This is a genomic window from Variovorax sp. IB41 (genome assembly GCF_016405905.1).
Taxonomy (GTDB): domain Bacteria; phylum Pseudomonadota; class Gammaproteobacteria; order Burkholderiales; family Burkholderiaceae_C; genus Variovorax.
Genome location: NZ_JAEFCB010000007.1, coordinates 1 through 44,929, shown reverse-complemented (window position 1 = coordinate 44,929; position 44,929 = coordinate 1). Strand labels below are relative to the sequence as shown.

At 67.6% G+C, this 44,929-nt stretch carries 43 protein-coding genes; 25 read left to right on the top strand and 18 right to left on the bottom strand.

What is annotated here, in order from left to right; all coding sequences use genetic code 11:
- Nucleotides 1-85: 85 nt before the first annotated feature.
- Nucleotides 86-871, bottom strand: coding sequence for an IclR family transcriptional regulator domain-containing protein (locus JC881_RS14850; RefSeq protein WP_198786482.1), 786 nt, complete (start codon nt 869-871; stop codon nt 86-88).
- Nucleotides 872-989: 118 nt separating this feature from the next.
- On the opposite strand from JC881_RS14850, the gene JC881_RS14845 reads away from it, so the two are divergent.
- The 6 genes from JC881_RS14845 to JC881_RS14820 all read left to right on the top strand — a co-directional run bounded on the left by JC881_RS14845 (nt 990) and on the right by JC881_RS14820 (nt 5,938).
- Nucleotides 990-1,691, top strand: a complete 702-nt coding sequence (locus JC881_RS14845; protein WP_198786481.1) for a 3-oxoacid CoA-transferase subunit A — start codon at nt 990-992, stop codon at nt 1,689-1,691.
- On the top strand, nt 1,688-2,350 hold the full coding sequence (locus JC881_RS14840; RefSeq protein ID WP_269823170.1) for a 3-oxoacid CoA-transferase subunit B: 663 nt from the start codon (nt 1,688-1,690) through the stop codon (nt 2,348-2,350). Before JC881_RS14845 ends, JC881_RS14840 begins: the two co-directional genes overlap by 4 nt.
- Nucleotides 2,351-2,379: 29 nt before the next feature.
- Nucleotides 2,380-3,585, top strand: coding sequence for a 3-oxoadipyl-CoA thiolase (gene pcaF, locus JC881_RS14835; RefSeq protein ID WP_198786480.1), 1,206 nt, complete (start codon nt 2,380-2,382; stop codon nt 3,583-3,585).
- Complete coding sequence (locus JC881_RS14830; protein WP_198786479.1) at nt 3,585-4,577, top strand: Bug family tripartite tricarboxylate transporter substrate binding protein; 993 nt, start codon at nt 3,585-3,587, stop codon at nt 4,575-4,577. The genes pcaF and JC881_RS14830 overlap by 1 nt, the downstream gene beginning before the upstream one ends.
- Before the next feature lie 80 nt (nt 4,578-4,657).
- A complete protein-coding gene (locus tag JC881_RS14825; protein WP_198786478.1) occupies nt 4,658-5,668 on the top strand; it encodes a Bug family tripartite tricarboxylate transporter substrate binding protein in 1,011 nt (336 codons plus the stop codon).
- 96 nt (nt 5,669-5,764) lie between these two features.
- Complete coding sequence (locus tag JC881_RS14820; RefSeq protein WP_198786477.1) at nt 5,765-5,938, top strand: hypothetical protein; 174 nt, start codon at nt 5,765-5,767, stop codon at nt 5,936-5,938.
- Nucleotides 5,939-6,135: 197 nt separating this feature from the next.
- Here JC881_RS14820 and JC881_RS14815 read toward each other — a convergent pair whose 3' ends face one another.
- From JC881_RS14815 to JC881_RS14805, 3 genes are all read right to left on the bottom strand, one after another.
- Nucleotides 6,136-6,849 (bottom strand): hypothetical protein, encoded by a 714-nt coding sequence (locus JC881_RS14815; protein ID WP_198786476.1) that lies wholly within the window; start codon nt 6,847-6,849, stop codon nt 6,136-6,138.
- A gap of 39 nt (nt 6,850-6,888) precedes the next feature.
- The gene (locus tag JC881_RS14810; RefSeq protein WP_198786475.1) at nt 6,889-7,506 is read right to left on the bottom strand and encodes a hypothetical protein; all 618 of its coding nucleotides are present in this window, start codon (nt 7,504-7,506) and stop codon (nt 6,889-6,891) included.
- Nucleotides 7,507-7,670: 164 nt separating this feature from the next.
- A complete protein-coding gene (locus JC881_RS14805) occupies nt 7,671-8,108 on the bottom strand; it encodes a JAB domain-containing protein (protein WP_198786474.1) in 438 nt (145 codons plus the stop codon).
- 364 nt (nt 8,109-8,472) lie between these two features.
- Here JC881_RS14805 and JC881_RS14800 point away from each other — a divergent pair, with 364 nt between their 5' ends.
- From JC881_RS14800 to JC881_RS14785, 4 genes are all read left to right on the top strand, one after another.
- The gene (locus JC881_RS14800) at nt 8,473-11,562 is read left to right on the top strand and encodes an autotransporter outer membrane beta-barrel domain-containing protein (RefSeq protein ID WP_198786473.1); all 3,090 of its coding nucleotides are present in this window, start codon (nt 8,473-8,475) and stop codon (nt 11,560-11,562) included.
- Between the two features lie 123 nt (nt 11,563-11,685).
- On the top strand, nt 11,686-14,439 hold the full coding sequence (locus JC881_RS14795) for a hypothetical protein (protein WP_198786472.1): 2,754 nt from the start codon (nt 11,686-11,688) through the stop codon (nt 14,437-14,439).
- Nucleotides 14,440-14,456: 17 nt separating this feature from the next.
- Complete coding sequence (locus tag JC881_RS14790; protein WP_198786471.1) at nt 14,457-14,804, top strand: immunity protein Imm33 domain-containing protein; 348 nt, start codon at nt 14,457-14,459, stop codon at nt 14,802-14,804.
- Nucleotides 14,805-14,907: 103 nt separating this feature from the next.
- Nucleotides 14,908-15,978 (top strand): RNA methyltransferase, encoded by a 1,071-nt coding sequence (locus JC881_RS14785; RefSeq protein WP_198786470.1) that lies wholly within the window; start codon nt 14,908-14,910, stop codon nt 15,976-15,978.
- Here JC881_RS14785 and JC881_RS14780 read toward each other — a convergent pair.
- The gene (locus JC881_RS14780) at nt 15,956-16,369 is read right to left on the bottom strand and encodes a hypothetical protein (RefSeq protein ID WP_233101804.1); all 414 of its coding nucleotides are present in this window, start codon (nt 16,367-16,369) and stop codon (nt 15,956-15,958) included. The genes JC881_RS14785 and JC881_RS14780 overlap by 23 nt on opposite strands.
- A gap of 209 nt (nt 16,370-16,578) precedes the next feature.
- Nucleotides 16,579-18,990 carry a DNA polymerase II gene (locus JC881_RS14775; protein WP_198786468.1) on the bottom strand — a complete coding sequence of 804 codons (2,412 nt, stop codon included), beginning with the start codon at nt 18,988-18,990 and terminating at the stop codon, nt 16,579-16,581.
- 241 nt (nt 18,991-19,231) lie between these two features.
- Between JC881_RS14775 and JC881_RS14770 the strand changes: the two genes are divergently transcribed.
- A complete protein-coding gene (locus JC881_RS14770; RefSeq protein WP_198786467.1) occupies nt 19,232-19,657 on the top strand; it encodes a hypothetical protein in 426 nt (141 codons plus the stop codon).
- Between the two features lie 216 nt (nt 19,658-19,873).
- Here JC881_RS14770 and JC881_RS14765 read toward each other — a convergent pair whose 3' ends face one another.
- The 6 genes from JC881_RS14765 to rtcR form a co-directional block, all read right to left on the bottom strand.
- Nucleotides 19,874-20,143, bottom strand: a complete 270-nt coding sequence (locus tag JC881_RS14765) for a hypothetical protein (RefSeq protein ID WP_093438423.1) — start codon at nt 20,141-20,143, stop codon at nt 19,874-19,876.
- A 263-nt stretch (nt 20,144-20,406) separates the two neighbouring features.
- Complete coding sequence (locus JC881_RS14760) at nt 20,407-21,354, bottom strand: ornithine cyclodeaminase family protein (RefSeq protein WP_198786466.1); 948 nt, start codon at nt 21,352-21,354, stop codon at nt 20,407-20,409.
- A complete protein-coding gene (locus tag JC881_RS14755; protein WP_198786465.1) occupies nt 21,351-22,214 on the bottom strand; it encodes an alpha/beta hydrolase in 864 nt (287 codons plus the stop codon). Before JC881_RS14755 ends, JC881_RS14760 begins: the two co-directional genes overlap by 4 nt.
- Nucleotides 22,211-22,777: an exonuclease gene (locus JC881_RS14750; RefSeq protein WP_198786464.1), complete on the bottom strand. Its 567-nt coding sequence runs from the start codon at nt 22,775-22,777 to the stop codon at nt 22,211-22,213. The genes JC881_RS14755 and JC881_RS14750 overlap by 4 nt, the downstream gene beginning before the upstream one ends.
- A 4-nt stretch (nt 22,778-22,781) precedes the next feature.
- Complete coding sequence (locus JC881_RS14745; protein ID WP_198786463.1) at nt 22,782-23,123, bottom strand: low molecular weight protein tyrosine phosphatase family protein; 342 nt, start codon at nt 23,121-23,123, stop codon at nt 22,782-22,784.
- Nucleotides 23,124-23,139: 16 nt separating this feature from the next.
- On the bottom strand, nt 23,140-24,753 hold the full coding sequence (rtcR, locus tag JC881_RS14740) for an RNA repair transcriptional activator RtcR (RefSeq protein WP_198786462.1): 1,614 nt from the start codon (nt 24,751-24,753) through the stop codon (nt 23,140-23,142).
- 214 nt (nt 24,754-24,967) lie between these two features.
- Between rtcR and JC881_RS14735 the strand changes: the two genes are divergently transcribed.
- The 6 genes from JC881_RS14735 (at nt 24,968) to rtcA (ending at nt 32,000) form a co-directional block, all read left to right on the top strand.
- Nucleotides 24,968-26,521 carry a vWA domain-containing protein gene (locus JC881_RS14735; protein WP_198786461.1) on the top strand — a complete coding sequence of 518 codons (1,554 nt, stop codon included), beginning with the start codon at nt 24,968-24,970 and terminating at the stop codon, nt 26,519-26,521.
- Nucleotides 26,522-27,235: 714 nt separating this feature from the next.
- Complete coding sequence (locus JC881_RS14730) at nt 27,236-28,459, top strand: RtcB family protein (protein WP_198786460.1); 1,224 nt, start codon at nt 27,236-27,238, stop codon at nt 28,457-28,459.
- Nucleotides 28,460-28,495: 36 nt separating this feature from the next.
- Nucleotides 28,496-29,044: a hypothetical protein gene (locus JC881_RS14725; RefSeq protein ID WP_198786459.1), complete on the top strand. Its 549-nt coding sequence runs from the start codon at nt 28,496-28,498 to the stop codon at nt 29,042-29,044.
- Nucleotides 29,045-29,095: 51 nt separating this feature from the next.
- Nucleotides 29,096-30,052 carry a ribonuclease Z gene (locus tag JC881_RS14720; RefSeq protein ID WP_233101803.1) on the top strand — a complete coding sequence of 319 codons (957 nt, stop codon included), beginning with the start codon at nt 29,096-29,098 and terminating at the stop codon, nt 30,050-30,052.
- A 65-nt stretch (nt 30,053-30,117) separates the two neighbouring features.
- Complete coding sequence (locus tag JC881_RS14715; RefSeq protein WP_198786457.1) at nt 30,118-30,966, top strand: nucleotidyltransferase domain-containing protein; 849 nt, start codon at nt 30,118-30,120, stop codon at nt 30,964-30,966.
- Nucleotides 30,963-32,000 carry an RNA 3'-terminal phosphate cyclase gene (gene rtcA, locus JC881_RS14710; protein ID WP_198786456.1) on the top strand — a complete coding sequence of 346 codons (1,038 nt, stop codon included), beginning with the start codon at nt 30,963-30,965 and terminating at the stop codon, nt 31,998-32,000. The genes JC881_RS14715 and rtcA overlap by 4 nt, the downstream gene beginning before the upstream one ends.
- A 35-nt stretch (nt 32,001-32,035) precedes the next feature.
- Here the strand turns inward: rtcA and JC881_RS14705 are convergent, their stop codons facing one another.
- Nucleotides 32,036-32,485: a MarR family winged helix-turn-helix transcriptional regulator gene (locus JC881_RS14705; protein ID WP_198786455.1), complete on the bottom strand. Its 450-nt coding sequence runs from the start codon at nt 32,483-32,485 to the stop codon at nt 32,036-32,038.
- A 75-nt stretch (nt 32,486-32,560) separates the two neighbouring features.
- On the opposite strand from JC881_RS14705, the gene JC881_RS14700 reads away from it, so the two are divergent.
- The 6 genes from JC881_RS14700 (at nt 32,561) to JC881_RS14675 (ending at nt 38,708) form a co-directional block, all read left to right on the top strand.
- Nucleotides 32,561-33,550, top strand: coding sequence for a Bug family tripartite tricarboxylate transporter substrate binding protein (locus tag JC881_RS14700; protein ID WP_198786454.1), 990 nt, complete (start codon nt 32,561-32,563; stop codon nt 33,548-33,550).
- A gap of 17 nt (nt 33,551-33,567) precedes the next feature.
- Complete coding sequence (locus JC881_RS14695) at nt 33,568-34,539, top strand: amidohydrolase family protein (protein WP_198786453.1); 972 nt, start codon at nt 33,568-33,570, stop codon at nt 34,537-34,539.
- 1 nt (nt 34,540) lies between these two features.
- Nucleotides 34,541-35,752, top strand: coding sequence for a 3-hydroxybenzoate 6-monooxygenase (locus JC881_RS14690; RefSeq protein ID WP_198786452.1), 1,212 nt, complete (start codon nt 34,541-34,543; stop codon nt 35,750-35,752).
- Nucleotides 35,749-37,140 (top strand): MFS transporter, encoded by a 1,392-nt coding sequence (locus JC881_RS14685; protein WP_332875242.1) that lies wholly within the window; start codon nt 35,749-35,751, stop codon nt 37,138-37,140. Before JC881_RS14690 ends, JC881_RS14685 begins: the two co-directional genes overlap by 4 nt.
- Nucleotides 37,137-37,541 (top strand): DoxX family protein, encoded by a 405-nt coding sequence (locus JC881_RS14680; RefSeq protein WP_198786450.1) that lies wholly within the window; start codon nt 37,137-37,139, stop codon nt 37,539-37,541. The genes JC881_RS14685 and JC881_RS14680 overlap by 4 nt, the downstream gene beginning before the upstream one ends.
- A 105-nt stretch (nt 37,542-37,646) precedes the next feature.
- On the top strand, nt 37,647-38,708 hold the full coding sequence (locus JC881_RS14675) for a maleylacetate reductase (RefSeq protein ID WP_198786449.1): 1,062 nt from the start codon (nt 37,647-37,649) through the stop codon (nt 38,706-38,708).
- A gap of 63 nt (nt 38,709-38,771) precedes the next feature.
- On the opposite strand, the gene JC881_RS14670 is transcribed toward JC881_RS14675, so the two are convergent.
- Together JC881_RS14670 and JC881_RS14665 are read right to left on the bottom strand one after the other, a co-directional pair.
- Nucleotides 38,772-39,167, bottom strand: a complete 396-nt coding sequence (locus tag JC881_RS14670; RefSeq protein ID WP_198786448.1) for a helicase SNF2 — start codon at nt 39,165-39,167, stop codon at nt 38,772-38,774.
- Nucleotides 39,168-39,281: 114 nt separating this feature from the next.
- Nucleotides 39,282-40,952, bottom strand: a complete 1,671-nt coding sequence (locus JC881_RS14665; protein WP_198786447.1) for an adenylate/guanylate cyclase domain-containing protein — start codon at nt 40,950-40,952, stop codon at nt 39,282-39,284.
- Between the two features lie 62 nt (nt 40,953-41,014).
- On the opposite strand from JC881_RS14665, the gene JC881_RS14660 reads away from it, so the two are divergent.
- The gene (locus JC881_RS14660) at nt 41,015-41,737 is read left to right on the top strand and encodes a Crp/Fnr family transcriptional regulator (protein WP_233101802.1); all 723 of its coding nucleotides are present in this window, start codon (nt 41,015-41,017) and stop codon (nt 41,735-41,737) included.
- 9 nt (nt 41,738-41,746) lie between these two features.
- Here JC881_RS14660 and JC881_RS14655 read toward each other — a convergent pair whose 3' ends face one another.
- From JC881_RS14655 to JC881_RS32860, 3 genes are all read right to left on the bottom strand, one after another.
- Nucleotides 41,747-42,217 (bottom strand): DoxX family protein, encoded by a 471-nt coding sequence (locus JC881_RS14655; protein ID WP_198786445.1) that lies wholly within the window; start codon nt 42,215-42,217, stop codon nt 41,747-41,749.
- Between the two features lie 222 nt (nt 42,218-42,439).
- On the bottom strand, nt 42,440-43,369 hold the full coding sequence (locus JC881_RS14650; RefSeq protein WP_198786444.1) for a LysR family transcriptional regulator: 930 nt from the start codon (nt 43,367-43,369) through the stop codon (nt 42,440-42,442).
- Nucleotides 43,370-43,551: 182 nt separating this feature from the next.
- Nucleotides 43,552-43,788, bottom strand: a complete 237-nt coding sequence (locus JC881_RS32860) for a hypothetical protein (RefSeq protein WP_443083349.1) — start codon at nt 43,786-43,788, stop codon at nt 43,552-43,554.
- 3 nt (nt 43,789-43,791) lie between these two features.
- Here JC881_RS32860 and JC881_RS32855 point away from each other — a divergent pair.
- On the top strand, nt 43,792-44,929 hold a 1,138-nt coding region (locus JC881_RS32855; RefSeq protein WP_443083348.1), incomplete at its 3' end, for a hypothetical protein.

Below are 44,929 nucleotides of genomic sequence, written 5' to 3'. Positions count from 1 at the left end.
CCTACCCCCTGCCGCGGGCAACACCTGAGGCCGGCGAAGCCGGCTCCTCGGTGTTTCCGGCCTTGGGCCGCTGTGCGCGAGTTGCCTAGAGCAGCCGCGAGACCTGCCTGGCCGCGTCGATCAGCGCCGGCAGCATCGTCTCCTGCATCACCTTGGCGCTCGTGCGGTTCGCCTGTCCGCTGATGTTGAGCGCGGCCACCATGCGCCCCTGCTTGCTGACGATGGGCGCCGCCACCGAGATGAGGCCCTCTTCGAGCTCCTGGTTCACGAGACACCACTGTTGCCTGCGCGCCTGCGCGACCTTGGCCATGAGCGCGTCGATGTCGGTCACCGTGTGCTTGGTGAGCGCCTCGATGCTCGAGGCTTCGAGCCGCGCGCGCACCTCGTCGTCTTCAAGATCGGCCAAGAGCAGCCGGCCTAACGACGTGCAATACGCCGGCAGCCGCGAGCCCACGCCCAGGCTGATGTGCATGATCTTTTTCGTCGGCACGCGCAGCACGTAGACGATGTCCGTCGCATCGAGCACCGCGGCCGAGCACGACTCCTGCACCTCTTGCACCAGCGCCTCCATCACCGGCTCGGCGCGGTTCCAGATCGGCATCGACGAGAGGTATGCAAAGCCCAGGTCCAGGATGCGCGGCGTGAGCGTGAAGAGCTTGCCGTCGGTCACCACATAACCCAGCGTCTGCAGCGTGAGCAGGATGCGCCGCGCGCCCGCCCGCGTGAGGCCGCTGCCCGCGGCGACTTCGCTCAGCGTCTGGCGCGGCGCGCTCTCGCTGAACGAACGGATCACCTGCAGGCCGCGCGCGAACGACTGCACGTAGCTGTCGCCGGGGGCGGGTGTTTCAGGTGGTTTCGTGATGGTTGTCATGGGGGGCGATTCTCTCTAGAATTCATTATACGAACAAATGTTCTGTATGCGAACATTTTGAGTCGACCTCTTTCGCTTCCCCTTCCGTTCCTTTTCGATCCACCCGGAGACAAGCTTCATGATCAACAAGATCGCGCGCTCGGTCGCCGATGCCCTCGCGGGCATCCCCGACGGCGCCACGGTTCTCATCGGCGGTTTCGGCACCGCCGGCATTCCCGGCGAACTCATCGACGGCCTCGTCGAGCAGGGCGCCCGTGACCTCACCGTCGTCAACAACAACGCGGGCAACGGCGAGACCGGTCTCGCGGCGCTGCTCAAGGCCGGGCGCGTGCGCAAGATCATCTGCAGCTTTCCGCGCCAGGCCGACAGCCAGGTGTTCGATGGCCTGTACCGCAGCGGAAAGATCGAGCTCGAACTCGTGCCCCAGGGCAACCTGGCCGAACGCATCCGCGCCGCGGGCGCCGGCATCGGCGCCTTCTTCTGCCCGACCGGCTACGGCACCGAGCTCGCGGGCAACCGCGAAACGCGCGAGATCGACGGCAAGCAGTACGTGCTGGAGTACCCCATCCACGGCGACGTGGCGCTCATCAAGGCCGAGCGCGGCGACCGCTGGGGCAACCTGGTCTACCGCAAGGCCGCGCGCAACTTCGGCCCGGTGATGGCCATGGCCTCCAGGAAAACGGTGGCCACCGTGCACGACATCGCCGAACTCGGCACCCTGGACCCCGAGACTGTCGTGACCCCGGGCATCTTCGTGCACCAGGTGGTGCGCATCGAACGCGTGGCGACGCAAGCCGGCGGTTTCAAGAAGGCAGCATGAACATGACCACCCCGACCACCACATACACACGCCGCACCAAGGACCAGCTGGCCGCCCGCGTCGCGCAGGACATCTTCGACGGCGCCGTCGTCAACCTGGGCATCGGCCAGCCCACGCTCGTGGCGAATCATTTGCCGCAGGGCCGCGAGGTCATTCTTCAAAGCGAGAACGGCATCCTCGGCATGGGCCCTGCGCCCGAGGCCGGCGAGGAAGACTACGACCTCATCAACGCCGGCAAGCAGCCCGTCACGCTGCTGCCGGGCGGCTCGTTCTTTCACCATGCCGACAGCTTCGCGATGATGCGCGGCGGCCACCTCGACATCTGCGTGCTCGGCGCGTTCCAGGTGTCGGCCACGGGCGATCTCGCGAACTGGCACACCGGCGAGAAAGACGCCATTCCCGCCGTCGGCGGCGCGATGGACCTGGCCATCGGCGCCAAGCAGACGTGGGTGATGATGGACCTGCTCACCAAGCAGGGCACGAGCAAGCTGGTCGAGGCATGCACCTATCCGCTGACCGGCATCGGGTGCGTCAAGCGCGTGTACTCCGACCTCGCCACGCTCGAATGCACGCCGCAGGGCCTGAAGCTCGTCGACCTCGTCGAGGGCCTCACGCGCGAAGAGCTCGAGAAGCTCGTCGGCCTGCCGATCGCTGCCTGACCCGTTCAACCATTCAAGAGACAGACCACATGACCAACCAAGCCTTCATCTGCGACGCCGTTCGCACCCCCTTCGGCCGCTACGGCGGCTCGCTCAGCAGCGTGCGCACCGACGACCTGGGCGCAGTGCCCCTGCGCGCACTGATGGAACGCAACAAGAACGTCGACTGGCAGGCCGTGAGCGACGTGCTCTACGGCTGCGCCAACCAGGCCGGCGAAGACAACCGCAACGTCGCGCGCATGTCGGCACTGCTCGCGGGCCTGCCGCTCGAACTCGGCGGCGCGACCATCAACCGCCTGTGCGGTTCGGGCCTCGATGCGGTCGGCACGGCAGCCCGCGCCATCCGCGCCGGCGAAGCCGGCTTGATGATCGCCGGCGGCGTGGAAAGCATGAGCCGCGCGCCCTTCGTCATGCCCAAGGCCGAGAGCGCCTTCAGCCGCAACAACGCGGTGTACGACACCACCATCGGCTGGCGCTTCGTCAACAAGCTCATGAAGGCGCAGTACGGCGTCGACTCCATGCCCGAGACGGCCGAGAACGTGGCCACCGACTACAAGATCGAGCGCGAGGCGCAAGACCTGATGGCGCTCAACTCGCAGCTGCGCGCCGTGGCCTCGCAGAAGTCCGGCTTCTTCGATGCCGAGATCGTGCCCGTCACCGTGCCCCAGAAAAAGGGCGACGCCCTCATCGTCAACAAGGACGAGCACCCGCGTGACACCACGCTGGAGGCGCTGGCCAAGCTCAAGCCCATCGTGCGCCCCGACGGCACCGTGACCGCGGGCAATGCCAGCGGCGTGAACGACGGCGCCTGCGCGCTGCTGCTGGCCGACGAAGCCAGCGCGGCCAAGCATGGCTTGACGCCCCGCGCCCGCGTGGTCGGCATGGCCACCGCGGGCGTCGCGCCGCGCGTGATGGGCATCGGCCCCGCACCGGCCACGCAGAAGGTGCTGGCGCTCACCGGCCTCACCATCGACCAGATCGACGTCATCGAACTCAACGAAGCCTTCGCCGCGCAGGGCCTCGCCGTGCTGCGCCTCCTGGGCCTGAAGGACGACGACGCGCGCGTGAACATCAACGGCGGCGCCATCGCGCTGGGCCACCCGCTTGGCGCGAGCGGCGCGCGTCTGGCCACCACCGCGGTGAACCAGCTGCACAAGGGCGGCGGCCGCTACGCGCTGTGCACGATGTGCATCGGCGTGGGGCAGGGCATTGCCGTGATCCTGGAACGCGTCTGATGGCGATGGTCGGCCTCGCGCGGCGCGAGCTGCTGCTCGGTTTGCTGGCGGCAGCGGGCGTGCCCGCTTACGCGCAGCAGGCCGATGCCAAGCCGATCCGCATCGTCGTGCCCTTCGCGGCCGGCGGCGGCAACGACGTGTTCGCGCGCCAGATGGCCAAGGGCCTGGGCGAGCTGCGCAAGTCCGGCGTCATCGTCGACAACAAGCCCGGCGCGGGCGGCAACCTCGGCACCGAGCAGGTGGTGCGCAGCGCGCCCGACGGCAGCACGCTCCTGCTCGGCCACACGGGCACCGTGTCGATCAACCCCGCGCTCTACAAGGGCCTGAAGTTCGATGCGCGCAAAGACCTCGTGCCCGTGGCGATGTTCGCGTCATCGGCGCTCGTGCTCGTGGTGCCCGCCGCATCGAAGGTGCGCAGCGTGGCCGACCTCGTGGCCGAGGCGAAGGCGCGGCCCGGCATGCTCGACTACGCATCCAGCGGCAGCGGCACCGGCGGGCATCTCTCCGGCGAGCTCTTCGCGCAGCGCACCGGCACCAAGCTCAATCACATTCCCTACAAGGGCACCAACCCCGCGCTCACCGACTTGGCGGGCGGGCAGGTGCAGATGATGTTCAGCGTCATCCCGCCCGCGCTCGCGCTCGTGAAGGGCGGGCGGCTGCGCGCGATTGCCGTCACCGGCGACAAGCGCCTGCCCACGCTGCCCGATGTGCCCACCGTGGCCGAAGCTGCGGCCAGCCTGCGCGAACTCGCGGGCTTCGAGAGCACGCTCACCTACGGCATCCTCGCGCCGCGCGGCACGCCCGATGCGTTCGTGAAAGAGCTCGCGGCGCAGATGCTGAAGGTGGCGGGAGAAAAAGAATTCCAGTCGCGCCTCGACGTAGAAGGCGCCGTGCCCTTGCTCGGCGGGCCCGCCGAGTACGCGGCGCTCATCGCGCGGGAGAGCGCGATGTGGGCGGCGATCGTCAAGAGCTCGGGCGCGGTGGTGGAGTAACCGCAGCCCGAATCAGGCGGGCAGAAGAACCGCCTGAGAGAAGTTTCAAACCAAGAGAACCGAAAGAAGAGGATCAGAGGATGAAGAAGTCGAACACAACGCGACGCGCCATTGGCGTGGCCGCCGCACTCGCGCTGGCCACCGCCGCGCTCGCGCCCGTCACCGCATCGGCGCAGGCCGCACAGGCAACATTCCCCACCAAGCCCGTGCGCATCATCACGCCGTTCCCGGTCGGCGGCGGCCCCGACGGCGTTGCGCGCCTGGTGGCCGACAAGCTCTCGCGCGCCTGGGGCCAGCCGGTGGTGGTGGAAAACCGCCCGGGCGGCAACGGCTTCATCGCCATCGACGCCTTCAAGCGCGGCGCCAAAGACGGCCACGACATCATCGTGCTCGACAACGTGCACCTGGCCGCATACCCCGCGCTCTTCAAGAAGCTGCCCTACGACAGCGCCAAGGACTTCGACACGCTGCTGCCGCTCTTCAAGACCTACTTCTTCTTCACCGTTGCCACCAACAGCAAGTACAAGACCGTGGGCGACCTCATCGCCGACGCCAAGGCCAACCCCGGCAAGCTGGACTACGGCTCGTGGTCGGTCGGCAACCCGGTGCACCTGGGCTCGGAGCTGTTCGAGTCGGCCACCGGCACGCAGATGGAACACATCATCTACAAGGAAACCACGCAGCTCTACACGTCCGTCGCGACCGGCGAGCTGGCCTTTGCGCTGGGCAGCAGCGCCACCGCCGGCCCGCTGCAGCGCGCGAACAAGCTGCGCTTCCTGGCCGTGGCCGCGCCCCAGCGCAACGCCGCCTTCCCCGACGTGCCGACCGTCGCCGAATCGGGCGGCCCCAAGGGCTTCGAGGTGATCGGCTGGAACGCCATTGCAGTGCCCAAGGGCCTGCCCGCCTCGGTGACCGAGAAGATCAAGCGCGATATCGAGAAGGGCTTGGCCGAACCGGACGTGCTGGAGAAGTTCAAGAGCTTTGGGTATGAGCCGTTTCCGACGACGCGGCCGCAGTTCGATCAGTTCGTGGCGAGTGAGACGAAGCGGTTTGGGGATGTGATCAAGAAGGCGAACGTTTCGCTGGATTGAGCACCGGGGCTTGAAGCCCGGCCCGTCGCTCCGTGCGTCCCGCGCGGAGTGACCGCCGCCGGTGCGTTCGCCGTCGATGGCCGCGCAACGATCTCGATGCCGATCGGCATCAGCGGCAATGTCTTCCAATCGGCAATGCTCCTGGACGGCAGCCACCGCATTGCGCTACCACCCGCAACGTCGACGTGGCCGGCGAGCACCTTCAGCACCACACGCGCGCTGTTTAGCGCTCGCCACCCTAGCGACGGCGACGTGCTGCCGGCAATCTGAACACCGCGTAGGTTTTCAACCCGACTTCGATGCCTAGACAACGGCAGCCGATGGTGTCAGCACCCCCGAGGACGTCGCCTGTCTTGATGGTTGACGGTCTTGCCTTTTGGTGGAAGTAGGCCCGTGAGAGCTTGATGCGCCGGCGATTTACATGCCTCGGGTTTATAAAGCCATTGATCAAATTCATAATCCAAAAGCTAAATAGCGAGTTGCGCATTCAACGCCTTTCCGATTCGGAGCATATGTTCCTGCATCGCGTCGAAAGACGTTTTCATAAATGGGATGGCCCAGCGTTGCGGATAGCAATGTTCTCGATAGGTGAAACCCTCAAATTTGAGTCCGTGAGATTGCTCGTCTTCAATAAAACTAACAGAAATTGCCGCTCCGACGACGCTTCGGTGCTTTGAGTGATTTACCAAAGCCGCCACGTGCCTTAGTTCTGCGTTGTTCAACATGGCGCTAATTTCAGCTTGGAGAGGACTGGGTGTAAGCAGTTCGCAGACCGCTTTTATTGAGATTCGAGAGGGCTTTAGTTGATTAAGATTCAATGCAAAATAAACGACATGCGCTAGCGTGTCTTCGGTCGCGTGAATGCATTGTAAAAAGGCAATTAAATTTGCTTCCGCCTCCGTGCGTCGAGAATGAAATTCGTGATACTCGGGCGTATTTTTGGGAAATACATAGTTGGTCAAAATATCATCTGAATTGGTTTCTTTAAGCTGTGCGCCTATCAGTCGCTCTACCTCGCAATAATGGTATTTCATGTAGTCCTGCCGCTTGCAGACGGACTGGGCGCACGTGGCGGTTTTCTGCGCCTGATCGCGCCCATGAAGGTGTTCTACGCGGTCGTTTAGCTCCCTCAGACTCCATGCTTGCAGCAAATCAGGTTCTCGTTTGATCTGAGTCGACATTGCATTACCTCTTAGCTAAAAAAGTAAAATCTTGTGCACCTATTCGATACCCGCTGAGGTTCCACGACGCGGCCCCAATTCGGCATACTCTGCATGATGATGTGTTGGCTTGTCTCGATCAAATTCGGCCAATAATCGCGATCGACTTGCCTTCCACATATCATAGATTCTCTTTTTTGCATTACTTCGCAATTTTGCCGAATCAGTTAAATTGCTGCAGGTAAGTTCCCGGATTTCTTGGTGAATTTGTTTAATTGGTTCAAACGGATACCACCCATCGGATGCTCCGTCGGCTGGAATGTTTTTGAACACGCCTCGAACCTCTTCAATTGCAACACTCAGCTTTGTGAGTACCTGAAGTCGTTGTTCTTGGGTCGGAGCCTCTATTTCTGTGTATGCGAGAGCCGCAGCAATCGCTTCAACCATGTGTCCCCAGACAGCCCGAAGGGCCTGTAGGTAGCTATTGCGCCGCTGAAAAGCAAATGCGAGATATGCCGCCGGAATTGCAATTACGAGAGGAATAGCATCCTTGTATGCGGCGTAATAGGCTGAAGGGTTTTGATCAAATGGCCGTCGCAATAATATTGCGACAATAATTGCAATTGCATACACGCCAATTGCCAGAATAAGAATCCAGCGGAGATGATTTCGGGTCATATTGTGGTGCTCAAGATTTCTGGTGAATGCGATCTCTTCTTGCTTGGTAGTTATATAAGAGTTGGCCGAGTTAATTTTTGCGGCAGTGCAGCGAGTGCCCGGCCTATTGGCTGCTAGTTTTTTGGAGTGAGCCGGGTCTTTGGATTTTTTTGTGAAGGGACCTGTTAGATCAATCGATTTTCTCGAAGACTGTAATACCTTCCATATTCAATTAGGATGAAATCTCTCAGCGGCATATCAAGCAATGTCCCAATAGAAACCAGTCGCTCCGCAAGCACCATGTCATCCATCGTCGGGTTGCAGTCACCCCAAGGATGGTTCTCTACAACGATCAGCGAAGTGGCCCCAGCGAGGATCGCGTTGCGATAGATCTCTACCGCCTTGAGCACGACGGTTTTCGCACTGCCAATCGCAGCAGTCTCGTACGAAAGAATCTCCATCTGAGAATTCAGATGCAGTCCGACGACCTTCATCTTCGGTTCGTCCTGCAAGTGTTTGAACAGCGCGTAGACCTGCTCAGGGCTTTGCGCGGGCTTGTTGATCAGGTCGTCATCCACCTGCCTCCGCTTGAACGTGACCTTGAGTTCCTTCAAGTAAGCCATCTTCAGTTCCTCCCTCTCGCGGTGCCCGCGTATTGATAGTGCGCAGGATTTTGCGGCCGCCCACTGCCGCTCCTGCGCCTTCCCCAGCGAGGAAATTGCCAGATGCGCGAAGCATTTGTTACTTCTTGACGCCGGTGATAGGTACCCCGACTCAAACCCTCCCGCCCGAGAGGCAAAGCGGTACCACGCCACAAAAATCCGGCGCATTTGGGGTACTCCCGCCCGGGTATATGCGTAACCGGTACGCGTACTTACATTTTTCACTTGCAAGCGAGAAATCAACGGCGCGCGGAGGGAGGAGCAAGCAATTGCTGCTGCATTCGGGCGCCTGGCCCGATCAATGACCGCAAAACACGTTGAAGCCATGAACAAAATCTTCCGGACCCTTTGGAATCCCGCGCTGGCCACCTGGGTGGCCGCGCCGGAAATCTCGCGCGGCCCTTCGCGCTCGTCCAGCACGGGCGGCGTGCGCGCCGTGGCGGCAGCGGCTGCGCTGCTGGTGTGCGTTGTGCCGGTGCTCGCCGCCGGCGGCGCGGGCGGCGTGCCGGTCGGCGAGACGACGCTGAACGGCGGCGCGGGCGGCAGCGATGGCGCCGGGGGCAGCGGCGGGCTCAACGACAGCACGATCGGCGCGTTCGGCGGCGCGGGCGGGGCGTCGACGCCGGGCGGCGTGACCGCGGGGGCCAACGCCACGACGGGCGGCTTCGGCGGCGCCACGCCGGGCAACGGCGGCGCGGCCGGGGCGGCGAGCACGCCGGCCGGGCCGGGCGCGTTCCAGGGCGACGCGGGCGGCGCGGGCCAGGCGCAGACCGGCGGGCCGGGCGTGGGCGACGGCTACGGCGGCGGCGGGGGCGGGGGCTTCCAGGGCGCGTCGATTGGCAACAACATTTCCAACTCGGCCGACAGCTACACCGGCGGCGCCGGTGGCGCGGGCGGCGACGGCTACTGGGCGGCCGGCGGCGGCGGCGCGGGCGGGTACGGCTCGATCCTCAACGGCCCGCTCGGCAACTACACGGCCACGGGTTCTTCCACAGGCGGCGCGGGCGGGCAGGGCGGCAACGCGTTCTCGCAAGGCGGCGGGGGCGGCAGCGGGGGCGGCGGGTTCTATCTGAACTCGACCAACCCGGGGCTCACCGTGAACAGCACCGGCCCCATCGCGGGCGGTGCGGGCGGCGCGGGCGGGGCCGAACTGCCGGGGCCGCGTGCCAACGCCTCGGGTGGTGGCGGCGGCGCGGGCGGCATCGGCGCGACGCTCGCGGGCGTGGCCGTCACCTTCGGCAACAGCAGCGCGATCACGGGCGGCGCCGGGGGCGCGGGCGGTGCGGCGGGCGGCGGCGCGGGCGGCACCGGTTCGCCGGGCGCTGGCGGCGATGGCGGGGCGGGCCTCGCATCGACCGGCGCGGGCGCGAGCATCAACAACACCGGTTCGATCACCGGCGGCGCGGGTGGCGCAGGCGGCGCCAACAGCAGCGGCGGACCGGCCGGCGCCAACGGCGTTGGCGGCGCGGGCGTGACGGGGGCGAACCTCGCCATCGTCAACGGCGGCGCCATCTCGGGCGGGCTCGGCGGCGATGGCGCGACGCGCGCCGCGGCGGTCGCGTTCACGGGCGGCGCCAACAGCCTCACGCTGAACACGGGCTCGTCGATGACGGGCGCAATTTCGATCGGCGCGGGCGCGACCGCGAGTGTCATCGCCGGCGCCGCTGGCCTCACCGTCAACAACGCGCTGCTGCTGGGCGGCACGGGCACCATCGATACCAACGGGCGCGACCTCGCGTGGACGGGCGCGATCTCCGGCGCCAGCGATCTCGTGAAGGCCGGCGCAGGCGTGCTCACGCTCGGCGGCGCCGACACGCACACAGGCGGTACCAATGTGGCGGTGGGTACCCTGCGCGCGGGCGCGGCCAACGTCCTCAGCGCCGCGAGCGCCTTCACCGTGGCCTCGGGCGCGACGCTGGACATGGCCGGCAACAGTCAGACGATCGCGTCGATGGCCAACAGCGGCACGGTGTCGCTGGTGGGCACGGTGCCCGGCACCACGCTCACCGTGAACGGCCCGTGGGTGGGCAACGGCGGCACGCTGCGGCTGGGCACCGCGCTGGGCGGCAGCGCGAGCGCGAGCGACCGGCTCATCCTGAGCGGGGCGACCGCCGTCGCGAGCGGCACGACCAATGTGCAGATCACCAACCTGGGCGGCCTGGGCGCGCTCACCACCGGCAACGGCATCGAGGTGATCAGCGCCATCAACGGCGCGACCACCACCGCGCAGACCACCAAGAGCGCGTTCGCGCTGGCCGGCGCGCATGTCGATGCGGGCGCCTACGAATACCGGCTGTACGCGGCCGATGCCGCCGGCGCGGGCGAGAACTGGTATCTGCGCTCGACCGCCGCGCCCGTCACGCCACCCGGTGGCGGTGGGGGCACCGGTACAGGCACGGGCACCGGCACCGGAACAGGCACTGGCGTGGGCGGCCTGCCCGTGCCCACCTACCGCGCCGAAGTGCCGCTCTACGCCGCGCTGCCCGAGCAGCTGCGCCAGGCCAGCCTCGCGATGCTCGGCAACATGCACCAGCGCACAGGCGACGACCTGGTCGCCGGCCCCAACACGGGCTCACCCACGCAGGGCTACCGCCAGGCCTGGGGCCGCATCATCAGCACCGATCGCACCATCTCGCAAGGCGGCACCGTGAGCCCCACGAGCAAGGGTCGCTTGACGGGCTTCCAGGCCGGCACCGACGTGTGGGCCGACCCGAACTGGCGCGTGGGCGTGTACGTCGGCCAGCTCGATGGCGACATGCGCGTGAACGGTTTCGCCAGCGGCCTTGCGAACCTCTCGGTCGGCAAGACCGACCAGAAGAGCGAATACGTCGGCGGCTACGCCACCTGGAAGAACAACAGCGGCCTGTACGTCGACGGCGTGCTGCAGGCCGGGCGCCACCGCTACACCGCATCGCCCACGCTGGGCATTTCCAGCGGCGGCAAAGGCAACAGCACGCTGGCGTCGATCGAGGTGGGGCAATCGTTCGCCATCGCACAGAACTGGACCATCGAGCCGCAGCTGCAGCTGGTGCACCAGCGCGTGCGGCTGGGCGACGTGGGCATCCCCGGCGCGATCGTGCAGCAGGACAGCCAGAACGGCACGCTGGTGCGCGCCGGCGTGCGCGTGAAGGGCCAGATCGCCACCGGCGCCGGCGTGCTGCAGCCCTATGTGCGCGCCAACGTGTACCGCGGCAACCGCGGCACCGACGTCGCGCGCTTCATCGGCCCGGCGGGCTTTGCGGACATCTCCACGCGCACCGGCGGCACCAGCACCGAGCTGGCGGTAGGCGGCACGCTGCAGGTGAGCGAGAACGTGGGCGTGTACGCGGAGCTGGGCAAGCTGTGGAGCTCGAGCGGCGATTCGCGCGTGAAGAGCGGGGTGAATGCGAGCGTGGGGTTCAAGGTGCGGTGGTGATGGCCTTGACTGCGTGATCGCATGATCGCGTGAAGCGCCGGCCCCGCGCCGGCTTCGACTTCGCCTTCCTTTAAAGTGCCCCTGCCTGCAACGGGCAGGCGGCACGCAAGGGAAGGACCCCGATTGAGCACGACGAACGCAGTCGAAGCCGCGGCACTGGCCAGCATCGCCGAGGCCGAGCAGGTCATCGTCCGCCTGCACGCCGCCAACGACCCCCTGCTCGAAGAGCACCTGTACGAAGCGTGGCTGCGCAAGGGCGAGGCGCTCGCCCAGCTCGGCCGGCACGCCGACCGCGCCGAACTCTGCGATGCATTGATCGCGCATGCCGATGCCGCACCGGCCGGCCGCGCGCTCTGGATCGCGCAGGCCCTCAACGCCAAGGGCAGCGCATGGCGCGCCATGGGCGAGGCCCGGCGCGAGGTGCAGGCGTATGAAGAAGTCGAGCGCCGCTTCGGCGACGCGACCACGCCCGAGGTGCGCACCTGGGTGGCCCACGCCGCCTTCCAGCGCGCCGTGGTGGCCGGCTCCCTCGGCGGCGCGTTCGCCAAGGTGGACATGGTGCGCAGCTGCGAAGACATCGTGCGCCGCTACGCCGGCGATGCGCCCGAGGCCACGCGCGAGACCGTCGCGCGCGCCCGCATCTGGCGCGGCGAGCTGCTTGCCGACCTGGAGTACCCCGCTGAATCGCGCGAGGCCTTCGATGCCGCGTGGCGCGACCTGGCCCATGCGCCCGAGCCCGCCGTGGCCGGCTGGGTCGGCCACTCGCGCATCACCCAGGCCATGCGCCTGGCCGACGCGGGCCGGCGCGTCGAAGAGGCCATCCCCATGCTCGCCGAAGTGCTCGCCGCCTACAGGGGCGATCCGCGCGAGGCGCTGCGCGAAGTGCATGCGCGCGCCGGGTTCCTGCGCGCCGACATGCTCGACGACGCCGGCGAAACCGAGCGCGCGCTGGCCGCCTGCGAAGACGTGCTGGCCACGCATCTTGCCGACGAACTGCCCGGCGTCGCGCTGCGCGCCTGCCGCGCGATGGCGTTGAAGACGCACGTGCTGTACCGCCTCGGCCGCGACGACGAAGTGCCTGCGGTGCGCGCCGCGCTCATCGCGCGCTTCGGCCATCACACCGGCGACGACATCGAGGAGCTGATGGCCGAGGTGATGTGCCGCACCGCCTACGACGCCGAAGCGCCCGAAGACGTGCTGCCCGCTTGCGACGCGCTGGATGCGCGCTTCGGCGATTCGGCGCTCGTGCCGGTGCGGCGCTGGGTCGCGCGCGCCGGCGTGGCGCGCGGCCAGGCGCTGCGCGACATCGACCGTTCGGAAGACGCTGCCGCCCAGTTCGCGGCGGTGCACGCGCGCTTCGGCAAGCACACCGGCGAGACCGACGCAGCGCTCGTCCTCACCGCGACGCGCGCCGCCATGGCGGGCGCCAGCGTGCTGCGCGGCGCCGGCCGCAACGGCGAGGCGATCGCGCTGTACGAGGCGGCCGCATCGGGCGTCGATGCGAGCGCGAGCCAGGCGATGCGCGAAGAGGCCCTGCACGCACGCCTGCAGATGGTGGCCCTGCGCGATCAGCCGCTCGACGCGCAGACGCCGATGCTCGACGCGCTGGCCGCGGATTTCGGGCGCGACCCGGTCGCGGATCTGCGCAGGCAAGTGATCGATGTGCTGTATTCGCACGCCCACGAACTGCGCGAAGCCGAAGACTTCGATGCGTCGCTCGCGGCCTACGACCGGCTGCTCGCGCTCACGGCCGAAGAGGCCGACGAGCGGGTGCTGCAGATCGTGGCGAGCGCGCTGCTCAACAAAGGTTACCTGCTGCTCAAGCTCGTGGACCGCCCGGAGGAGGCGCTCGCGGTGTACGACGAAATCGTCGCGCGCTTTCGCAACATCACCTCGGAGGCCATGCGCGACACCTTGTCCAAGGCGGCCGCGAGCCGCCAGACCTGCCTCGTCACGCTCGACAGGCTCTCGGGCGCGGATTTCGGCGGCGATTTTCCGGACCTGCGCGTCGAAAAGCTCGATGAGATACGCGCCACCATCACGCGCGGCTACGAGCTGGGCGAAGCCGGCAAGCAGCGCGAGGGCATCGCGCTGACCGACCAGGTGCTGGCCGAGCACATCGAAGCGAGCCACCCCGAGCTGCGCAACCAGTGCTCTCGCGCGCTCGTCAACAAGACCTACATGCTGCAGCAGCTGGGCCAGCTCGAACGCGTGGTCGCGTGCGCGGACGAGATGGACGCGCGCTATGGCCAGGACCTGTCGATGTCGATCCAGGAGCGCGTCGCGCTGTGCCTGGGCTACAAGAGCGCGGCGCTCGACAAGCTCGGGCGGCATGACCAGGAGCAGGCGGTGTACAGCGACATCATCGCGCGCTGGAGCGACTCCAACGTGATCGATCTTCGCCGCCGCGTGGCGCGTGCGTTCTATTGCCAGGGCCTGACCCACAAGCAGGCCGGCGACACCGACGCCGCGCTGGAAAGCTACGCGCGGCTCCTCGGGCGCGACGGCCACGCGAAGGACGCCACGCTGCAATTGTGGGTGGCCAAGGCGATGATCGACCAGGCGAGCGTGCTCGGCCAGCAAGGCGACCAGGCGGGGCGCGCCGAGGTCTACAAGACGCTCATCGGCCGCTTCGGCGAGAGCACCGACGCGCCGATGCGCGAGCGCGTCGTCAATGCGAGCGAATGGCTCGCCGAGGCGTATGGCCTGATGGGCCGGCACGAGCAGCAGTACACGACGATCCGCGACACGCTGCGGCGCTTCGGCGCGCAGATGCCCGAAGCGCAGCGCGCGCGGCTCAACCATCGGCTGGGGCCGATGACCTTGGGGCGTTTCGCGCGCAAGCTGATCGATCGCGTCAAGGGCACCAGACACTGAACGGAAGGAGCATCGACATGTGGCCATTCAAGAAGAAGAAAGAGCCGTGGGAAGACAAGTTCGCCGCCCTCGCGCCGCTGGTGCTGGCCTCGGACCAGGTGATGGGACCGAACCGGCTGCCCGTGTGCTTCGCCTACCGGGTGAAGCCGAACAACCCGTACGACTCGGGCTGGATCTTTCAGAGCGGAAGGGAGAGCCAGAAAGTGCTCGACGACAACCCGCCGAAAATCTGTCCGCTGAATTCCTTTCTCAAGATGGACCCCACGTTGAGCGCGGTCACTGACAAGCCCGTTGGGTCGGCATGGGAACGCGACAGCGCGGATGCGGCCTGGAAAGAGGTGTTCGGTTTCAAGCCGGGCGGCTGAGCCGCCGGCTCGAAGGGGTTGATGGGAAAATCGGGCGACGGATCGCTGACGCCGCCAGCACGCCACCCCCACCGCTACCCCACCGCCCATCCCCCCACACCGCATGCGCATCCACGAACTGAAACGGCGCCTCCGCGAAGCCGGCGCGGGCCCGAGCCACGAGCAGCGCATCCTGCGGCTGTGGTCGCACGCGCTGCCGCGCGACAGCGGCCGGCGACTGCCGCACAGCTTCTTTCCGTCGTCGCTGATGGAGGCGCTGCCGGCCATCGAGGCCGAGCTCGCGGGGCTCGCGCGCATTCACACCGTTCACCCCGGCGCCGATGGGTCCGAGCGGCTGCTGGTCACGCTTGCGGACGGCCAGACCGTGGAGAGCGTGCTGCTGCCGCGCGATGGTTTGTGCGTGTCGTCGCAGGTCGGGTGCGCCGTGGGGTGCCAGTTCTGCATGACGGGCCAGGGCGGGTTGCTGCGCCAGGTGGGCAGCGCCGAGATCGTTGCGCAGGTCGCGCTCGCGCGCACCCGCCGCAAGGTGCGCAAGGTCGTTTTCATGGGCATGGGCGAGCCCGCGCACAACCTGGACAACGTGATGGAGGCGATCGAGCTGCTCGGCACCGTGGGCAACATCGGCCACAAGAACCTGGTGTTCTCCACCGTGGGTGACCCGCGTGCGTTCGAGCGGCTGCACCAGGAGCGCGTGAAGCCGGCGCTGGCGCTCTCGCTGCACACGACCAAGGCCGGGCTGCGCCGGACGCTCCTGCCGCGTGCGCCGAACATGACGCCCGAGGAACTGGTCGATGCGGGCGAGCGCTATGCGCGGGCGACCGGTTATCCGATCCAGTACCAGTGGGCGCTGCTCGAAGGCGTGAACGATGGCGAGGACGAGATCGAAGGCATCGTCAAACTGCTCTCGGGCAAGTACGGCGTGCTGAACATGATTCCGTTCAACGCGGTGGACGGCGTGGCGTTCAGCCGGCCGTCGTGGGCGCGCTGCGAAGAGATCGCGCGCACGCTGCACGAGCGCGGCATCCTGACGAAGCTGCGCGATTCGGCGGGGCAGGATGTCGATGGCGGATGCGGCCAGCTGCGGGCGCGTGCGGCCGGTGGCGCGCCGGTGGTGCTTCGGCGCGGGGCGGCTGCTACTGCTGCTGCTACTGCTACTGCCGGCTCACCGCAATGAGCGTCCACACGATCACCACCAGCTGCGCGAGGTTGATCAGGATGGCGGTGATGTGCGTCTTGCGGAACCCCGGAATCGCGTCCATGTAGTTGGACTTGATCTGTTCCCCGAGTGCGTCCATCTTGGGGATGACTTTCTTGCGGAGCACGATGGCCATCGCCGCCAGCGCCGCCGCACCCGCGGCGATGCCGAAGCGCCCCGCGAGCGCGAAGCTGATCGCCGTCGCACTGGCCGTGATGAACGCGCCCACGTAGTAGAGGTTGAAGAAGCCGCGCACGAAGCGCGCATCGAGCGGCGTGTCGTGCTTGAGCACCAGCAGCGGGATGGAGCCCATGATGAAGTAGGCCGTGGTGACGAGAAGCGCCACCGTGAAGAAGAGGGCGGCGAACATGGCTGCGGGCATCCTGGTTTTCTCCATGTTGTGCGACGGGACGTTCGGCGCGAAAGGGGCCAGCGCGGGGCCTGCGAGGCGGCCATGCCGGTTGGAAAATATCCGGTGACGCGCCCGATACGGATTGGGCGTCGATCTGCCGGGACAAGGCAATGGGGCTTCCATTTAGACGCCGGTGGCACGAAGGCCGTCGCGCCGCTCGCAACGCCCTAGAACAGACCTTGCTGCGCCGTCGTCAGCGCCATGAAGCTCTCACCCATCGGCTGCAGGAGCGCGTCGGCAATCGGCTGGAGCTGCTTGCCCAGGTAGTGCTCGTAGTCGATGCGGGACTGGCGGTTCTCCATGGGCTCGGGCCCGCTTTGCGTCATGACGTACCGGATCCAGCCGCCGTTCTGGTACTGCCTGGGGCGCCCGAGCTGGGCGTTGTAGTCGTCGGCAACCCGCGCCGCGCGCACCTGCGGCGGCACGTTGACCTGGTAGGCATCCAGGCGGTGGCGCAGGCGCTTGCGGTAGACGAGCAGGTCGTCCATCTCGCCTGCAAGCAGCGCCTGTGCATAGTCCGCGACGAACGCCTTGTAGGGCTCGCCGTGGAAGATGCGCGAGAGCAGCCCCTCCTGAAACTGGCGCGCCAGCGGGGTCCAGTCGCTGCGCGCCATCTCCAGGCCGCGGTAGACCATGTCCTCCTTGCCCTTGGCATCGACGCTCAGGCCCGCATACCGCTTCTTGCTGCCCACCTCCGAGCCGCGGATGGTCGGCATGAAGAACTTCTTGTAGTGGGTGTCGAACTCGATCTCCAGGAAGTTCGCGAGGCCGTGCTGGTCGCGAAGGGATTGCGTCCACCAGGCATTGAGGTCTCGCGCCAGGGTCGCCGCGATGGCGTGCGCTTCTTCGTTGGTGTGGGTGCGCTTGAGCCAGATGAAGATGGAGTCGGTGTCGCCGTAGATCGCGGCGTAGCCTCGCTTCTCCACGAACTCGCGTGTGAGCTTCATCATCTCGTGGCCGCGAAGGGTGATGGCGGACACGAGCTTGGGATTGAAGAAGCGGCAGTCGGCCGCGCCCAGCACGCCGGCGAAGGAGTTCATGAGCAGCTTCAGCGCCTGCGACAGCGGCTCGTTCTTGTCCCGCTTGGCTTCGTCCCGCGCGCGCCAGAACGTGGTCACGATTTCCGGCAGGCAGTGCTTCTCGCGCGAGAAGACGGTGCCTTGCGGACCCTTGACGGCCATCGCCGGGTCGGCGGCGTGCGTGCCTTCCACGAGGCCCACCGGGTCGACGAGGAAGGTGCGGATGATCGAGGGGTAGAGGCTCTTGTAGTCCAGCACCACGACGGAGTCGTAGAACCCGGGCTTCGAGTCCATCACGTAGCCGCCGGGGTAGGCCTTGCTCGGGATCTCGCCCACGTTCGGCGCCACGTAGCCCAGGCGATGCATGCGCGGCAGGTAGTGGTGGCTGAACGCGGCGATGGAGCCGCCGAAGTGGTCGGCCTGCAGGCCCGTGGTCTGGGCGCGCTCCATCACGAACTGCAGCAGCTTGGCCTTCTCGAAGATGCGCAGGACCAGCTCGCAGTCGCGGATGTTGTAGTGCGCGAGCGCGGGCTTGTCTTCTTGGTAGCGCCGCTCGATCTCGGCCATCTTGTCGTAGTCGTCGCCGATGGCCTTGCCCTCGCCCAGCAGCGCTTGCGAGACGGTCTCCAGGCTGAAGGAGGGGAAGCTCCATACAGCGGCCTTGAGCGCGTCGATGCCGTCGATGATCACGCGGCCCGGCGTGGGCGCGAACAGGTAGCCCTGCTTGCCGGGGTGCGTGCGCCATTCGATGGGCCGGCGCTCCCGCCCGAGGAGAAGCGGCGCCCCGCAGTCGTTGGCCGTTTTCTGGAGCACCCGCAGGTCGAACTGGATGACGTTCCAGCCGATGAGGACGTCGGGGTCGTTCCGCTCGAACCAGTCGTTGAGCTTCTCGATCATGGCCTTGCGGGTCGGGCAATAGACGAGCGAGAAGTCCATGGGCCCACCCGGCTCACCCGGCTCAGCTGGCTCACTGGGTTCGGGTGGCGGCTCGCCCAGCATGAAGACGACACGGTCGGGCATGCCGTCCAGCGCGATGGAATAGAGCGCCTCGTGCTGGCTCGTCTCGATGTCCAGCGACACCACCTTCAGCACCGGCCGGTATTCGGGCGCGGGCTTGAGCCTGCAGTCGACGAGGGTGGCGCGGTCTGCGTGCCCTCCTTCCAGGCCTCCTTCCACCAGCACGCCGGCGGTGATGAAGCGCTCCATCAGGTAGCGGTCGTGCGGGCGCACGTCGGCTTCGAGCAGCGGAATGCGCTGCGCCTGAAGAGCACGCGCCAGGCGGCCGAGCTGGCGAAAGTGCTTCGCGTAGACGCCGACGACGGGTTCCTGCTGGAAGGTCTTCAGCTCGAGCTCACGGACCTCCATGCCCGGCATGGCCGCGAGGTGCGCCTCCACCTCTGCCCTGTGCCGGGTTGCGACGAATGCGACGGAGGTCTGCGCGGGCAGGACGACCTTGACCGGTCCGCCATCCGTTGCGAGCCAGTATTCGATCTCCGTGCCGGCCGGCGCATCCCGCCAGTGGCGGGTGAGGATGAAGCCCTTGAGTTCGGTGGATGTCACGGGCGCTGGGACTTGGGGGAGGAATCGGGTGCGGCAGGAGAGAGGGACTTGGGCGCGGCCGATTTTCGCCCGTTGCGAAGTCTGCCGTACCAGAAGCGCGCGCAACGCGTCGGCGCCCGGCTTGGCAACCCATCGCCGCCTGGGGCCGTCACGGATCTGCCTTTTGGCCCCGCGAGACTCGGTCAGGGTTTTCCCGCATCCACGGGACGACCCCCTCCAAACAACTCGCAAAGAACCAATCATGAAGACCTCGCAACTCGCCCTCGCCGCCGCACTCGCGGTGCTCGCCGTCACCACCGCCCAGGCCCAGCAATCGTCTGGCCGCAGCCGCGCGGAAGTCGAAGCCGAAGCCGTCGCCGCCGCCCATGCACCGAACCAGAACGTGACCCGCGGCTCGCGCGGTGCGGACCCGTTCGTTTCGTCGGCAGACTCCGAAGCCATGTACAAGCAGGCCGTGGACACCGCCCACGCACCGAACCAGAACGTGACGCGCGGCTCGCGCGGTCCGGACCCGTTCACCGCGCAGCGCGACCCGGCCCAGGTCTACCAGGAAGCCATGGCCACCGCCGCCGCACCCGACCAGAACGTGACCAGCGGCTCGCGCGTGAACAGCAAGGTCGTCTCGACCATGCAGAACCCGGTGCTGCAATCGGCGCAAGGCAAGTAAAAGGCAAGTCAGCCCGGCACTGCGGGCGCTGCATGCGCCCGCGCGGGCTGAATGAGGGGAGTCGCAACGTGCAAGGACTCCCGCAGAAGGGAAAAGAGAGAAGAGCGGCAGCGGCCGATGCGCTGCTGCTCGTGAGCGCTGGCCGCAGGCCGCGCTCTTCTTCCGCATCGCTCGTGCAGCGATGCGAAGGGCCCGCTGCCCCGGCGGCTCAGCCGCTCAGGCGTAAGCCTTCGAGGACAGCTTCTGCAGCATCGCGGTCTGCCGCACTTCCTCGGAATCGCGCAGGCTCTTGGCGGCGCGGGCGGCCACATAGGCCACGTACAGGGTCTCGATGGCCTTGGCCCAGTCGTGCGCCTTCTGGGAAATGCCTTCGGGTTTGACGGCCGCTCCTGTCACGGCGTTGGTCGAGAGATCGTCGTCCGGTCGCGCCGGCACGTCGAACCCCACCTTGCTGAGGATGTTGGCTTTCTGAAGGATGGTGAGCATTCGGTTGCCTCTCTGATTTCTCTCTCTGATCGCTTTGCATTAGCAGATTAGTGCTACTCGGTGCGGGGCGCTATCAGCCGAATGACGTATGCGCCTGTCGTCCAACACCGGGTTCCCCTTGGCTGCTTTCAAGTTTCGTGCCATGAACAAACGGGCCGGCCTCCCGGCGGCGCGCGTTCGTTGCATGGAGTGTCTCTTGCGCATGACCCCTAGTTGGGTCGCAGGCCCCGCAGAACGATCAGGACTTACCCTGAATGACGGATTCAGGCGGCCGTGTGCTGCCACACGAGCGTGGCGGCGGTCAGGTCTTCGAGCGCACTGCCGACGGCCTTGAACACGGTGCGTTCCGCATCACCGTGGCGGCCCGCGCGTTCGCCGCGGCAGAGGTCGGCGAGCGTGCCCTGCACCTCCGGCGCGCGCAGGGTGCCGGCCGCGATCGCATCGAGCAGGTCGCCCGATTTCTGCAGGGCCTCGTTCGTGTCGATGAAGGTGCGCGCGCCCGCGAAGCACTGCACGTCGGCCTCGCGCATCGCGGGCGTGAAGCTGCCGATGAGGTCGAGGTGCGAGCCCGGCACGAGCCATTCGCCGCGCACCAGTGGGGAAGTGGCCAGCGTGGCGCAGCTGACGATGTCGGCACTACGCACCGCCGCTTCAAGATCGACCGCGGCCTGCGCGTTCCAGCCCTCGGCACGCAGCTGCGCGGCCAGCGCCTCGGCGCCTTCGGGGCGATGGTTCCACACGGTCACTTCGTCGAGGGGTCGCACGCTCGCATGCGCGGCCGGCAGCATGCGCGCGATGCGGCCGGTGCCGAGAACCAGCAGGTGGCGCGCATCGTGTCGCGCGAGGAACGAGGCACCGAGCGCCGACGCCGCGGCGGTGCGGCGCGCGGTGATCTCGTTGCCGTCCATCATCGCGAGCGGCACGCCGGTGCGCGCGTCGTACAGCACATAGGTCGCATGCAGGCCCGGCAGGCCGCGCGCGCTGTTGCCGGGGAAGATGTTGATGGTCTTGATGCCGAGAAAGCCCGCGTCGCTCCACGCCGGCATGATGAGCACGGTGCCCTTGCTGCCGCCTTCCGCATTCGCGGTCTCGATGCCGTGCACATGGCGCGGCGGCACCTGCGCCTCGGCCGCGAAAGCCGCGCGCAATGCGGGCACGAGTTTCTCGAAACCCAGGGGCGCGCGGGTGGCGGCTTCGTCGAAGTGCTTCATGGTGCCGGCGAACGCATCGCGGCGTCGAAGAAGTCGGTCAGCGCCTGCTGGTAGGTGGTGCCGAATCGCGGTGCGGACATCGGCTCGAGGTGGCCGGCGCCCGGCACTTCGATCAGCCGCTTGGGCTCGCGCGCATCGGCGAAGAGGCGCTGCGAATGCGCATGCGGAATCACGCCATCGGCGGTGCCGTGGATCAACAGCAGCGGAATCGGCGAGATGGCCGCCACGTACTTCGACGCCGCATAGTCGTCGTTCACCAGCAGGCCCGCGCCCGAGAGCTTGTCGTTCGCGATCGACGCGTACGAATAGAACGTCGATTCGATCGCCGCCGCCTTCACGCCGGCCCGGTTGCCCGAGCCGACCACCGCGATCGCGTTGGTGCCGCCCAGGCTCTGCCCGAAGACGAAGAGGCGCCCGGCATCGACATCGGCGCGCGAGCGCACGTAATTCAGCGCGGCGCTGGAATCCTCGAACACGCCCTTGGGCTCGGGCACGCCTTCGGACTCGCCGTAGCCGCGGTAGTCGAACACGAACACGTTGTAGTCCTGCTTGGGCAGCCACGCCACGAAGCGCCAGTGCGTCGACATGTTCTGCGCATTGCCGTGGAAATGAACCACGGTGCCCTTGGCTTCCTTCGCCTCCTTTGGGCCCTGCCGGCCCACCGCGGGAATGAACCAGCCCGTAAGGTGCGTGCCGTCGGCGCTCTGGAACTGCACGCTCTCGTAGCGCAGGCCCAGCGCATCGGGCGTCTCGTAGCGCACGTGGTCGGGGTAATAGAACATCGACTGCACGCAGCCGCCGAGAAAGAGCGGCACGGCGCACAGCGCGAGCTGCCACCAGCGGCGCTTCGGTCCCGTCATGGCTCGCCCGCGGCCCGGCGGTTTTCCGCCAGCATGTTGCAGAAGAGCGCGCCTTGCTCGATGGCATCGTCCAGCGCGATGTGCGTGTGCGGCAGCTTGTCGAACCATCGTTGGGGCATCGCGCGCTTGGTGCTGTCGCGGTAGTCGAGCCTGAGCATCGCCATCGCGAACGACTTGACGTCCAGCGCCGAGTGGCTGAACGGGCTCTCGCCCGCGAAGCGCATGAGATACCAGTAGACGAACAGGAAGTCGAAGCCCGCCGGGTACGCCACGAACACCGGCCGCGCGGGCAGGCCCTTGAGCCAGGTCACGTAGTTCTGCATGGCGCGCGCCGGGTCCTGCAGGTCGGTGCGGCACGCGGCCCAGGCCTCGGGCTGGGTTTCCCACCACGCGGCGGTCTTGGGGTCGGCTTCGGCGCCGGGCAGGGTGTGCAGGTTGGCGCTGAAGGTGGAGACGAGTTGCTTGTCGGCCGTGTAGGCGGCCGAGCCGAAGCTGAGCATCGAGTTCGGGCCGGGGATGGGGCCGTCGGATTCGACGTCGGTGCTGATGTAGATCTCGGTCATGAGGTCAATCGATGTCGAGGATGGACCCGACCGAGCGCTGGAGTTCTTCGACCAGCTCGGGGTCCATGTATTTGTATTCGTCGGGAATGTCGAGCACGTGGATCGGCTTGCCTTCCAGCATCCGCGTGAACTCGGCCACGAGCCGCGACTTGTGTTTTTCTTCCATCACGAGGATCACGTCGGCCCACTCGATGTCGTCGAAGGAAACGCGGTGCCGCGCATTCGGACTCGTGCCCGCGGAGCGCGCCGAGACCGATGGATGCCGGCGCCAGAGCTGCTCGGCGGTGGGGCTGCGCCATTGGTTGCGGCTGCAGATGAAGAGGACGTTGCGCGCAGGGGTGGCCATCGGCGCGGAGGATAGCTCAGGCCTGCGCGATGCGGCTCCATTCGATGCCGTGCTTCGCCAGGTACTTGCGGAGGCGATCCGCATCGTTCACCACACTGCGCTGTTCGCGCGAGGCCTGGAAGAGCTGGCGCCCTGCATCCGACAAGCTGCGCGCTTGCCGGCACACGCGCACCACCGCTTCGAGCTGCAGCCGGTCGAACAGGTCGAGCGCCGTTGCACGCTCTTCGCCCAGCAAGGCGTCCAGATCCACATCGCCATTCACTGCAGCAGCGGCGGCCGGCCCTCCGTGCTTCCAGAGCCACCGCAGCCGTGCGATCTCGGCCTCGACCAGTGCGACAGGAATCCGCCCGCCATCCGCCAGCGTCGCGAGCCGCGTCACGCTCGCCGAGAGATCGCGGAAGTTGCCGCTCCAGATCGCCTCGCCGCTCTGCGCGAACCGCAGGTAGGCCGTGCGCGCCTCGGCGTTGAAGCGCACGACGCGGTGGTTCTCGGCCGCGTGGATGGCCAGCAGGTGATCGACGTTGGGCTCGATGTCTTCCGGCCGCTGCGCGAGGCCGGGCAGGTCGTAGGTCCAGAGGTTGATCCGCGCGAACAGGTCTTCGCGAAAACGGCCCTCTGCCACATCGCTGCGCAGATCACGGTTGGTGCCTGCGATCAGCTGGAAGTCGCTCTCCACTTCCTTGTCCGCGCCGACGGGGAAGAAGCGCTTCTCCTCGATGGCCTTGAGCAGCATCGCCTGCTCGTCGGGCCCGAGCTCGCCGATCTCGTCGAGGAACAGCGCGCCCTGGTTCGCAGTGCGCAGCAGGCCGGGGCGATCGCTCGCGGCCCCGGTGAAGGAGCCCTTCTTGTGCCCGAACAAGGTGGACGCCGCACCGTCGCCGCGCAGCGTGGCGCAGTTCACCTCGACGAAGGGGCCGCTCATCTGGTGCCGCGCCTGCTTCAACTCGAACATGCGCCGCGCGAGGAACGACTTGCCCGCGCCCGTCGGCCCGACGAGCAATATCGGCGCGCGCGAGCGCACGGCCACGCGCTCGATCTCGTCGATCAGCGCGTTGAAGCGCGCGTTGCGCGTGGCGATGCCGCTCTTGAGGAACGCGACCGCATCGCGCTGCTCCGCGTCGAAGCGCCGCGCGATCACGTCGTAGCGCGAGAGGTCCAGGTCGATCAGCGTGTACTTGCCGGCCTCGCCCTCGCGCTGCTTCTTCGGCGGCGACGTTTGCGCGAGCACGCCCGGCACCACGCGCGATTCGGACAGCAGGAACATGCAGATCTGCGCGACGTGCGTGCCGGTGGTGATGTGCGTCCAGTACTGCTCCCGCTCGGTGTCGAAGGTGTAGGCGCGCGCCCAGTCGTACAGGCGGCTGTAGACCTCGCCGAAGTCCCAAGGGTCTTCGAGGTCGAGCGGGACGAGGTTGACGGTGGTTTCAGGCGACACGGTGGCGATGTCGGCCTTGACCACTTCGGCCAGTGCCTTGTGGCGCAGCGTGTAGAGCAGCTCCATGCGCGAGACGACCATGTCCTCGTGCTGCGCGAGCGAGACGGTGGGGCGCCACTTGTTCCAGCGGCCCGCGCCCTTGCCGGCATCGAGCTGGGTGCCGAGGAAGCCGATGACGACGATGGGTTTCTTCATTATTTGGATAAAAGACTATCCAAAATTATAAGAAGTGCCGATTCGAATAGACGGAATTTTCTGATTCGGCCACGAACAGGTCGAAAAAACCTAATCAAATCAATGGCTTGGGAATTTGTCTATGCGCCTGGCCCGAGTTGGCACACCCGTTGCAATAAGGATCACACATCCAAGAAATCGAACGAACAAAAAGAACCCCTCAAGGAGAAGTCACATGGCGAACCTTCAACTCTTCCAGACCCTGCGCGGCACGCTGCTGCCTTCGGCCCACACGCTCAATGAAGCGGGTGGTGCGGCCTATGCGCTGTCGCCCAAGCACCAGCTGGCGCAACTCGCCGCAACCGGTTGCCTGAACAGCACTTTCTACGCACAAGCCCAGGACCAGCTCGATACCGTGCTGGCCCTCGCCCGCGAAATCGATCCGGTGTTCGTTGCCAAGACGGCCGTGTACGCACGCCGCGCTGGCCACATGAAGGACATGCCCGCGCTGCTGGCCGCAACGCTGGCGGTGCGCGACGTGTCGCTGCTCGCCAAGGTGTTCCCCCGCGTGGTGGACAACGGCAAGATGCTGCGCAACTTCGTGCAGATGCTGCGTTCGGGTGCCGTGGGCCGCAAGTCGCTCGGCACGCGTCCGAAGAAGCTCGTGCAGCAATGGCTGCTTCAAGCGTCCGAGGCGCAACTGCTGAACGCCGCGGTGGGCAACACGCCTTCGCTGGCCGACGTGGTGAAGATGGTTCACCCCAAGCCCGCCGAAGCATGGCGCGCCGCGTGGTTCGCATGGCTGATCGATCGTCCGTATGCGCTGGAGGCACTGCCTCCGGTGACGCAGGCTTTCGAGCGCTTCAAGCGCGACCGCTCGCTCGAGCTGCCCGACGTGCCGTTCCAGATGCTGACCGCGCTGGCGCTGGACGCGAAGGGTTGGGCGCAGATCGCGCAGCGTGGATCGTGGCAGATGGTGCGTCAGAACCTGAACACCTTTGCGCGCCACGGCGTGTTCGAGCTGCCGGGCCTCGCCGAAGCGGTGGCCGCCAAGCTGCGCGACCCTGAGGCCGTGGCCAAGGCGCGTGTGCTGCCGTACCAGCTGATGGCGGCCTTCACCGCAACCGGCGCCGAGGTGCCGCACGCGGTGAAGGAGGCGCTGCAGGACGCGATGGAGCTCGCGCTGGCCAACGTGCCGGTGTTCGAGGGCCGCGTGGTGGTGTGCCCCGACGTGTCGGGCTCGATGAGCTCGCCGGTGACGGGCCACCGCGGTTCCGCGACTTCGGCGGTGCGCTGCATCGATGTGGCCGCGCTGGTGGCTGCCGCCGTGCTGCGCCGCAATGCGGATGCGCGTGTGCTGCCCTTCGAGACGAAGGTGGTGCCGCTCGCGCTGAATCCGCGTGATTCGGTGATGACCAACGCGGCCAGGCTGGCGGCGGTGGGTGGTGGCGGTACCTCGTGCAGCGCGCCACTGGCGCTGCTGAACAAGGAGAAGGCGCAGGCCGATCTGGTGGTGCTGGTGTCGGACAACGAATCGTGGGCCGACCGTGCCCGCGGCCGCGGTACGGCAACCATGCAGGAATGGGCGGCGTTCAAGGCGCGCAACCCGAAGGCACGGCTGGCGTGCATCGATATCCAGCCTTATGCGACCACCCAGGCGCAGGAGCGTGACGATGTGCTGAACATCGGCGGCTTCAGCGACGAAGTGTTCAAGCTGCTGGCGGTGTATGCCGCGGGTGGCCTGGGCGCCGACCACTGGGTGGGTGTGATCGAAGAGACTTCGATCTGAGTAGAAAGAGAGAGGGTGCCGTGGGCCTTGGCCCGCGGCGCCCGATCCGAAGAAATTGAACGTCGTCGTTCGGCGAATGCAGATGCGAGTACATCCAACCATGTTCTTCCTCGCATCGAATGTTTGTCGCCGAACGGGGATGAAGGTTGTTGTGCGAATGCAGGCAGGACTACATCGGGACGCCCGGGGGTCGAACCCCGACACCGGTTCGCCGGTGGGCATGTCTTGCCATCCTCGTCGCACTGTTTTTTGCAGCGAATGCTGACGGAACTACAGACTATTAATCTCGTGGTCGCGGGTTCGAATCCCGTCGGTCGAAAGACCGTAGCTCAGTGGTAGAGCACGACGTTTCGTCGATTCTTGTCGCTGCTTTTTTTGTCAGGGAGGTTGGTGTTTCCCTTGTGAATGCTGATGAAACTACAGGTGTCGCGGGTTCGAATCCCGCCTGCTTTCGCAAAGGGAGGCGGTAGCTCAGCTGGTAGAGCGGTTTCGTCTTTTCCTTGTCGCAAGGAAACGCTTTGACGGTTTGTGAGGTGAGTGCAGGCGGGTTTACAGGTAGAGCGTCATGGTCTTGGCCATGAAGGTCCCGGGTCCGAATCCCGGTCTGTTTCGGCAGGTAGCTCAGCACATGACCCGTCGCTCCTCGTCACCTCTTTTTGTTTTGGGCCACCGTGTCCGCCAGTCAGTCAGATAAAGAATAGAGAGAGAAAAAAAATGGAACAGAACTACAAACTGCATGAAGTAGCCAACGGCGTCCCCGTGAAGATGTGGACGAACGGCGTGCCTGTGGAAGACGAAGCGCAAAAGCAGCTCGAGAACGCCGCGCGCCTGCCCATCGTGTTCAAGCACATCGCGGCCATGCCCGACGTGCACTACGGCATCGGCGCGACCGTGGGCTCGGTGATCCCGACCTTCAAGGCGATCATTCCCGCCGCCGTCGGCGTGGACATCGGCTGCGGAATGATGGCCTGCAAGACCACGCTCAACGCGCGCGACCTGCCCGACAACCTGGGCCCGCTGCGCTCGGCGATCGAGCGTGCCGTGCCGCACGGCTCGAATCCCAAGCGCATGGGCCGCGACAAGGGCTCGTGGGAAACGCCGCCCGATGAAACCGATGCCGCCTGGGCCCAGCTGGTGGAAGAGTTCGACCTGATCTGCGAGGACTACCCGCGCATCAAGAACACGAACAACCACAAGCACCTCGGAACGCTCGGAACCGGCAACCATTTCATCGAGGTGTGCCTGGACGAAGCGGGCGCCGTGTGGTTCATGCTGCACTCGGGTTCGCGTGGCGTGGGCAACGCCATCGGCACGCACTTCATCGAACTCGCGAAAAAGGACGCCCAGCTGCACCAGCGCAACCTGCCCGACCAGGACCTGGCGTACTTCGAGGAAGGCGCGCAGTACTTCGGCGACTACGTGCGCGCGGTGGGCTGGGCCCAGAAGTTCGCGCGAGCGAACCGCGAAGTGATGATGCAGCGCGTGGTCGCGGCCGCGCGCAAGGTCATCGCGAAGCCTTTCGAGGCGCATGTGGAAGCGGTGAACTGCCACCACAACTACGTGAGCCGCGAGACGCACTTCGGACAAGACGTGCTCGTGACCCGCAAGGGCGCGGTGAGCGCGAAGGCCGGCGAACTCGGGATCATCCCCGGCAGCATGGGTGCCAAGAGCTACATCGTGCGCGGCAAAGGCCACCCCGAGAGCTTCATGAGCTGCAGCCACGGCGCGGGCCGAACGATGAGCCGCACCAAGGCCAGGAAGCTCTTCACCGTCGCCGACCAGATCGCCGCGACCGAAGGCGTGGAATGCCGCAAGGACGCCGACGTGATCGACGAGATCCCGATGGCCTACAAGGACATCGACGCGGTGATGGAGGCGCAGAAGGACCTGGTGGAGGTGGTCTACACGCTCAAGCAGGTGGTTTGTGTGAAGGGTTGAGAAGCCGCCCGTCGAGGCCGGCATGAGAGGGCCAAGATGAGGATCGACGAAAGGTGCATACGGCAAACCGAAGCGGAGATGGCGCGCCTGAAGCAAACCTTGAGCGAGGCTTTCGGAAAGCGCGGTGGTTCTCCCGCAGGACGGGCCGCCTGGAAAGCAGCGGCGGAAGACTTTCGTCGCTACGAGAGTCCCGTGTTCGCGCTGTGGAGCGACGAGGCGCGGGACGGGATTCTGCAAGGCGAGGGCGCATGGCGTGAAGGTGCGATGCGATATCTCGCGCTGAGTCCGCGGTTTCACCGGTCCGGCTATTTGCGCGATCGCTTGTGCCACCTGCTCAAGCGATGCGAGTTGTCCGAGAAAGAGCGCGCCGCGCTGCGCTGTGTCTTGCTCGAGACCTTGGTCCGCCGGCCTTCGACGGGCCGATTCCGCCATGATTGCCAGCTTGCGGCACGGTGGGCGGACGACAAGTTCACGGCACGCATTTGCGAACTCTCGATGCGTAAGGATGGATGGACGCGCGGACGCGCACGGCGAATGCTGGACGTGATCGAACAGAACAAGGGGCTGTGGCGCCCGGCCGACTGAGCTGAAAGAAAACGAACCTGTGCCTCAGCGCCGGGAGGAAGGAAAAAAATGATGTTGAAACTCACATTCCTGGGCACGTCCTCGGGCACCCCGACGCGCCAGCGCAATGTCTCCGGGCTGGCCGTGCAGACCGTGCTTGGTTCCGACTGGTTCCTGGTCGATTGCGGTGAGGGCACGCAGCACCGTGTGCAGCAGACGCCGCTGTCCTTGAACGACTTGGCCACCGTCTGCATCACGCATGTGCACGGCGACCATTGCTATGGCCTGCCGGGCCTGCTCGCGAGCGCTGGGATGGGCAAGCGGACGAAGCCGCTGAAGCTGGTCGCGCCGCAGCCGGTGTGGGAGTGGTTCGAGGCCACGCGCCGATTGACCGACCTGCACCTGCCCTACGATATCGGGCATGTGGACCCGGAGGCAGGGCCGCTCGTGCACGAGGCGCCCGGGCTGCGCATCGAACGCCACGTACTGCGCCACCGCGTGCCCAGTCACGCCTACCGCATGCAGGTCCAGACCCGGCGCGTGCGCCTGAAGACCGAGGCCCTGCGCGCGACCGGCCTGCCGCCGGGGCTCGCTTGGCGTGCGCTGCAGAACGGCGACGACGTGCCTTTCAATGGCGCGGTGCTGCGCAGTGCCGACTTTGCCGAGACGCATGTCGACACCGCGAGCGCCGTGCTCGGCGGCGACAACGCTGAACCCGCTTTACTGCGCGAGGCTTGCGAAGGCGCGCAGTTACTGGTGCACGAGGCCACGTACACGCAGGAGGTGCTCGACAAGGTCGGGCCTGGCCCGATGCACAGCTCCGCGCGCCTGCTGGCCGAGTTCGCGGCGTCTGCCGGCGTGCCCAATCTGGTTCTCACGCATTTCAGTGCGCGGCACCAGAACCCCGAAGGCATGGCCGCGCTGATGGCTGAAACCGAGGCCTGCTACCGCGGCCAGGCTTTTCTGGCCAATGACCTCGACGTGTTCGAGCTCGACAGCCAAGGCAAGGTGACCGTTGTCCGCGCCTGAAGACAATCAGGCGGGGCAAGAAGAAACAAACAGCTAGAGGCAGCAAGAGAAAAACCGGCATTTCCATGAGCACCGAAAAAGAATTCCTCCGCTCCGCCCACCCCATCGACCCCGCCGTGCGCGCGGAGATCATGGCCAACCTGCGCGCCATCGAAGCGAGCCACCACGTCACCGTGCTCTTCGCCTGCGAATCGGGCAGCCGCGGCTGGGGCTTCGCGTCGCCCGACAGCGACTACGACGTGCGCTTCATCTATGTGAACCGCCTGCCGTGGTACCTCACGGTGACGCCGCGCCGCGATGTGATCGAGGTGCCGATCAGCGGCGACCTGGACATCAACGGCTGGGACCTGCGCAAGGCGCTGGGCCTCATGCGCGAGTCGAACCCGACGCTGCTCGAGTGGCTGCGCTCGCCCATCGTGTACCGCGACGACGCGGTGGCGATGCCGCGTTTTCGCGCGCTCTCGGAGGCGGTGTTTTCCAACGCGCGTGCCTGGCACCACTACAGCTCGATGGCCAGGAAGAACTTCCGCGAGCACCTGCAGGCCGACGAGGTGCGCTACAAGAAGTACCTCTACGTGCTGCGCCCGCTGCTGGCGGCGCGCTGGATCCGCACGCAGCCCGGCGTGCCGCCGATGCGCTTCGCGGATCTCGCGCAGCACACGCTCGACGCGGTGCGCGACGCTGCGCTCATCAAAGAGATCGACGCGCTGCTCGAAGTGAAGATGCGCGCGGGCGAAGCCGCGACCAGCCCGCGCTGGCCCGGCATCCACGCGTTCATCGAAAGCGAGCTTGCGGCCAACGCCGCGGAGCCGATCACGCCGCTGCCGCAATCTGAAGAGGCGGGGCTCGATGCGTTTCTTTGCGAGACGGTGCAGCGCTTCGATGCGGCCGCGCACGAAGGAGGCCGCGCATGATCGAACTCGACGGCTCCCAGGGCGAGGGCGGCGGCCAGATCCTGCGCACCAGCCTCGCGCTGTCGGTGGTGACGGGCCGGCCCCTGGCCATCGAGAAGATCCGCGCGGGCCGCGCCAAGCCCGGCCTGATGCGCCAGCACCTCGCGTGCGTGAAGGCCGCGGCCGAGATCAGCGGCGCACAGGTCGATGGCGCCGAGCTCGGCTCGCAGGCGCTGCGCTTCGTGCCCGGCCCGGTGCGCGCGGGCGATTACCGCTTCGCGATCGCCAGCGCGGGCAGCTGCATGCTGGTGCTGCAGACCGTGCTGCCGCCGCTGCTGCTGGCCGGTGCGCCCAGCCGGCTGCACCTGAGCGGCGGCACGCACAACCCGATGGCGCCGCCGTTCCATTTCCTGGAGCGCGCGTTCGCGCCGCTGGTGCGCCGCCTCGGCGCCGACCTGCAGCTCACGCTGCGCCGTTGTGGCTTCTATCCCGCGGGCGGCGGCGAGGTGGAGGCGACCATCGTGCCCGCTGTGGGGGCGCTGCAGCCCTTCGACCTGATGGCGCGCGGTGCGCAGCAGTCGGGCCATGCGGAGTGCCTGGCCCCTGGCCTGCCGCGCCATGTCTCCACGCGCGAGCTCGAGACGCTGGGCGCGGCGATGGGCTGGTCCGGCGAGCAACTGCGCTTCGGTTCTGCGCGTCAGAACGAAGGCCCCGGCAATGCGCTGCTCGCCACGCTGGCCTATGAGCACGTCACCGAGGTGTTCACCGCGTTCGGCGAAAAGACGCTGAGCGCCGAGCAGGTGGCGCATGGTCTCGTGAAGGAACTGCGCGCGTTCCAGAAGAGCGAGGCGGCGGTCGGCCCGCATCTGGCCGACCAGCTCGCGCTGCTGCTGGCGCTCGCTGCGTGGCAGAGCCGCAAGCCCGCCGCGTTCACCTGCAGCGAGGTGACCGAGCACACGCGCACCAACTGCGCGGTGATCGAGCGCTTCCTGCCGGTGCGCTTCGCGATCGCCGAGAGCCGCGCGGCCTCGACGGTGCAGGTCTCGCCGGCGTGATCTCGCCGGCCTGACGGCAAGAAGACGCTGCTCGCTCAGGCGAGCGGCGTCGCGTTGGCGTACAGGCGCAGCAGCATCGCGCGCAGCGTCTTCACCTCGGCCGCGCTGAAGTCCGAGGTGGCCACCGCTTCGTAGTGTTGCGCGAGCGGAATCAGCTCGCAGGTCAGCGCCAGGCCGCGTTCGGTCAGCGCGATGCGCACCGCGCGCTTGTCGGTGTCGCACTTCTCGCGCGCCACCAGTTCATGGGCCACCAACCGGTCGACGATGCGCGAGAGCGCCGACAGGTCGGTGGAGGCGTGCGTCGCCAGCTCCGACAAGGTTTGCCGCGGCGTGTGCTGCAGCGACGCGCACACGCGCCATTCGCTCAGGCTGAGCCCATAGGGTTTCAGCGCCTTCGCGAACGCATTGCCCATGCGGGCACCAGCGCGCGCCAGCAGGAACGGAATGGCCTTCTCGAGGTCGTGATCGGGGGATAGGGTTTTCATCTAGACGTGCTTGATTATTCAAGTATATAGTCCGCCGCAATTACTTGAATAATCAAGCAAAAAACGGAGACGATCATGAACCTGAACCCCGCGCGCCGAGGCGCCATCGCGGTGATGCTTTCCCTTCTGTCGGCGGCGCCTCTGGCGCATGCGCAGAGCGCTGCCGCCAAGTGGCCGGCGCAGGCGGTGCGCTTCGTGGTGCCGTTCCCCGCGGGCTCGGCGCCCGACGTGCTGATCCGCCACGTGGGCGCCAAGCTCGGCGAGAAGTGGGGCCAGGGCGTGATCGTGGACAACAAGCCGGGCGGCAGCGGCGTGATCGGCATGAACGCGATCCTCGCGGCGCAGAGCGACGGCTACACCTTCGGCTTCGTGCAGGGCTCGGCCATTTCGGTCGCGCCGAGCACGATCAAGGGCGTGGCCTACGACTTCAACCGCGACTTCGTGCCGGTCACGCTCGCGGCCGTGGCGCCCTTCATGCTGGCGGTGCCGGCGAACTCTCCGTACAAGACGCTGGCCGATTTCATCGCCGCCGCGCGCGCCAAGCCGCAGAGCATCGAGGTGGCCGACAACGGCCGCGGCACCGCGCCGCACCTGGCCTCCGCACTGCTCGGCCTGCAGTCGGGCGCGCAGTTCCTCGAGGTGCACTACCCCGGCGGCGCGCAGGCCATGCAGGCCACGTTGGGCGGCCAGACGCAGATGATGGTGGAGACCTACAACGTGGTCGCGGGCAACGTGCAGGGCGGGCGCATGCGCGTGCTGGCCAGCATGGGCGACCGCGTGGAGGCGGGCCTCGAATCGTTCCCGCTCGCGAGCAAGACGGTGCCCGGCGCGGTGGCGCACGGCTGGTTCGCGGTGATCGCGAAGAAGGGCGTCGATCCGCTGGTGCTCGCGAAGCTCAACAAGGACATGAACGAGGCGCTGCTGCTGCCCGACGTGGTCGCCAAGTCGCGCGAGCTGGGCACCTACCCGCGCCCCGGCACCCCTGAACAACTGGCGCGCTACATCGCCGACGACCGCAAGACCTGGCAGGACGTGCTGGACAAGCTCAACATCAAACCGGAGTGACCACCTCAATGACCCCCATGAAGAACAAGATCGCGCTCGAAGAGCACTTCGCGATCGACCTCACGATCGCCGACTCGCAGGTCTACGCCCGCCCCGAGGTGTGGCAGGGCCTGAAGAGCAACCTGCTGGACTTCGAGCAACAACGCCTGGAGAAGATGGACGAATGGGGCACGGAGCTCTCGATCCTCTCGCTCAATTCGCCCGCGGTGCAGGGCATTCCCGATGCGAAGCGCGCCATCGAAGTCGCGCGGCGCGCCAACGACGTGCTGGCCGAGCAAATCAAGCGTCACCCGACGCGCTTCGGCGGATTCGCCGCGTTGCCGATGCAGGACCCCGAAGCCGCAGCGCGCGAACTGGCGCGCTGCGTGAACGAGCTGGGCTTTCACGGCTTCCTGGTCAACGGCTTCTCGCAGGTCGGCGACGAGAACACGGTCGTCTACTACGACGACGCGCGCTTCAACGATTTCTGGACCGCCGCAGCCGCACTCAAGAAGCCGTTCTACATGCACCCGCGCGATCCGCTGCCGGCCCGCGAGCCGATCTACGACGGCGCGCACTGGCTCACCGGGCCGACCTGGGCCTTTGCGATGGAGACGGCGATCCACGCGCTGCGCCTCATGTCCAGCGGCATGTTCGACCGCCACCCGGCGCTGCAGATGATCCTCGGCCATTTCGGTGAAGGCATTCCGTTCAACATCTGGCGCGTCGACCACATCCTTCGCAAAGGCCGCCGCGGCATGCCCTGCGACAAGGAGATCGGCGAGTACCTGCGCAGCAACGTGCACATCACCACCAGCGGCAACTTCCGCACGCCCACGCTGCTCTCGACGATGCTCGAGGTGGGCTCGGACCGCATCATGTATTCGGTCGACTATCCCTTCGAGAAGCACGAAGACGCCGCCCGCTGGTTCGACACCTGCGAGATCAGCGAGAACGATCGCCAGAAGATCGGCCGCGACAACGCCCGCAAGCTCTTCGGCTTGAAGTGACATGAGCGCAGTGAAAGATACCCGCCCCGTGCTCGTGGCCGGCGGGGGCATCGGGGGCCTCGCGGCCGCGCTCGCCCTGGTGCGTGAGGGCTATCGCGTGAAGGTGATCGAGCAGGCGAGCCAGATCGGCGAGATTGGCGCGGGCATCCAGCTGAGCCCCAACGCCTTCGCGGCCTGCGATGCGCTGGGCGTGGGCGAGCACCTGCGCGCCAAGGCGGTCTACACCGAAGAGATGGTGATGTTCGATGCCATCGATGCGAAGCGCGTGGCGAGCATTTCGCTCTCGGACCAGTTTCGCGCGCGCTTCGGCAATCCCTATGCGGTGATCCACCGCGCCGACATCCACGGCGCGCTGCACGAAGGCGTGAAGGCGACCACCGACGGCATCGAGTTCCTCACCTCGACCAAGGTCGTGCACATCGAGCAGGACGAGCGCGGCGTGACACTCATCGACGCGCAGGGCGGCCGCCACGAAGGCCAGGCCGTGATCGGCTGCGACGGCGTGCGCTCGGCGGTGCGCCAGCAGTACGTGGGCGACGGCATCCGCGTGTCGGGCCACGTGGTGTTCCGCGCGGTGGTCGACACGGCCGACTTTCCCGAGGCGCTGCGCTTCACCGCGCCGTGCATCTGGGTCGGCCCCAACTGCCACCTGGTGCACTACCCGCTCAAGGGCGGCGACAAGTTCAACATCGCCGTTACCTTCCACAGCGACCAGCCCGAGGAGTGGGGCTCGATGGACGGCGACCCGGCCGAGGTGCAGCGCTACTTCCGCCCGACCTGCGAACAGGTGCAGCAGCTGCTGCGCATCCCGAAGGCGTGGAAGCGCTATTCGACGGCCGACCGCAACCCCATCGAGCAATGGACCTTCGGCCGCGCGACGCTCCTGGGCGATGCCGCGCACCCGATGGTGCAGTACCTCGCGCAGGGCGCCTGCACGGCCTGCGAGGACGCGGTGACGCTGGGCCTCGCGCTGCGCCGCGAAGGCGGCGACTGGCCCCGCGCGCTCGCGCTGTACGAGCGCTCGCGCGTCGCACGCACCGCGCGCGTGGTGCTGTCGGCGCGCGAGATGGGCCGCATCTACCACGCCAAAGACGTCGAGCGCCTGGTGCGCAACAGCATGTGGAAGGGCCGGCCGCAGGAGCGCTTCTACGACGCGCTGGAATGGCTCTACGGCTGGACGGCCGCCACCTGCCTCGACGAGGCGACGACGTGAAGGCATTCCCCGATTCGCTCGAAGCGAGCGCGGGCGGCGGCAGCACGACGGCCGCCATCGACATCCCCGCGCTGATCGACAGCCACCCCGTCAGCAGCTTCCAGAAATGGATCCTGCTGCTGGTCGGCTGCGCCGTGGTGATGGACGGCTTCGACGTGCAGGCCATGGGCTTTGTCGCGCCGGCCATCGTGCATGCCTGGGGCATCGACAAGGCCGCGCTCGGCCCGGTGTTCGGCGCGGGGCTCTTCGGCATGCTGGTCGGCTCGCTGGTGCTGAGCATCTGCGCCGACCGCATCGGACGGCGCCCCGTGCTGCTGGGCGCCACCGTGTTCTTCGCGCTGTGCATGCTCGCCACGGCCTTCACGCACACGCTGAACCAGTTGCTCGCGATGCGCTTCATCACCGGCATAGGCCTGGGCGGCATCATGGCCAATGCGAGCGCGCTCGCGAGCGAATACAGCCCGCACCGCCGCCGCGTCACGCTGATGATGTGGGTGTCGTGCGGCTTCACGGGCGGTGCGGTGCTGGGCGGGCTGATCTCGGCGGTGCTCATTCCGCTCGGCGGCTGGCAGGCGGTGTTCGTGTTCGGCGGCGTGGTGCCGCTGGTCATCGCCGCGCTGATGTGGCGCTACATGCCCGAGTCGATGCAGTTCCTGGTGCTGCGCGGGCGCAAGCTCGACCGCGTGCACGGCTGGCTGCAGCGCATCGCGCCCGAAGTGCGCATCGGCCCCGGCACCCGCTACGTGGTGCATGAGGCGAAGCAGGATGGCGCCCCGGTCGCCGAGCTGTTCCGCGCGGGGCGCGGCCCGGCCACGCTGCTCCTGTGGGGCATCAATTTCATGAACCTGCTGAACCTGTTCTTTCTCGCGAACTGGCTGCCCACCATCGCGACCGAGGCGGGCTACAGCGGCGGCACGGCGGTGCTGGTCGGCACGCTGCTGCAGGTGGGCGGCGTTGTGGGCACGGTGGCGATGGGGCCGCTGATCGACCGCATCGGCTTCTACCGCGTGCTGGTGCCTGTCTTCGCGATCGCGGTGCTGACCATCGGCGTGATCGGCCAGCCGGCGCTGCCGTTCGCACTGCTGCTCGCGGTGGTGACGGTGAGCGGCTTCTGCGTGGTGGGCGCGCAGCCTGCGCTCATCGCGCTGGCATCGAGCGTGTACCCGACGACGGTGCGCGCCACCGGCATGGGCTGGAGCCTGGGCATCGGTCGCGCGGGCTCCATCGTGGGACCGGTGCTGGCGGGCTGGCTCATCGGGCTGCACTGGACGAACAGCGCGCTCTTCATCGCGGCGGCCGTGCCGGCGCTGCTGTCCTGCGCGATGGTGCTCTGCATGGGGCGATTGACATTCACGGGCGCCACCGCGCGCCCAGGAGAAACGACATGACGACGAATAACTCTTCCGGCTGGACCCTGGCCGCCCGCGTGCTGATGGCCGCGATCTTCCTGGTCGCGGGCGTGCGCAAGCTCATGACCTACGGCGCGACGCTCGGCTACTTCGCCAAGCTGGGCATTCCGCTGGGCGACGTGGTGCTGCCGCTGACCATCGCACTGGAGATCGGCGGCGGCCTGCTGCTGATCGCCGGCTGGCGCCTCAAATGGGTGGCGAGCGCGCTGGCGCTGTTCACGCTGGCCACGGCCTTCACCGCGCATGCGTTCTGGTCCGCCGATGCGGCGCAGTTCGCGGGGCAGCTGAACAACTTCCTCAAGAACGTGGCGATGGCGGGCGGCTTCCTGCTGCTGATCGTGAATGCCACCGGTGGCGAACGGAAGCGCGCGGCCACCTGAGCGTGACCGCGCGGCCCGGGTGGAAAACTCCTTTCCGCCCGCATGGTTGAACCGCCCGCGGGGCGGGTGGACACTCGCCCGCACCTTTTTCCGAAAGATCGAGCGATGCCTGTCCAATCCTTCGTCTACAACAGCGCACCCCAGCGGGTGGTCTTCGGTGCGGGCTCGCTGCAGCACCTGGCGCGCGAGATCGATGCGCTCGGCGCGCGCCGCGCGCTGGTGCTCTGCACGCCCGAGCAGCGCGCGCAGGCCGAGCGCGTGGCCGACATGCTCGGCGCGCACGCGGCCGGCGTGTTCGACCGGGCCGTGATGCACGTGCCCATCGAGACAGCGCGTGAAGCGAGAGACGTGGCGCAGCGCCTGGGCGCGGACTGCGCGGTGGCCATCGGCGGCGGCTCGACCACGGGTCTGGGCAAAGCCATCGCGCTGGACTCGGGCCTGCCGATCCTCGCGATTCCGACCACCTACGCGGGCTCCGAGATGACGCCGATCTACGGCATCACCGAGGCCGGCATGAAGAAGACCGGCAAGGACTTCAAGGTGCTGCCGCGCACCGTGATCTACGACCCCGAGCTGTCGATGAGTCTGCCCGTGGGCATGAGCGTGACGAGCGGCATCAACGCCATCGCGCATGCGGCCGAAGGCCTCTACGCGACCGACGCGAATCCGATCATGGACCTGATGGCGCAGGAGGGCATCGCCGCGCTGGGCCGCGCGCTGCCCGCGATCCGCGCATCGGCAGAGGATGCGGGCGCGCGCAGCGATGCGCTCTACGGCGCGTGGCTCTGCGGCACCGTGCTGGGCAACGTCGGCATGGCGCTGCACCACAAGCTGTGCCACACGCTGGGCGGCAGCTTCAACCTGCCGCATGCGGAGACGCACACCATCGTGCTGCCGCATGCGCTGGCGTACAACGCCGCGGCCGCGTCTGGAGCGATGGCGCGCATCGCGAAGGCGCTTGGCGCAAGCAACGCGGCGCAAGCGGTGTTCGACCTCGCGCGAGACAACGGCGCGCCGGTCGCGCTGCGCGACATCGGCATGAAGGAATCGGACCTCGATGTCGCCTGCGCGCATGCGCTGCAGAACCAGTACCCCAATCCGCGCCCGCTGGAGCGCGATGCGATTCGTGCCCTGCTGCAGAACGCGTGGGAAGGCGTGCGGCCCTGAATTGCCGCGGCCCGTAGCCGGTCTGCAGGCGCCCGCCGAAGCGTGACGGGCGCCGCGAACCGCTTACAGCGGCAGTGCGTCGCCGCGGGCGGCCGCGCGGGCTGCGGCGCGCACAGTGGCACGGTCGACCGTGCCGGCCGTTGCCGACACCACGCCCGACGAGGCGCCTTCGGCGTACGGGTTGTCGCTGTGCGCGGCGGCAACGGCTTCGGCGCGGGCCGCGGCGCGGCTGGCCGACGAGGCGATCACCGGGGCCGGACCGGCATTGGCGCCGTCGGCATAAGGGTTGGCGTTGCGCGCGGCCGCCACGGCTTCGGTGCGCACGTCGGCGCGGCTGGCCTGCGAGGCGATCGATTGCACGCCTTCGTAGGTTTCGGCGTGTGCGGCGCCGGCTGCGCCCAGCAGGGCGAATGCGGCAAATGCAGCGAATGAGAGGGCGAGGCGTTGCTTGGTGTTCATGATGAAAGTCCCTTCGGATGTCGGTGTGGTCGGCGGACATTCGTCGTTGCCACGGGATGCAGTGTGAAACCGCATCGTGGTTCGCGCTGTGCGTTTGCGCACCGCTTTCGTCAACTACGTGGGACGGATTTCAGGCTGCGGATACAGCACTTCGAGCGGCTCGGAGCGGCCGCGCACGGCGAGCGCCTCAGGCGCGCCCATCGCCTCCGCAACACCGGCCTGTTGTGCCGCGAACAGCGAGACGACGAGGCGCGACGCAGCCGTCTTCGAATGGTCCTGCAAACGGCTCGCGGTATTCACCACTTCGCCGATGGCGGTGAAGGTGGTGGTCTCCAGATAGCCCACTTCGCCGACCGCCGCGCGCCCCGCATGCAGGCCCATGCCGAACGCCAGGCGCTGCCCGAACTGCGCCTCGAAACCTTCGCTCCATGCGTCCATGCGCTGGGCGATGAGCGTGGTCGCATGCAGTGCCTGCCGGCATGCGGTGGGCAGGTCGCACTCGAGCCCGAAGATCGCCATCACGCTGTCGCCGATGAACTGGTTGGGCACGCCGCCGCTCTCGCGCACGGCTGCGCCGACGGTGGCGAAGTAGCGGTCGAGCACATAGGCCAGATCGAAGGGCCACTGCCGCTCCGAGAGGCCCGACCAGCGCCTGAGGTCGACGAACAAAATCGCCACGTCGCGCTCGCGCCCGAAGCTGCCGACCGGCGCGGGCCGGCCCTCGTTGGGCAGCGGCGCGAAGAGCGGCGTGACCTCGATGTCGCCGCGCGGGCGCAGCTGGCAGGCCAGCCGCACGTCGGCCGGCGCGCGCACGCGCTCGAGCGTGCGCTGCTCGTCGCGGCCCGGCTCGCCGATGTGTTCGGGCGCGCCGGCCACACGCACGCGGCAGGTCGAGCAGCGTGCGCGGCCGCCGCAGATCGACACATGCGCGATGCCGTGCGAGCGGCTCGCCTCCAGCACGCTCCAGCCGCGCGGCACCTGCACCGTGCGGTCGGGGTAGCGCAGCGCGATGGACGGCTCGCGCGAAAGGCGCGCGAACCAGTTGCGCCCCCAGCGCGCCGAGAGCAGCGCGAGCAGCGCCAGCACGTAGAGCCACTTGAGGCTCTGCTCGGCCTCGTTCAGCGCCTGCCCTTGCGCGGGCGTCGGCACCGGCACGGTCGGAACGCCGGTCCACTGGAACTCGCGCCCGATGGAGATGAAACCCATCGCCGCCGTGAGCGGCAGCACCACCGCAATGGCCAGCAACAGGTAAGAGAAGCGCCGGTACAGCGGCTGCGCCCGCAGCGCGAAGTGCAGGCCGAGGCAGCCGTGGCTCCAGGCCGCGAGCATCAGGCCGAACTGCGCGGCCGCGCCCTGCCAGCTCCACAGGCCCCAGACCACGCGCACGTAGGAGCCGTCGATGCCGTAGGCCTCGTAGGCGCCGCGTATGGCCGTCAGGTGGGTGGCGATGAGCAGCGGCAGCGCAAAGCCCAGCAGCACGCGCAGGGCCTCCAGCGGCGGCATGCGCAGGGTGCGCCGCTCCCACAGCGCGATGACGGCGAGCGCCAGGTGCGTGAGCGCCGCGCCGTACAGCAGCACCGTGCCCGGCAGGCTGTGCCAGAACTTCTGCGCCACGCGCAGCACGCTCTCGGCGAGGGTGAAGGAATAGATGCCCAGCGAATGGTTCAGCAGGTGCACCGTCACGTAGCCCATCAGCACCAGCCCGCTCGCCCAGCGGAGATTGCGCCGGGTCGGCGGTCTCAGCGAAAAATGGGAGGGAGGGGGTGGCGGGGAACGTCTGTCCATGAACGGGTTCGAAGCGGCACCCGAGCATAATGCGCGCGCCTCATACGCCTCGATCGACCGGCATGGCCACACCCGAACCACCCACCCCCCGCTCCAGCCTCGCGCTGCGCCAGATCGCGCTGCTAGAAGGCCTCTCCGACCAGCGCTTCGACGAGCTCGCGCAACAGTGCCTCTGGCACAGCGTGGAGGCCGGCAAGCCGCTCCTGTTGCGCGCCGAGCAACAGGGCGAGGTGTTCCTGCTGGTCTCGGGCCGGGTGCGGGTGACGACCTATTCGGCCAATGGCCGGCAGGTCACTTTCCGCGATGCCGAGGCCGGCCAGTACTTCGGCGACATCGCCGCCATCGACGGCGGCCCGCGCTCCGCCGACGTGGTGACGCTGGAGCCCAGCGTGGTCGCGAGCCTCGACCGATCCGCCTTCATGGCCTTGCTGCGCGACGAGCCGATGGTGGCCGAGCGCGTGATGCAGCGGCTGGCCTCGCTGGTGCGCCAGCTCTCCGAACGCGTGATCGACCTGAGCACCCTGGGCGTGCAGAACCGGCTGCATGCCGAGCTGCTGCGCCTCGCGCGCGCCGCCGGCGTCGAGGGCAACGAGGCGCGGCTGGAGCCGGCCCCCAAGCACGCGGCGCTGGCCAGCCAGATCAGCACGAACCGCGAGCAGGTCACGCGCGAGCTCAACGTGCTGGTGCGCAGCGGGGTGCTGCGCAAGGATGGCAAGGCGCTGCTGGTGGCCGACGCCGCCCGGCTGGAAACGATGGTTTCGCAGGTTCGCGGCGACGCCGGCTGAACCGGCAGGTCAGTTCCAGCGGCCGTTCGTGCCGCCGACGCTCAGGCGCCCCGCGCCCAGCAGCACCACTGTCAGCGCGCCGAACAGGTACAGGCCCTGCAGTTCCAGCGCCCAGCCGCCCTGCTTGGTCAGCGCGAACAGGTCGGCCATGTGCACGAGGCCCAGCGCCACGATCATGTTGATGACGATCACGCCGGCGGCGGCGCGGGTCCAGAAGCCGGCGATCAGGAGCAGCGGCGCCACGATCTCGCCGACGTACACGAGGTAGGCGAGCCCGCCCGGCAGGCCCGCCTTGGCCAGCATGCCGCCGATGAAGCCCACGCCCGCCGAGAGCTTGAAGATGCCGTGCAGCAACACGAGCACGCCGATCGTCACGCGCAGCAGCAGCTTGCCGGCATCGTCCAGCGCGGCGGGGGAGGGGGAGGCAAGCGACGACGAGGCGATCGGCGCACGCGAGGTGTTGGCGGCTACGGTGTTCATGGCAGATCCTTGGAACTTGAAAAAGAAAGGGTCCGCCACGGAGTGCGGCGGTTGCGGTTCCAGTGTGCGGATCTGCCGGAAAGCGGGATGTGCGTTTACGCACATCTTTGAGTGAAAGGCCCCAACCGTATCAACCGTTCGGGCTGAGCTTGTCGAAGCCTTGCGCGGCGCTTCGACAGGCTCAGCGTGAACGGACTGTTGGTTTTCGAGCGCAACGACCCGTCAGTGGGCGCCGAAGTGGCTGGTCCACTTTCTTTCGTAGTCCATTCTGGCGAAATGCGCCGCCATGAAATCGATGAAGCTGCGCACCTTCGCCGACAGGTGCTTGCGGCTCGGGTAGGCCAGGTTGATCGCCAGGTGCGGCAGGTCCCAGTCGTCCAGCGTGGGCACGAGGCGGCCGGCCACGATGTCGTCGTAGACGATGTAGGTCGGCTGCACCAGGATGCCCATGCCGTCGAGCGCCGCGGCGCGCAGCACCTGGCCGTCGTTCGATTCGAGCAGGCCGGTGACCGACACCGCGTGCGTCTCGCCCTTGCGCGTGAAGCGCAACTCGTTGGGATTGTTGGCGTGGGTGTAGATCAGCAGCTTGTGGTGCTTCAGGTCGTCCAGCGTCTTCGGAAAACCGTGCTGCGCGAAGTAGCGCGGCGACGCCGCGAGGACGCGCCGCGTCTCGCCCAGCCGGCGGATCGTGACGTTCGAATCGGGCTCGTACTCGCGCGTGCGGATCGCCACGTCGATGTTGTTGTCGATCAGGTCGAAGTAGCGGTTGGCCGCCTCCACATGCACCGTCACGCCCGGGTAGCGCTGCGTGTATTCGCGCAGGAGCGGCGCGATGTGGTGGATCGAGAACGAGAGCGAGGCCGTGATGCGCAGCACGCCGGTCGGGTTCAGCGCGGTGGCGTTCACCGTCGATTCGGCATCGGCCAGGTCGGCCAGGATGGTCTTGGCGCGCGCGCAGAATTCGCGGCCGGTGTCGGTGAGGTACAGGCGCCGCGTGTTGCGCTCCACCAGCCGCGCGCCGAGCCGGGCCTCGAGCCCGCTCAGGTGCCGGCTCGCGGCGGCGTTCGACAGGCCCAGCGCCTCGGCCGCGCGGCTCAGGCTGCCGGCATCGGCGATCTGCACAAGCAGGGCGATTTCGGTCCAGCGGTCCATGGCGGGGATGTCTCCGGGGCTTGTCTTGTGGCGGCCGATTCCGGGGGATCGCGCATGGCCCCCCGCTTCATCGAGCGGGTGATTCTAGGAGCCGGTCCGATGCGCCGCGATGGCCAAGCGCGCGCAAAAAAAAAGAGGGACCGTTGCCGGTCCCTCTTCGCTTCGCGTTGCCCGCGTCCGGATCAGCCCAGCAGGCCGTGCAGGATGTTCGTCACCGGAGACACCGCGCCGCCGGTGCCATGATCGAGCAGGCTGGTGATCGGGGTCACGACGTCGGTCACCAGCGGGGCGACCACATGTCCGAGGCCCACCACCACGTCGGGCACGGCAGCGAGCGGCGAGCCCGAGCCCGCGCCCGAACCCGCGCCCGCGCCCGCGCCGGCCAGGATGTCGGTCACGGGCGCCGTGATGTCGGACACCGCGTGCACCACGCTGGCCGCGATTGGCCCGATCGCATCGGTGACCGACGAGACCGGCTCCAGGATGTTCGCGGCCGGGCCGCTGCCGCCCAGCACGCCGCCCAGCAGGTTGCCGACGATGCCGTCCTGGCCGAGCACGCTGCCGAGGAGGCCACCGTCGCCGCCGAGCAGGCCGCCGACGATGCCGTCATCGCCGAGCACGCCACCGAGGAGCCCGCCGTCGCCGCCGAGCAAGCCGCCGACGATGCCGTTCTCGCCGAGCACGCCACCGAGCAAACCGCCATCGCCGCCGAGCAGGCCGCCGACGATGCCGCTCTCACCGAGCACGCCACCGAGGAGGCCGCCGTCGCCGCCGAGCAGGCCGCCGACGATGCCGTTCTCACCGAGCACGCCGCCGAGGAGCCCGCCGTCGCCGCCGAGCAGGCCGCCGACGATGCCGTCTTCGCCGAGCACACCGCCGAGGAGACCACCGTCGCCGCCCAACAGGCCGCCGACGATGCCGTTCTCGCCGAGCACGCCGCCGAGGAGACCACCGTCGCCGCCCAACAGGCCGCCGACGATGCCGTTCTCACCCAGCACACCGCCGAGAAGACCACCGTCACCGCCAAGCACGCCGCCCAACAGGCCGTCGTCACCGAGCACGCCACCGAGGAGACCACCGTCACCGCCCAGCAGCCCGCCAAGGAGACCACCGTCGCCGCCGAGGACGCCACCCAGGAGTCCGTCATCACCCAGCAGGCCTCCGAGCAGGCCGCCTTCGCCGCCCAGCAGACCGGCCAGCGGCCCGTCGCTCAGCAGGTTGCCCACCACGCCGTCGGGTCCGAGCAGGCCGTCCACGAGGCCGCCTTCGCCCAGGAGTCCACCGGAGAGGCCTTCGCTGCCGAGCAGGCCGGCGAGTGCGCCGTCGCCGCCGAGCAATCCGCCGACGAGCCCTTCTTCGCCGAGCAGGCCACCAACCAGGCCGTCATCGCCGAGCACGCCGCCGAGGAGGCCACCGTCGCCGCCGAGCAAGCCGCCCAGCAGGCCGTCATCGCCGAGCACGCCGCCGAGGAGACCACCTTCGCCGCCGAGCAAACCGCCCAGCAGGCCATCGTCGCCGAGCACGCCGCCGAGGAGACCACCTTCGCCGCCGAGCAAACCG

Bases quoted from the DNA above. Each gene is read 5' to 3' on its own strand.
- JC881_RS14850 (WP_198786482.1), bottom strand. From the start codon at position 871: ATGACAACCATCACGAAACCACCTGAAACACCCGCCCCCGGCGACAGC.
- JC881_RS14845 (WP_198786481.1), top strand. From the start codon at position 990: ATGATCAACAAGATCGCGCGCTCGGTCGCCGATGCCCTCGCGGGCATC.
- JC881_RS14840 (WP_269823170.1), top strand. From the start codon at position 1,688: ATGAACATGACCACCCCGACCACCACATACACACGCCGCACCAAGGAC.
- pcaF (WP_198786480.1), top strand. From the start codon at position 2,380: ATGACCAACCAAGCCTTCATCTGCGACGCCGTTCGCACCCCCTTCGGC.
- JC881_RS14830 (WP_198786479.1), top strand. From the start codon at position 3,585: ATGGCGATGGTCGGCCTCGCGCGGCGCGAGCTGCTGCTCGGTTTGCTG.
- JC881_RS14825 (WP_198786478.1), top strand. From the start codon at position 4,658: ATGAAGAAGTCGAACACAACGCGACGCGCCATTGGCGTGGCCGCCGCA.
- JC881_RS14820 (WP_198786477.1), top strand. From the start codon at position 5,765: ATGCCGATCGGCATCAGCGGCAATGTCTTCCAATCGGCAATGCTCCTG.
- JC881_RS14815 (WP_198786476.1), bottom strand. From the start codon at position 6,849: ATGTCGACTCAGATCAAACGAGAACCTGATTTGCTGCAAGCATGGAGT.
- JC881_RS14810 (WP_198786475.1), bottom strand. From the start codon at position 7,506: ATGACCCGAAATCATCTCCGCTGGATTCTTATTCTGGCAATTGGCGTG.
- JC881_RS14805 (WP_198786474.1), bottom strand. From the start codon at position 8,108: ATGGCTTACTTGAAGGAACTCAAGGTCACGTTCAAGCGGAGGCAGGTG.
- JC881_RS14800 (WP_198786473.1), top strand. From the start codon at position 8,473: ATGAACAAAATCTTCCGGACCCTTTGGAATCCCGCGCTGGCCACCTGG.
- JC881_RS14790 (WP_198786471.1), top strand. From the start codon at position 14,457: ATGTGGCCATTCAAGAAGAAGAAAGAGCCGTGGGAAGACAAGTTCGCC.
- JC881_RS14785 (WP_198786470.1), top strand. From the start codon at position 14,908: ATGCGCATCCACGAACTGAAACGGCGCCTCCGCGAAGCCGGCGCGGGC.
- JC881_RS14780 (WP_233101804.1), bottom strand. From the start codon at position 16,369: ATGTTCGCCGCCCTCTTCTTCACGGTGGCGCTTCTCGTCACCACGGCC.
- JC881_RS14770 (WP_198786467.1), top strand. From the start codon at position 19,232: ATGAAGACCTCGCAACTCGCCCTCGCCGCCGCACTCGCGGTGCTCGCC.
- JC881_RS14765 (WP_093438423.1), bottom strand. From the start codon at position 20,143: ATGCTCACCATCCTTCAGAAAGCCAACATCCTCAGCAAGGTGGGGTTC.
- JC881_RS14760 (WP_198786466.1), bottom strand. From the start codon at position 21,354: ATGAAGCACTTCGACGAAGCCGCCACCCGCGCGCCCCTGGGTTTCGAG.
- JC881_RS14755 (WP_198786465.1), bottom strand. From the start codon at position 22,214: ATGACGGGACCGAAGCGCCGCTGGTGGCAGCTCGCGCTGTGCGCCGTG.
- JC881_RS14750 (WP_198786464.1), bottom strand. From the start codon at position 22,777: ATGACCGAGATCTACATCAGCACCGACGTCGAATCCGACGGCCCCATC.
- JC881_RS14745 (WP_198786463.1), bottom strand. From the start codon at position 23,123: ATGGCCACCCCTGCGCGCAACGTCCTCTTCATCTGCAGCCGCAACCAA.
- rtcR (WP_198786462.1), bottom strand. From the start codon at position 24,753: ATGAAGAAACCCATCGTCGTCATCGGCTTCCTCGGCACCCAGCTCGAT.
- JC881_RS14735 (WP_198786461.1), top strand. From the start codon at position 24,968: ATGGCGAACCTTCAACTCTTCCAGACCCTGCGCGGCACGCTGCTGCCT.
- JC881_RS14730 (WP_198786460.1), top strand. From the start codon at position 27,236: ATGGAACAGAACTACAAACTGCATGAAGTAGCCAACGGCGTCCCCGTG.
- JC881_RS14725 (WP_198786459.1), top strand. From the start codon at position 28,496: ATGAGGATCGACGAAAGGTGCATACGGCAAACCGAAGCGGAGATGGCG.
- JC881_RS14720 (WP_233101803.1), top strand. From the start codon at position 29,096: ATGTTGAAACTCACATTCCTGGGCACGTCCTCGGGCACCCCGACGCGC.
- JC881_RS14715 (WP_198786457.1), top strand. From the start codon at position 30,118: ATGAGCACCGAAAAAGAATTCCTCCGCTCCGCCCACCCCATCGACCCC.
- rtcA (WP_198786456.1), top strand. From the start codon at position 30,963: ATGATCGAACTCGACGGCTCCCAGGGCGAGGGCGGCGGCCAGATCCTG.
- JC881_RS14705 (WP_198786455.1), bottom strand. From the start codon at position 32,485: ATGAAAACCCTATCCCCCGATCACGACCTCGAGAAGGCCATTCCGTTC.
- JC881_RS14700 (WP_198786454.1), top strand. From the start codon at position 32,561: ATGAACCTGAACCCCGCGCGCCGAGGCGCCATCGCGGTGATGCTTTCC.
- JC881_RS14695 (WP_198786453.1), top strand. From the start codon at position 33,568: ATGAAGAACAAGATCGCGCTCGAAGAGCACTTCGCGATCGACCTCACG.
- JC881_RS14690 (WP_198786452.1), top strand. From the start codon at position 34,541: ATGAGCGCAGTGAAAGATACCCGCCCCGTGCTCGTGGCCGGCGGGGGC.
- JC881_RS14680 (WP_198786450.1), top strand. From the start codon at position 37,137: ATGACGACGAATAACTCTTCCGGCTGGACCCTGGCCGCCCGCGTGCTG.
- JC881_RS14675 (WP_198786449.1), top strand. From the start codon at position 37,647: ATGCCTGTCCAATCCTTCGTCTACAACAGCGCACCCCAGCGGGTGGTC.
- JC881_RS14670 (WP_198786448.1), bottom strand. From the start codon at position 39,167: ATGAACACCAAGCAACGCCTCGCCCTCTCATTCGCTGCATTTGCCGCA.
- JC881_RS14665 (WP_198786447.1), bottom strand. From the start codon at position 40,952: ATGGACAGACGTTCCCCGCCACCCCCTCCCTCCCATTTTTCGCTGAGA.
- JC881_RS14660 (WP_233101802.1), top strand. From the start codon at position 41,015: ATGGCCACACCCGAACCACCCACCCCCCGCTCCAGCCTCGCGCTGCGC.
- JC881_RS14655 (WP_198786445.1), bottom strand. From the start codon at position 42,217: ATGAACACCGTAGCCGCCAACACCTCGCGTGCGCCGATCGCCTCGTCG.
- JC881_RS14650 (WP_198786444.1), bottom strand. From the start codon at position 43,369: ATGGACCGCTGGACCGAAATCGCCCTGCTTGTGCAGATCGCCGATGCC.